This window comes from Paenibacillus sp. 01L418 (assembly GCF_056400045.1).
This window is the reverse complement of record NZ_JBFTSN010000012.1, coordinates 1-50,652: the sequence shown is the minus strand read 5'-3', so window position 1 is coordinate 50,652 and position 50,652 is coordinate 1. Positions and strand designations below refer to the sequence as shown.

General features: G+C 44.9%; 41 protein-coding genes and 1 riboswitch. Of the genes, 3 read left to right on the top strand and 38 right to left on the bottom strand.

Translation table 11 applies throughout. The annotated features are described in order from the left end of the window. The coding region (gene uvrB / locus AC1DSE_RS03345; protein WP_477527398.1) for an excinuclease ABC subunit UvrB at window positions 1-1,382 on the bottom strand (1,382 nt) is incomplete at its 3' end. Between the two features lie 224 nt (window positions 1,383-1,606). Continuing rightward, window positions 1,607-2,767, bottom strand: coding sequence for a response regulator (locus AC1DSE_RS03340; protein ID WP_477511529.1), 1,161 nt, complete (start codon window positions 2,765-2,767; stop codon window positions 1,607-1,609). Window positions 2,768-3,212: 445 nt separating this feature from the next. Here AC1DSE_RS03340 and AC1DSE_RS03335 point away from each other — a divergent pair, with 445 nt between their 5' ends. Further along, window positions 3,213-8,387: a SpaA isopeptide-forming pilin-related protein gene (locus AC1DSE_RS03335; protein ID WP_477511528.1), complete on the top strand. Its 5,175-nt coding sequence runs from the start codon at window positions 3,213-3,215 to the stop codon at window positions 8,385-8,387. Window positions 8,388-8,473: 86 nt separating this feature from the next. Here AC1DSE_RS03335 and AC1DSE_RS03330 read toward each other — a convergent pair whose 3' ends face one another. From AC1DSE_RS03330 to ftsE, 5 genes are all read right to left on the bottom strand, one after another. After that, a complete protein-coding gene (locus AC1DSE_RS03330) occupies window positions 8,474-9,769 on the bottom strand; it encodes a PDZ domain-containing protein (protein WP_477527396.1) in 1,296 nt (431 codons plus the stop codon). Window positions 9,770-9,874: 105 nt separating this feature from the next. Next, window positions 9,875-11,332: a S41 family peptidase gene (locus tag AC1DSE_RS03325; RefSeq protein ID WP_256710787.1), complete on the bottom strand. Its 1,458-nt coding sequence runs from the start codon at window positions 11,330-11,332 to the stop codon at window positions 9,875-9,877. 182 nt (window positions 11,333-11,514) lie between these two features. Beyond that, window positions 11,515-12,774 (bottom strand): murein hydrolase activator EnvC family protein, encoded by a 1,260-nt coding sequence (locus tag AC1DSE_RS03320; protein WP_256710788.1) that lies wholly within the window; start codon window positions 12,772-12,774, stop codon window positions 11,515-11,517. A 12-nt stretch (window positions 12,775-12,786) separates the two neighbouring features. Next, complete coding sequence (ftsX, locus tag AC1DSE_RS03315) at window positions 12,787-13,704, bottom strand: permease-like cell division protein FtsX (RefSeq protein WP_076266166.1); 918 nt, start codon at window positions 13,702-13,704, stop codon at window positions 12,787-12,789. Further along, window positions 13,694-14,380, bottom strand: a complete 687-nt coding sequence (ftsE, locus tag AC1DSE_RS03310; RefSeq protein ID WP_076266167.1) for a cell division ATP-binding protein FtsE — start codon at window positions 14,378-14,380, stop codon at window positions 13,694-13,696. The genes ftsX and ftsE overlap by 11 nt, the downstream gene beginning before the upstream one ends. 278 nt (window positions 14,381-14,658) lie before the next feature. Here ftsE and AC1DSE_RS03305 point away from each other — a divergent pair, with 278 nt between their 5' ends. Then, on the top strand, window positions 14,659-16,134 hold the full coding sequence (locus tag AC1DSE_RS03305) for a VanW family protein (RefSeq protein ID WP_477511526.1): 1,476 nt from the start codon (window positions 14,659-14,661) through the stop codon (window positions 16,132-16,134). 130 nt (window positions 16,135-16,264) lie between these two features. Here the strand turns inward: AC1DSE_RS03305 and argH are convergent, their stop codons facing one another. From argH to AC1DSE_RS03165, 28 genes are all read right to left on the bottom strand, one after another. After that, on the bottom strand, window positions 16,265-17,680 hold the full coding sequence (argH, locus tag AC1DSE_RS03300; RefSeq protein WP_477511525.1) for an argininosuccinate lyase: 1,416 nt from the start codon (window positions 17,678-17,680) through the stop codon (window positions 16,265-16,267). 26 nt (window positions 17,681-17,706) lie between these two features. Then, complete coding sequence (locus AC1DSE_RS03295) at window positions 17,707-18,936, bottom strand: argininosuccinate synthase (protein ID WP_477511524.1); 1,230 nt, start codon at window positions 18,934-18,936, stop codon at window positions 17,707-17,709. A gap of 51 nt (window positions 18,937-18,987) precedes the next feature. Further along, window positions 18,988-19,947 (bottom strand): ornithine carbamoyltransferase, encoded by a 960-nt coding sequence (gene argF / locus AC1DSE_RS03290; RefSeq protein WP_339205333.1) that lies wholly within the window; start codon window positions 19,945-19,947, stop codon window positions 18,988-18,990. Between the two features lie 39 nt (window positions 19,948-19,986). Next, window positions 19,987-21,195: an acetylornithine transaminase gene (locus AC1DSE_RS03285; RefSeq protein ID WP_477511523.1), complete on the bottom strand. Its 1,209-nt coding sequence runs from the start codon at window positions 21,193-21,195 to the stop codon at window positions 19,987-19,989. Window positions 21,196-21,200: 5 nt separating this feature from the next. Then, the gene (gene argB, locus AC1DSE_RS03280) at window positions 21,201-22,028 is read right to left on the bottom strand and encodes an acetylglutamate kinase (RefSeq protein WP_477511522.1); all 828 of its coding nucleotides are present in this window, start codon (window positions 22,026-22,028) and stop codon (window positions 21,201-21,203) included. A 9-nt stretch (window positions 22,029-22,037) separates the two neighbouring features. Beyond that, window positions 22,038-23,276 carry a bifunctional ornithine acetyltransferase/N-acetylglutamate synthase gene (argJ, locus tag AC1DSE_RS03275; RefSeq protein ID WP_477511521.1) on the bottom strand — a complete coding sequence of 413 codons (1,239 nt, stop codon included), beginning with the start codon at window positions 23,274-23,276 and terminating at the stop codon, window positions 22,038-22,040. 69 nt (window positions 23,277-23,345) lie between these two features. After that, window positions 23,346-24,395: an N-acetyl-gamma-glutamyl-phosphate reductase gene (gene argC / locus AC1DSE_RS03270; RefSeq protein WP_477527395.1), complete on the bottom strand. Its 1,050-nt coding sequence runs from the start codon at window positions 24,393-24,395 to the stop codon at window positions 23,346-23,348. Window positions 24,396-24,714: 319 nt separating this feature from the next. Continuing rightward, window positions 24,715-25,599, bottom strand: coding sequence for a YitT family protein (locus AC1DSE_RS03265; RefSeq protein ID WP_477511520.1), 885 nt, complete (start codon window positions 25,597-25,599; stop codon window positions 24,715-24,717). Window positions 25,600-25,704: 105 nt separating this feature from the next. Next, a protein-coding gene (prfB, locus tag AC1DSE_RS03260; RefSeq protein WP_441874784.1) for a peptide chain release factor 2 occupies window positions 25,705-26,812 on the bottom strand; the annotation gives its coding sequence in 2 pieces (ribosomal slippage) (window positions 25,705-26,739 and window positions 26,741-26,812; 1,107 coding nt in all). Window positions 26,813-26,879: 67 nt separating this feature from the next. Continuing rightward, complete coding sequence (secA, locus tag AC1DSE_RS03255) at window positions 26,880-29,387, bottom strand: preprotein translocase subunit SecA (protein WP_477527394.1); 2,508 nt, start codon at window positions 29,385-29,387, stop codon at window positions 26,880-26,882. A gap of 140 nt (window positions 29,388-29,527) precedes the next feature. After that, window positions 29,528-30,073, bottom strand: coding sequence for a ribosome hibernation-promoting factor, HPF/YfiA family (hpf, locus tag AC1DSE_RS03250; protein WP_441874782.1), 546 nt, complete (start codon window positions 30,071-30,073; stop codon window positions 29,528-29,530). Between the two features lie 241 nt (window positions 30,074-30,314). Further along, complete coding sequence (locus tag AC1DSE_RS03245) at window positions 30,315-30,512, bottom strand: cold-shock protein (RefSeq protein WP_028608231.1); 198 nt, start codon at window positions 30,510-30,512, stop codon at window positions 30,315-30,317. Window positions 30,513-30,753: 241 nt separating this feature from the next. Beyond that, window positions 30,754-31,179, bottom strand: coding sequence for a flagellar export chaperone FliS (gene fliS, locus AC1DSE_RS03240; protein WP_477527393.1), 426 nt, complete (start codon window positions 31,177-31,179; stop codon window positions 30,754-30,756). Window positions 31,180-31,262: 83 nt separating this feature from the next. Continuing rightward, window positions 31,263-31,676 carry a flagellar protein FlaG gene (locus tag AC1DSE_RS03235; protein WP_477511517.1) on the bottom strand — a complete coding sequence of 138 codons (414 nt, stop codon included), beginning with the start codon at window positions 31,674-31,676 and terminating at the stop codon, window positions 31,263-31,265. A 163-nt stretch (window positions 31,677-31,839) separates the two neighbouring features. Further along, a complete protein-coding gene (locus AC1DSE_RS03230) occupies window positions 31,840-32,214 on the bottom strand; it encodes a hypothetical protein (RefSeq protein ID WP_477511516.1) in 375 nt (124 codons plus the stop codon). Between the two features lie 40 nt (window positions 32,215-32,254). Continuing rightward, complete coding sequence (gene fliD, locus AC1DSE_RS03225; protein ID WP_477511515.1) at window positions 32,255-33,772, bottom strand: flagellar filament capping protein FliD; 1,518 nt, start codon at window positions 33,770-33,772, stop codon at window positions 32,255-32,257. Window positions 33,773-34,109: 337 nt separating this feature from the next. After that, complete coding sequence (locus AC1DSE_RS03220) at window positions 34,110-35,564, bottom strand: flagellin N-terminal helical domain-containing protein (RefSeq protein ID WP_477511514.1); 1,455 nt, start codon at window positions 35,562-35,564, stop codon at window positions 34,110-34,112. A 139-nt stretch (window positions 35,565-35,703) separates the two neighbouring features. Then, window positions 35,704-35,928, bottom strand: coding sequence for a carbon storage regulator CsrA (gene csrA / locus AC1DSE_RS03215; RefSeq protein WP_477511513.1), 225 nt, complete (start codon window positions 35,926-35,928; stop codon window positions 35,704-35,706). Window positions 35,929-35,943: 15 nt separating this feature from the next. Then, window positions 35,944-36,336: a flagellar assembly protein FliW gene (locus AC1DSE_RS03210; protein ID WP_477511512.1), complete on the bottom strand. Its 393-nt coding sequence runs from the start codon at window positions 36,334-36,336 to the stop codon at window positions 35,944-35,946. A gap of 99 nt (window positions 36,337-36,435) precedes the next feature. Next, on the bottom strand, window positions 36,436-37,002 hold the full coding sequence (locus tag AC1DSE_RS03205; protein WP_477511511.1) for a DUF6470 family protein: 567 nt from the start codon (window positions 37,000-37,002) through the stop codon (window positions 36,436-36,438). A 12-nt stretch (window positions 37,003-37,014) separates the two neighbouring features. Further along, window positions 37,015-37,986, bottom strand: coding sequence for a flagellar hook-associated protein FlgL (flgL, locus tag AC1DSE_RS03200; RefSeq protein ID WP_477511510.1), 972 nt, complete (start codon window positions 37,984-37,986; stop codon window positions 37,015-37,017). Between the two features lie 24 nt (window positions 37,987-38,010). Next, window positions 38,011-39,570 (bottom strand): flagellar hook-associated protein FlgK, encoded by a 1,560-nt coding sequence (gene flgK / locus AC1DSE_RS03195; RefSeq protein WP_477527392.1) that lies wholly within the window; start codon window positions 39,568-39,570, stop codon window positions 38,011-38,013. Window positions 39,571-39,589: 19 nt separating this feature from the next. Continuing rightward, window positions 39,590-40,093, bottom strand: a complete 504-nt coding sequence (locus tag AC1DSE_RS03190) for a flagellar protein FlgN (protein ID WP_076266198.1) — start codon at window positions 40,091-40,093, stop codon at window positions 39,590-39,592. Window positions 40,094-40,101: 8 nt separating this feature from the next. Then, on the bottom strand, window positions 40,102-40,368 hold the full coding sequence (gene flgM / locus AC1DSE_RS03185) for a flagellar biosynthesis anti-sigma factor FlgM (RefSeq protein WP_477511508.1): 267 nt from the start codon (window positions 40,366-40,368) through the stop codon (window positions 40,102-40,104). A 108-nt stretch (window positions 40,369-40,476) separates the two neighbouring features. Then, window positions 40,477-40,893: a TIGR03826 family flagellar region protein gene (locus AC1DSE_RS03180; RefSeq protein ID WP_076266200.1), complete on the bottom strand. Its 417-nt coding sequence runs from the start codon at window positions 40,891-40,893 to the stop codon at window positions 40,477-40,479. 114 nt (window positions 40,894-41,007) lie between these two features. After that, window positions 41,008-41,889, bottom strand: coding sequence for a ComF family protein (locus tag AC1DSE_RS03175; RefSeq protein ID WP_477511507.1), 882 nt, complete (start codon window positions 41,887-41,889; stop codon window positions 41,008-41,010). Next, on the bottom strand, window positions 41,886-44,129 hold the full coding sequence (locus AC1DSE_RS03170; RefSeq protein ID WP_477511506.1) for an ATP-dependent helicase ComFA: 2,244 nt from the start codon (window positions 44,127-44,129) through the stop codon (window positions 41,886-41,888). The genes AC1DSE_RS03175 and AC1DSE_RS03170 overlap by 4 nt, the downstream gene beginning before the upstream one ends. Window positions 44,130-44,323: 194 nt before the next feature. Beyond that, complete coding sequence (locus AC1DSE_RS03165; protein WP_339205367.1) at window positions 44,324-44,785, bottom strand: hypothetical protein; 462 nt, start codon at window positions 44,783-44,785, stop codon at window positions 44,324-44,326. Window positions 44,786-45,030: 245 nt separating this feature from the next. Next, window positions 45,031-45,114: riboswitch (cyclic di-GMP riboswitch) on the top strand. A gap of 31 nt (window positions 45,115-45,145) precedes the next feature. Here AC1DSE_RS03165 and AC1DSE_RS03160 point away from each other — a divergent pair. Next, the gene (locus tag AC1DSE_RS03160) at window positions 45,146-46,735 is read left to right on the top strand and encodes a SpaA isopeptide-forming pilin-related protein (protein WP_477511505.1); all 1,590 of its coding nucleotides are present in this window, start codon (window positions 45,146-45,148) and stop codon (window positions 46,733-46,735) included. Window positions 46,736-46,900: 165 nt separating this feature from the next. Here AC1DSE_RS03160 and AC1DSE_RS03155 read toward each other — a convergent pair whose 3' ends face one another. The 3 genes from AC1DSE_RS03155 to AC1DSE_RS03145 all read right to left on the bottom strand — a co-directional run. Then, window positions 46,901-47,629, bottom strand: coding sequence for a response regulator (locus AC1DSE_RS03155; protein ID WP_076266609.1), 729 nt, complete (start codon window positions 47,627-47,629; stop codon window positions 46,901-46,903). A 7-nt stretch (window positions 47,630-47,636) separates the two neighbouring features. Beyond that, on the bottom strand, window positions 47,637-48,797 hold the full coding sequence (locus AC1DSE_RS03150; RefSeq protein WP_076266205.1) for a sensor histidine kinase: 1,161 nt from the start codon (window positions 48,795-48,797) through the stop codon (window positions 47,637-47,639). A 76-nt stretch (window positions 48,798-48,873) separates the two neighbouring features. After that, window positions 48,874-50,652 (bottom strand): stalk domain-containing protein (locus tag AC1DSE_RS03145; protein WP_477527391.1); only part of this gene is annotated, 1,779 nt, incomplete at its 5' end.

Sequence of the window (50,652 nt, the reverse complement as noted above, 5' to 3'; positions counted from 1 at the left end):
TTCGTCAGCGTTGTAACAAGAACCCGTTCATCCTTCGCAATGCGATCCCGAATCTCGTTCAACAAGTCATCGATTTGTCCCTTCGTTGGGCGGACATCAATGATCGGATCAATCAGACCAGTAGGACGAATAATTTGTTCGATCATTTTGTCGGTGTGCTCTATCTCGTATGGACCTGGCGTTGCGGATACATAAACGAGCTGCTTGGCCTTCGCCTCGAACTCCTCGAAGCGCAGCGGCCTGTTATCCATTGCTGACGGAAGGCGGAAGCCGTGATTAACGAGCATCTCTTTACGCGCCCGGTCACCATTATACATCGCTCGAATCTGTGGCAGCGATACATGGGACTCATCAATAACAATAACCATATCATCAGGGAAATAATCAAGCAGCGTATAAGGCGTTGCTCCTCGCTCTCTAAAAGTGAGCGGCCCCGAATAGTTCTCAATGCCTGAGCAAAAGCCCATCTCCGCCATCATTTCCAAGTCATAGCGCGTCCGCTGCTCCAGTCGCTGTGCTTMGAGCAGCTTGCCTGCTTCGCGGAGCTCGACGAGTCGTTCCTCCAGCTCCCTCTCAATATTGACGAGCGCTACCTTCATCGTCTCTTCTTGAGTAACGAAGTGAGAAGCAGGGAAAATGGCAATATGATCGCGTTCGCCAATGATTTCGCCGGTGAGCACATCAATTTCTGAAATGCGCTCAATCTCATCACCAAAGAGCTCTACACGAATAGCCCGCTCATTATTGGCGACTGGGAAGATCTCAACAATGTCGCCGCGAACACGGAACGTTCCGCGCGTAAAGCTGATATCGTTGCGCTGATATTGAATATCGACCAGCTTATGCAGAATTGCATCCCGCGACTTCTCCATCCCTACACGGAGCGAAAGCACGAGGCCGCCGTATTCCGTCGGAGATCCGAGACCGTAAATACAGGAAACGCTCGCTACGATGATCACATCACGGCGTTCAAACAAAGAGCTCGTCGCTGAATGTCGAAGCTTATCGATCTCATCGTTTATGCTGGAGTCCTTCTCAATAAACGTATCGGTTGAAGGGATGTATGCTTCCGGCTGATAATAATCATAGTAGCTCACAAAATACTCTACTGCATTGTCAGGGAAAAAAGTTTTGAACTCACTGCACAGCTGTGCGGCCAGCGTCTTATTATGGGCAATTACAAGCGTTGGTCGGTTTAGCTCCTCGATCATGTTCGCGATTGTGTACGTCTTGCCTGTACCCGTTGCTCCCAGAAGCGTCTGATGTCTCTTACCTGCATGAATACCTTCTATAAGCTGTTCGATTGCCTTTGGTTGATCGCCTTGCGGCGTATAATCCGATTTTAACTCAAACAGCCTTGTTTCTTTTGCGAGCTCACTCACGCCTATCATCCACCCCCATCATTCCGAAATATATGCTCTTATCATTATAGTCAAATATAGTCATTTCATTTCATCTGATATTTCAAAATAAGAATGTTTGTTCCCATCTATTATAACGTTATCCTTAAAGTCGCGCAACGTCGGAAAACAAAAAAAGAATACGTACAGCATAGTCAGTTGCTCGCCTGCGCTGATGTATTCTCATTTATGCCGTTGTTCCTCTTTCATAAAAGCATTTCCTTGCCGTTTTTCTTCTCCTGCCATTGCTTGTACCACTCCGTCACCTGCAAAGGAACGGTAAGTCCCAGATCATTTTCTATCGTTTGAAGAAGACGCTCATAGTGGAAAGTCACCTTATCGTAACAGCCCAGCTCATCATAAAGCCTCATCACGATCAGCCCCTCCTCCTCCTCGTAAGGGTCCATCGTTTGTATTCTTTCATACAATTGCAATGCATCGCTTGTTCGATCGCCGCGCTCTAAATAATAAGCAGCTAACATCCTCGCCAAACTCAGCCATAACTGACGTAAACGCTCTCGCTCATACTCCGCCCATAGATATCCGTAATCCTGTAAATAGTCGCCCTCATATTCACCTAGCAGCCGCAAAGCCTGATCCTGATCCTCAGAAATCGAACCGCTAAGCTTAACCATTCCTTGCTCCCACCGCTCCATATCAAGAACGACTTGTCCCATATCGAGAATATAACCTTCTTGAATACTGGAATTATGAATCGCTATGTTCATGTTCATTTTCTGAAGGCATTGCCTAATTTGATAGATAGCCGTGTACAGCTGTGTCATCGCACGCTTCATATCCATCTCTGGAAAAAATAAATCGAGCAGTATCGACTTGTGTACAATTTGCCCGCGGTGATGCAGCAGATAACAAAAAAGCTCCTGGGCTTTAGCCGTTCGCCATTTCGGCAGCTCCGGAGGCTGTCCATAGGAGGATTGAAAACGCAGCGTTTTAAAACAAAAAACGGTCTGCTCCTGCTTCTCGATTTCTTTCGACAACGGTTTTGTGCTCCTGCGCTTCAATAAACGTTCGATTGTTATCTCAACGCGCGATTTCTGAAGCGGTTTTAACAGATAATCAACTGCATTCAGCTCAAATGCCTTTATCGCGTATTCATCATGCGCCGTGACAAAAACAATATCGGCTTGCGGACATATTTCTTGAATAAGCTCAGCTGCTTGAATGCCAGATAATTCAGGCATATGGATATCTAGAAAAACAACATCAGGCTGCAGCTCACTCGCCTGCTCCACTGCTTGTTTTGGATTTTGAAACACATCAATGCTCGTTATTTCCATCGATTGGCGGAGCACCCGCTCCAGTTGAACGAGAGCCAGTCTTTCATCATCGATTACAAGAACCCTCATTTTTCTACACTCCTATCACATTCACAATCATCCTAATTTGTTTACAATTAGAAATTTTCATTTATCTATTTTCATATCGGCTTTTTTCCCAAAATCATTCATGCTTTTGTAACTATATATGAGTAAAAAGACCTAACTTGTTCAGAAATTGTATAGTACTGTTCTATAGAATAAGAATTATGTTGGAATAGATCGTAATATGCCGAAATCGTGTGCGGTTACCATGCATTTTTAACCAAAAATGCCATCACGTACTCCTACCTCTCTGTCAGGTCGGCGCTTTTCTCGCAAAGCACCCTTATATACATAACTCTCCCAACTAACAGCAGGCCGATCACTACATGAAGCTCATTTTAATAAAGAAAGGGATGATGTTTTGCTGCTAGCTCCAAATAACTAGAAATAAATGAATACTCGAGCATTTTAAGATGGAGGATACCAAGAAATGAGAAAAAAGACAACTGCACTCATGATCGCTTTTTTGCTAATTTTTCAATACGTAAACTTTGCCGGTATTTTAAAGCCGGTAGAGGCAGCTGCTATTAATGATAATATTATTACTAAAATGACTTTGACTAACACGGCTACACCTAATTCAGTTATCGCTTCAGTTTATAATTCTGTTTATTATGTCAATCCAGAAATCCGTGTCAACCTCGACAAAGATATTCTCTCATTAAACTACGAGTGGGAGCTTCCCGAAAACCATAAGTACATAGAAGGTGATCAGTTCATATTTGATCTGCCTGCGGAACTAGTCATGTATAGCGGGAATATTACAGAGAAAGCCCTGAGTGCTCCAAATGGTGAACCTAGCGTCGGAACCTATAAGTTAGAAGGGCGAACGGTTACCGTCACGTTTAATGAGTATATCAAAGGGGGGGCACCTGCTTCTGGAACGCTCAGTTTCTGGAGTTTTTTCACAAAAGTAAGCGTCGGCAACCAAACGGAAGTACCTATTAAATTTAATATCGGCGATACCATCACCATTCCGATTGCACCTAAAGGTGTAACATCTCCAATTAGCAAAAAGGGAACACCGGATAAGAGTTTTAATGCTGAGAACATTACTTGGACAGTTGATGTGAACAAGGATCTCAAAAAAGTTAATGGAGCCGTTGTCACAGATACGATTCCTGCTGGTCTGACTTTCACGCCGGGCTCGCTCAAGGTTTACAAAATGACTTCAGACACCGATGGTGTCCTGTCTAATCCAATACTACAAAATGAGCCTGCTGACTATCAAGTGACTGCACCCGTTTCACCTGATAATAAATTGCAGCTAGACTTAGGAAATATAAATTCGGTTTATCGCATTGTATTTGATACAGCTGTTACCGACATCACAAAAGCAAATTTCAAAAATACAGCCACATTAAAGGGCAGCAATATCACCGATGTTTCTGCTTCAGACACGATAACGAACAGCCGCGGCAAGCTGCTTGAGAAATCAGGTACATATAATGAAGCTGCTCAAGTCATCGATTGGACCATTAAATACAATTTTGGCGAAGATACGATAGCAAGCGCTGTTTTGACTGATTTGTTCGATAAAGACCATGAGCTTGTACCAGGTTCCATTAAAGTATTCCCTGTGGCCGATCCGGTTGCTGGCACGCCAGGAACTGAAATACCGTCGACCGACTATACTCTGGACTATGATGTAAGCAGTCATCCAAAAAATCAAAACACCAAGAACGGTTTTAAGCTGTCCTTTAATAACCCAATCACTGGCGCTTATAAAATAACCTACCAAACCAAGCCAGTTGGCAATTTGTATGACGATAAAGCAATTAAAAATACGGTTTATTCGGATAGTAAAGAATCCAATACGGTCACCGTAGATGTTAAGCAGCATTTTTTGCATAAAACAAATAGTAATGCTAACTACAAAGATAGAACGATAGACTGGAATGTTGAAATCAATAGAGACAAATATAATTTGTTTGGTCTGAAATTTGAAGATACTTTCATCAGCGGCGGCTTAAAGCTTGTACCTGGCACCTTGGTCGTCAAGCAAAATGGTATTGTCGTGAATAGTCCGCTTTATACCATCACGTATGATCCAGCCGGTGCAACTAATACAACAAAAGGCTTCAAAATCGATTTTCCAGATGGCAATTCTACTTACACTATCTCATATACAACGGAATACGACTATACGGACGGATCCTATTTTTCTAATACAAATTTCTCTTTCAAAAATACGGGCAAACTGATCTGGAAAGAGACTGCTGTAGGATCAGAGAAAAATCAATCCGAAACGTCAACTTTTACGCCTAATAAGAACACACAGGACAACGGCTATAAGAATGGCAGCTATAATGCCACAGACAAAAAAATTACATGGAACATCGGCATTAACTACAATAGCAAAACAATTGCCAATGCCGTCGTAACAGATACGCTGGAATCGGTACAACAGCTCGTGGCTGGATCGATTGAAGTACGCAAGCTGACTGTGAACAGCAATGGTTCTACGACCCCTGGTGCACTCGTTGCTCCAACAGGAAATTACAGCGTTGTACTTCCAACGACTGCCAACAATAACCAATGGCAGATTGCATTTACTAATCCAATTACTGAGCCTTACCTCATCACATTCAAAACGGATGTGGATGGAAAAGTGCTTGGCGCAACGGAAAAAACAATTAACAATCATGCTTATTTAAGCGGCACTGGTTATACAACGAAGGATCTTACTGCTTCCGTGACGATACCAAAAGCCGGTGAATATGTATTCAAAGAAGGTCAGCAAAATGATGATTCCGTCAATTGGACGATTTATATTAACCGTGGTCAGTCCACTGTTGACGAAGCAAAAATTTATGATGTGCCTAGCAAAAAACAAACGCTTGTCAAAGAATCATTTAAGCTCTATCTTACAAGCGTAAACAGCAACGGCAATGTAACCAAAACTGGTTCGGCTATTAGCCCTACAGATCCGGTTCATGGCTATAAACTAACTTTCAAGGAAAATACGGATCCAGCTATTTCAAGTGATGAGACATTTGAGCTCAGCTTCAACAATGAAATATCCAAACCTTATATTCTTGAATACCAATCCATTATTGATGCTAAAGACAAAGAAACCATTTCAAATACGGTTACTTTCACTGGTGCTGGAGGTATTTCCAAGCCCGTTGACAATGCGACAGAGGTGAAAATAGCATTATCCGGCGGAGAAGGCACTGGCAGTAGCTATAAAGGCGATTTAAAGGTAGTTAAAGTTGACAAAGATGATCCAACGCTCAAGCTGTCCGGCGCTGTTTTTGAACTAACTCGCAATTCGACCGGCGGTGTAATCGCACCATCTAAAAACGCTAATGGCGAGCTTGAATATAACGGCTTGCGTTACGGTAAATACACTTTGAAAGAGAAAAGTGCACCAGCTGGCTACGCAATTGATGGTACAGGCATCTACGAAGTAACGATCAATTCAACGACCGTTCCTGTTGTGAAGGAAATCAAAAACGCGAAGCTTTTAGGCAGCTTGGAAGTAACGAAAGTTGACTCCGCTAATGCAGCAACTGTTCTGGCCGGAGCGACGTTCGAGCTTTTCAATAGCGCTAATGTAAGCCAAGGCACACAAACAACAGCCGCAAACGGCAAAGCAACTTTCACTGGCCTTCCTTATGGCAGCTATGTACTGAAAGAGGTTTCAGCACCTACCGGCTATAGCATCATCGGAAACGGTGAAGTGAATGTTACGATTAATGCTTCTGTTGTTACGAAACAAGTGGGTAATACAAAGCTATTTGGTACTTTGGAAGTCACTAAAGTAGACAGCGTTAATCCTGCAATCGTTCTTTCAGGAGCAACATTCGAGCTGTTCAACAGCGCCAATGTAAGCTTGGGTCAAAAGACGACAGACACTAGCGGCAAAGTATCTTTTACTGGCCTTTCTTACGGCACTTATGTACTAAAAGAAGTTTCAGCACCTGCAGACTACAAAATAATGGGCAGCGGCGAAGTGAATGTGACCATTAATGCAGCTGTAGTATCTGAAAAAGTGAAAAATGAAAAGCTAGAAGGCAGCCTTGAAGTAACCAAGGTAGACAATGATCATACGTCAATCGTTCTTGCCGGAGCTACGTTCGAGCTTTTCAATAGCGCGAATGTAAGCATGGGCAAACAAACGACGGCTGCAAACGGAAAAGCAGTATTCACGGCTCTTCCTTACGGCAGCTACGTGCTGAAGGAAATCTCGGCACCTTATGGCTACAGCATCATCGGCAACGGTGAAGTAAATGTTACGATTAATGCGTCTACTGTATCAAAAGAGGTTAAAAATATTCAGCTGCTCGGAACCTTGGAATTAACGAAAGTAGACAACGATAATACTGCCATTGTTCTTGCTGGAGCTACATTTGAGCTATTCAACAGCGCCAATGTCAGCCTAGGCAAAAAGACAACGGATTCAACCGGCAAACTAACTTTCACTGGTCTTCCTTATGGCAGCTACGTGCTGAAAGAAATCTCAGCACCTGTCAACTACGGCATCATTGGCAGCGGTGAGTTAAGCGTTGTGATTAATGCCTCTACTGTAAGCAAAGAAGTGAAGAATGCTAAGCTGCTCGGCACCTTGGAAGTCACTAAAGTAGATTACGATAATACTACGGTCGTTCTCGCTGGGGCTACGTTTGAGCTATTCAACAGCGCAAATGTAAGCTTAGGCAAACAAACAACATCTTCTAGCGGTAAAATATCGTTCACAGATCTTCCTTACGGCAGCTATGTGCTGAAGGAAATCTCAGCTCCATCCGGCTACAGCATGATTGGCAACGGTGAAGTAAACGTAACGATTAATGCGCCATCTGTATCTAAAGAGATCAAAAATACAAGAGATCCTCTTGGCAGACTGGAAGTAACCAAAGTAGACAGTGCGAATACAACAATCGTTCTTGCTGGCGCTACATTTGAATTGTACAGCACCTCTAATGTGAGCTATGGCAAACAAACGACGGCTGCAAATGGCAAAGTATCCTTCACTGGACTTCCACTTGGCAGCTATGTATTGAAGGAAATCTCAGCGCCTGCTGGTTACAGCATAATCGGCAGCGGCGAAGTAAGTGTCACTATCAACTCTACAGCGGGAAATTCGGTCACAGTTAAAAATAACAAAGTAATTGTGCCAACACCGACGCCAACGATAGTTCCGACACCTACACCAAAACCAACGACAACGCCGAAGCCAACGACAACACCAGTTGCGACGCCTGCGCCGACTACTTCTACAGAAAAGGAAGTTACGGAAGTAGACAAACCAGTTGAAGGTGAAGTGGAAGTCCCTGATGGCAGCGTGCCTGTTGGAGGCGTAAAGCCTGATCATGGTAAAGTTGTCATTACACCAGATGGCAAATGGGTTTACACTCCTGACCCTGGATTTAAAGGAAAAGATACATTCTCTATTATCGTTAAAGATAAAGATGGCAATGAAGAAGAAATCTTCTTCGAAATCGATGTAGAGGATCCGCCTCGCGGCGGAATCACAACACCAGACGTTCCTGTATTGCCTAAAACAGGCGAGAACAGCTACCTGCTTATGCAGCTGCTAGGTCTAGCTATGATCGTTGTTGGTGTTTCGACAATTGTGGTCAAAAGAAGAACAAGACGCTAAGTGACTAAAACGATGCAAAAAAGGTGAATCAGGAATATCCTGATTCACCTTTTTGTTATTTCGAGCCTTTTTATTTCGAGCTATAACTAGCTGTCCATTCTCTCCGCCTGCGCATCACGCCGATTAGAAGCATGATAGCTGCGCAGCAGCTGCAGCAACGACGCTGGCCCAGCCGATGCATAATAGTTGGCCTGTTCATCGGGAGCTAGAATGACCCCGAGCTGATGGTGCTCACCAGCAAATCGCGCCCGTTGCGCAAATTTTAATTCACCTTCAAGATTTAATACTTCCAGCTTGCAAAATGCGGAGTTTTGAACAAGTGCTTCATAAAGGTCTTCTTTTGTCCGCACACGCACACCATTAACCTTGTGCAAAATCTCGCCTGTCAAAAGCCCCATTAATGCCGCTGGAGTGCCAGGCACGATTCCTAATATTCGCAGCCCGCGTGAGTCATGCACATATAATGGCGATAAAGCCGCTTCTCTCACACGGCTTCTCCATATAATAGCTTCATGCAGCAGCAGTGAAACCAGTGCAGCAAGCGGCAGCAGCATAGGCTGYCACCAAGCCAGAATTGCTGCGACAGCTAAGCATATGCTGTACAGCAGCAGCCCTTTCGAGGCATGCTTCGCTTTTTCACGCGGCAATAAAGAACGTGTCATTTCCGTAAATCCGATAATCATAGGCAACGCTACGAACGACCAGCCTTGCGACCAATCTGCTCCAAATAATGGTGTCCACGGCAATGCCGTCATAGATGATCCGCTCGCCCCAGTCGGTACCAGCATAAGCAGCGGGACTGGCCAAAAGCCCTGCAGCATATAGCCACCAACGAGCTTTCCACGTTTACCCTCAAGAAATAATGGCGTCGATAATCGATCACCTTGCCAGCGAACAAGAACGGCTTCTGCAAGATGAAGCAGCGCAACGAGCACAAGCAAACCAGCAGCATCAATTCCTGCAAGGGAGACAGCCAATGACCCGAGCCAATCCGTCCGCTCCGTAAGCGTTGTCCACCCGAGCAGCCACTGAAGAAGAGTAATGACTCCTGCACTGTACGCAAAACATAAGTATCTAATTCGAATCAGCATTAAGATAGCCGCAACTGCCCAAAGCCAAAGTACAGCTTCTCCTGTTAACGATACGCCAACGAATGCTCCTGCAATGGAAACCGCTACACCAATCAAAAGACCCGTTAACATCGCCTTAAAAACCAAGCTTGGCCAATGATGTAGCTTTACTGCAAACATCTGCCTCTCCACTCGTATTTGCCTTGTATACTGTAAAATGATGAATAACACCGCAATATAATAAAATGGCTGTGCAACTAATTGGACAGCCGCTTGCCCGAGCATTTCCAATAACTCGATCGCCGTTTCCAAAGCTAACACTCCTTCGCTCGTTCCCCATATCCTTATAAACATAAAAAAATAAAAGGCCGACCCTGTTAAACAGAGTCAACCTCTTATTCATTCGACATGCGCGTATTATTTCCTGCCTACAGCCTTAATTGCTTCAAGCAGCTGCTTATCATTCTTTTTATCCTGAATCCATTTAATGACTTCCTTCTCAAGCGTTTCACCCGTTTGCTTATCGACCTGTCCCGTGGCCGGCAAGCTATGCTCGGATTGGAATTTCTTAACGGCTTCTGCCGTCTCCGCTCCGAAGTAACCATCTTCACGCTTAGGTTGGTATCCAAGACCATGCAGCATAATTTGAACGCTCCGTACTTGTTCGCCCAGCATATCCTGCTTTAACGTCTCGGATAGGGTAAGTCTTGCAACGGTATACAAATCCGGCGGCTGTACCGTAAGATCGGGTTTTATGCCATTTTCATGAATCCAATTGCCCTTAGGCGTTAACCATTTGGCTATGGTCATCTTGAGCAGGCTTCCGTCGCCAAGCGCTTTGTTGTAGCTTACTTGAACAGTGCCTTTGCCAAAGGAGGTTTCGCCAACGAGCTTCGCTCCCGCGCTTTCCTGCAAAGCTCCTGCCAATATTTCCGATGCGCTTGCGCTCCCTTTATTCATAAGAACCGCTATGGGGTACGTTTTTTCTTGTCCCTTCGACAGCGTTTTTTCCCGGTTTCCTTCACGATCCTCTACCTGTACGACTGTCGTACCTTTAGCTAGGAAGGTTTGAGCGATCTCTACAACAACGGGAAGCACGCCTCCAGGATTGTTGCGCACATCAAGAACAAGCCCCTTCATCCCTTGCTCCTCCAGCTTCGCGAGCTCCTGCTTAAACCGCTCTGCCGTATGCAGTGAGAATTGTCTGATTTCAATGACGCCTGTACCATCCGGCTGCAGGCTGCCATATACCGTTTCCACATCGATATCGTCGCGAATGAGCACGAGCTGGATCGGATCAGAAAAACCGACACGCTGTACTTGAATTTTCGCTTTGGTTCCTTTTGGACCACGAATCTTCGCTACCGCATCCTGCAAATTCAGTCCATCGAGCTTCGCACCGTTAACCGAAAGCAAAATATCCTTCGCTAATAGGCCGGAACGTTCTGCCGGCGAGCCTTTAATCGGAGAAACGACGACAACCCGTCCATTTTCAAGCGTAACCTCTGCTCCGATACCTGTAAACGAGCCTTCGATCGATTCCGAAAAGTGCTTAGCTACGTCCTTCTCCATGTAAACGGAATAGGGATCATCCAGCGACGACATCATTCCGCTTACAGCACCATCAAGCAGCTCCATGCGATCGACCTTCTGATAATATTTTGTTTCAATTAATTCCAGCACCGCATTAAGCTTCGTCAGCTCTTCTTTTTTAAGCCTGAAGCGATCACCGTCATCAGCTGCCGCTGCTGAAAGAGCAGGCGCTGCTGGCTTGTCCGGTTTAATCATTTGGTCCGCGATCGTTAGCGTAACGAGTACGGATGCAATCATCGTTAGCATAACGAACGCGAATACTGTCCGTCCTTTGAAATGCACCTGTCTACACCACCTTCTCATCTTACACGGTCTTAGATTTAAGACCACACTAGTATATGACAAGCCGCTTACAATTATTTGCATTATTCGGTAAAAATGATCACTTTATCATTTATTTTATGTTTGATTTTAAACAAGGCAGCCACAGGGGCTGCCTCTTGATGTATTTTATGAAAGATTGCCTATTTTAAATATCCGCCTGGATTAACAGGAGTTTGGTTTTTACGCACTTCAAAATGTAAATGTGGCCCCGTCGAATTGCCTGTACTGCCAACCTCAGCAATTTTCTGGCCTTTCTTGACGGTTTCGCCTTTTTCAACTTTGATTCCACCATTACGAATATGTCCATAAAGAGTCCACAAGCCATTACCATGGTCAATAATGACACAATTTCCGTATGTGCTCCACTTTTGGGCAACGAGTACAACACCGTCTTCCGCTGCGAAAATATCTGTTCCCTGCGGTGCTGCAAAATCCGTTCCTGTATGAGTGTGTGTTTTGCCTGTAATCGGATGAACCCGTGTGCCAAAGCTTGAGCTTACGCGATAGTTATCCCTTATCGGCATACCCAGCTTACCGCCCGTATACGGATTCGATATTTTGTTTTTCTCTGCATTCAACTTCGATACTTTCGCAGCAAGCGCCATAAGCAGCTCCTCTTGCTCTTTGCTGATGCCCTCGAGCTCCTCTAACGTGGAGTCGATTTGTACAAGCTTATTATCCAGTTGTTTGATATTTGTATTATAGCTGGCAATCATAACTTCTTTCTCTTGCTCTTTCTTCACTAGATGAGCTTCATACTGCTCCAGCTTCTCATAAATCTTTTTCACTTCAGCAAATTGCTTCTCTACTTCTATTTTCTTCTGAGCAACAAGCTCCTTCTCTTCTCTTTGCTCCGCCAAAATATCCCGATCCTGCGACAGAATCGATTGAAGAGCATCGAATCGATCAATAAAATCTGTAAAGCTAGTCGCACTCAAGAGTACGTCCATATAAGATACAAAACCGTTCGTATACATAAGACGCATGCGAGATTGCAGCAGCTCATCGCGTGTCACTACACGCTCTTCAGCCTGCTCCAGCTCAAGGCCGGTTTGCAGCAGTTCTTCTTCCTTCGCATCGCTTTGTGCTTGCATCTTTGTTTTGTTGATGACGACATTATCAATCTCTGCCATCAAATTAGCGATAGAAGCTTCCGCTTCTGTTTTTTTCCCAAGGATAGTTACCTTCTCATTCTCTGCTGTCTTAGCCTGATTATGAGCATTAGCGGCTTGGCGCTCAGCTTTAGCTGCGCGTTGCTCCGCTTCCTTCATTTCCGCCTTAGCGGCAGCTATTTGTTTCTTTATTTCGCTAAGAGAAGCAGCTTCTCCTCCTGTTGGTTGCATAACAAATACCGCAAGCATCATCGTAACTGTGAATAACAGCCATTTCCTCTTCTTCACTTTCGCATCCTCCTACACTTTCAAATACTTGCGTATCGAGATCGTGCTGCCCCAAATGCCGATTAATGTTCCGAGTACGATGAGCAGCGTGGCAGTCAGCATTCCTGACTCCTCTACCGTGACGAGCTTAATCATCATTAGCGATAATTCCATTTGCGTAAACTTCACAAGCTGTGAGTAACCTGCAAGCACAGCTACCGTTGTAATAACCGAGCTAATAATTCCAATCAGTGCACCTTCAATGAAAAACGGCCAGCGAATAAATGAATTCGTCGCGCCAACCAGCTTCATAATGCCAATTTCTCTGCGTCTTGCGATAATGGTCATTTTGATCGTGTTCGAGATCAAGAACATTGCTGTTACGGATAGACCTACAACAACGACGATACCTATGTAACGCAAAGCATTCGTAATTTTGAAAAGAGTCTCGACCGTGCCTTGTCCATATTTGATTTTGGCAATCGGTATAAGCTCATCTGCTTTATTGATCGCATCGATCTGTTTTGCTGCATCCTCGATCGATTGCGGCTCATAAACCTCTACCGTAAATGAATCCGGCAGCGGATTTTTTTCCTTCTCATAACCATCCAGCAAATCCTTGTTCTCATCACCAAGGTTTTTACGAAGCAGCTCTAGTCCCTCTGCTTTAGACACAAATGTTACTTGCTTTACCTCTGTTAAATTGCCGATTTTGTTCTGAAGCTCTGTTATCTTCGCTTTGTCTACATTTAGCTGTAAGAACACACGAATTTGCACTTGACTCTCGATCTGTGCCGCCATGGAATTGACGTTGAGTGCGAGCAATAAAAACACGCCAAGAATGAACAAGGATATAAATATCGAGCTTACTGAAGCAAACGACATCCAGCCATTTCTAATGATGTTTTTGGCGCCTTCTCGCAGATGACGGAGTATAGTTCTAAGCTTCATAGCCGTACTCCCCTCTAGCCTCGTCACGTACGATATTGCCGTTCTCGATTGCAATGACGCGCTTGCGTATGGAGTTAACGATATCTTTATTGTGGGTAGCCATTACGATGGTTGCACCGCGGAAGTTGATTTCCTCAAGCAAGTTCATGATGCCCAGCGACGTTTCCGGGTCCAAGTTGCCTGTGGGCTCGTCCGCTACGATAACAGATGGGTTATTTACAATCGCTCGTGCAATCGATACACGCTGCTGCTCACCGCCCGACAACTGTGCCGGCAGGCTTGCATGCTTATGCTTCAGTCCTACGAGTTCAAGCACCTCCATCGTTCGCCTCTTAATGACGCGGGTTGGGGCTTCTATAACCTCCATGGCAAATGCAACGTTTTCAAATACGGTTAATTTGGGTAATAGTCTAAAGTCCTGAAAAATAACGCCAATATTTCGTCGAACAAATGGGATTTTTCGCGGCTTCAACTTTCCTATATTAAATCCATTAACAGAAATCTGTCCTTTTGTCGGTACTTCCTCACGATAGATCAACTTCATAAATGTTGACTTACCTGCACCTGATGGTCCTACTAGATAAACAAACTCGTTGCGATCTATACGAACAGAGACGCCTTTTAACGCATGCGTTCCGTCGGTGTACGTTTTCCATATGTCTTGCATCTCAATCACATTATCACATCCTGTTTATAGTCAGTACTACTATTTCGACAGTTTGTGCTGAATTCCTTCATAAGGAGCTCGCTTTCCTCATTTTTCACAAATCTCATAATCGAAGCAATTGTCGAATCAACCTCCTAAAACGTATTAGACAAAATTGCAGAGTAAGCAGCATATACATATAAGACTGCTTTTTTAACATATAAGCATTTATAAGTTTGTTAGCTTATAAAGGGCTTATATTTCTCCGTCAAAACCGCTTCAGCGCCCTTAGGTCGCCGAAGGCGTTTTTGCTTGACACGCAGAAAGGAGTGTTTCGTATCATAAAACGTATCCATATTGGCATTATCATCGCAGCATCGCTGCTTCTTATTGCAGCAGTAGGTTGGGGCTTTATTTGGAATTATGCACAGCAAAAAACAGTTCCTGATGGGGTTGATGCCGGCGGCATCGCTGTTGGCGGCATGCAAGTAACAGATGCCCTTAAGCTGCTTGAGGAATATGAGAGCTCGCTGCAGCAGCGCACCATTACTATTCATGCCGCTGCTAATGCTGGCGACAGTAAGCAGTGGACCGTAAACGAGCTTGGGTATAAAGCGGAATTCAAAACCATTCGCGAGGCATTATTGAAGCTGGACGAAGGTGAAATATGGGATCGTGCCGTTTACCGCTATCAGTTCCCCAAGCAATATGAGCTCTCACAAGCTTGGAATTCAGACGCCTTTGATGCCGCACTTCGCAAGCAGTGGAGCTGGATTGAAAAGAGTGCAACCAAAAATGCTGTCCGAAGGATCACAGATACCGACCAAGTCATCTACGAACCGCATGTCGATGCTTTTCGCTTGGATACTGGAAAGCTTACCGATCAGGTAAATGATTGGGTTATCATAAAAAGGGAGAATATCGGAGCACCTGTTGAGAAGGCTTTTGAAGCTGAGCTGCCAATTACCGTCATTCATCCGGAGGTGACGCTTGAGAAATTGAAGGATGAAGGCATTGAACGAAAAATTATATCATTTTCCACTGATTTCAGGACGAGCGCAGAAGGACGTGCCCATAACGTGACTGTAACGGCAGAAACGCTCAATGATTGGGTGCTTGCGCCAGATGAAATATTTGATTATGACAAGCTCATTACGAGAGCAGAGGAATTATATGAGTATCGCGAGGCGCCCGTTATTTTGAACGGCAAGCTTGTTCCAGGTATCGGCGGCGGTATTTGCCAAGTCTCAAGTACACTTTATAATGCTATTCTTCGAGCAGGGCTAGAAATTGTTGAACGGCGCAATCACTCTTTGCCGGTTGCTTATTTGCCTATTGGCCAAGATGCTACTTATGCAGGTGGTGCGATTAACTTTCGTTTCAAAAACACAACGGGCAAATATCTCATCATTCGCACCTCAGTAGATGATCGCAAACTGACGATCAAGCTGTTCGGTACGATGAAAGAAAACGAAAAATACGATATCGAATCGGTAACGCTCAAAACGATTGCCCCTGCTATTCAGGAGAAAACAAATTCTCGCCTATCGCCAGGCCAGAAGGTTACTGTGGAATCAGGAAAACAAGGTTATGTTGTAGAAACATACCGTACGTTTACGCGTGACGGCAAGGTTATCTCCCGTGACCGCTTGTCACGCGATACGTACAAGGCTCAGCCAACCATCATCGAGATTGGTCCAATGAAAGGCGGCAAGGGGCCGTCGGCAACGCCGACTCCGCCACAGCAAACGACAGAGCCCCTGCTTGAGGACGGCGTTTTTTAGGAGAACGATGCAAGCAAAGTGCGGGCTGTTAATGAATATAGCAAAAAAAGCAGTTCAGATCGCTGCCTCCAAGGCAACGCTGAACTGCTTTTTATTTTATAAACCTTATTTCGCTAAAGAGCGAACTCTATTATCTGCTGCGTCCAAGATACTCAGTCACCCAAGCTGCAGTTTGCTCAAGAGCCACCTCTGCGCGTCCAATCGCATCTTGCACTTGTGTTTTTGCTGTGCCGCCGTAAACGTTACGAGCATTAACAACCTGTTCTGGTTGAAGCACGGCATAAATGCGATCATCGAACAACGATGAGAACTTTTTGAACTCTTCCAGCGTCAGGTCTAGCAAGTATTTGTTTTGCTCGATGCAATACAATACCGTTTTCCCGATAACCTCATGCGCTTGGCGGAAAGGCAAGCCTTTGCCAACAAGGAAGTCTGCAATATCTGTTGCGTTCGAGAAGTCCTGGTTAACGGCTTGACGCATCCGTTCCTTGTTCACCTTCATCGTTGCGATCATTGGAGCGAACAATTGAAGCGCGCCTTGCAGCGTCTTCACCGTATCGAACATGCCTTCTTTGTCTTCTTGCATGTCTTTGTTGTAAGCAAGAGGCAGTGACTTAAGAACCGTCAACAAGCCAACAAGGTCTCCGTAAACGCGTCCCGTTTTACCGCGAACAAGCTCGGGTACGTCTGGGTTTTTCTTTTGCGGCATAATGCTGCTGCCGGTGCAGAATGCATCGTCCAGCTCAACAAAGTGGAATTCCGTGCTCGACCAAAGGATGAGCTCCTCGCTAAGGCGCGAAAGATGCATCATGATGATCGATGCGTCCGCAAGAAACTCAACAATGAAGTCACGGTCGCTTACCGCATCCAAGCTGTTCTCATAAACGCGGTCAAACTTAAGCTGGCTCGCCACATAATGGCGATCGATTGGGAAGGTTGTCCCTGCCAAAGCGCCTGCTCCAAGTGGAAGTACATTGATGCGCTTGTAGCTATCCTGCAAACGCTCAATATCGCGTCCAAACATCGATACGTAAGCCATCAAATGATGTGCAAACAAGATCGGCTGCGCACGCTGCAAATGCGTGTAACCAGGTACAATGGTATCAATGTTAGCTTTTGCTTGCTTGATAAGTGCAGATTGAAGTTTATAAAGCATATCTACGAACTCGACAACGCGCTTGCGAAGCCATAAATGCATATCCGTCGCCACTTGATCGTTCCGGCTGCGTCCTGTATGCAGCTTGCCGCCTACAGAGCCAACATCATCGATTAGCGTCTTTTCGATATTCATATGGATATCTTCGTCTCCGATTGAGAACTCGATATCATCACGTTTGATGCGTTGAAGGACGCGGTGCAGCCCGTCCTTAATCTTCTCAACGTCATCCAGCGGAAGAATACCTTGCTTGCCCAGCATCGTTACATGCGCCAGACTGCCTTGAATATCCTCTTCAGCGAGTTCCTTGTCGAACATGATTGATGCTGTGTATTCCTCTACCAATTGGTCCGTTTTTTTTGTAAAACGACCGCCCCATAATTTACTCACTGGTTCGTAACACTCCCTTGTAAACCTTATTTATTGCTAACTGCCGACGATACTTTTAGACGCAATGCGTTCAGACGGATGAAGCCAGTCGCATCCCCTTGATCGTATGCTTGCGTTGGATCAGCTTCCATCGTTGCAATATCAGGGTTGTACAAGCTCACTGGGCTTTGTACGCCTGCTCCGATAACATTTCCTTTGTACAGCTTCAAGCGAACAACGCCGCTCACATTTTTTTGCGATTCTGTCACAAGTGCTTGCAAAGCAAGACGCTCAGGAGCGAACCAGAAGCCGTTGTATACGAGCTGGCTATATTTTGCAATCAATGAATCACGAAGATGCATAACCTCGCGGTCCATTGTTAAAGATTCCATTTTGCGGTGAGCTGTGAACAAGATTGTACCGCCCGGTGTTTCGTACACGCCGCGGCTCTTCATGCCGACGAAACGGTTCTCAACCATATCAACGCGTCCGATGCCGTGCTTGCCGCCAAGCTCATTCAGCGTGTCCATAACTTCTAGCGGGCTAAGCTCTTTGCCGTTAATAGCTGTGCAATTGCCCTCTGCAAAAGTAAGCTCAACATATTCTGCTTTATCCGGCGCGTTCTCAGGAGATACGCTTAGCACATACATGCTTTCGTTTTCTTCAGAGCTAGGATCGAACCAAGGATCTTCCAGCATGCCGCTCTCGAAGCTGATATGCAGCAGGTTGCGGTCTGTCGAATAAGGCTTCGCAGCAGACGCTGTAACTGGAATATTGTGTTTCTCTGCATAAGCGATCATTTCCGCACGACCCGGGAATTCTTCACGGAATGCTTCAAGGCGCCATGGCGCGATAACGCCGATCTCAGGAGCTAGTGCAGCAGCAGTCAGCTCAAAACGAACCTGATCGTTGCCTTTGCCTGTAGCACCGTGTGCGATATAAGCTGCGCCTTCTTCGCGAGCGATATCAACCATACGCTTAGCGATAAGCGGACGGGCAATGGAAGTACCGAGCAAATATTGACCTTCATAAAGCGTTCCTGCTTGGAACATCGGGTAGATGAAGTCTTTGGCAAATTCATCGCGAAGATCGTCGATGTACACTTTAGAAGCGCCCGTTGCCAGTGCTTTTGCTTCCAAGCCGTCCAGCTCATCCTTTTGACCGATATCTGCTGTAAATGCGATGATTTCTGCGTCATAAGTTTCTTTCAACCATTTGAGGATAACCGAAGTATCCAAGCCTCCGGAGTAGGCGAGTACGATTTTTTCTTTTGCCATAGTATTGTTTTACTTCCCTTCGAATAAATTCATATATTTATAGCGTTTAAGCTAGGACATAATTGCTGCCATAATCGCTTTTTGTGCATGAAGACGGTTCTCTGCCTGGTCGAAAATAATCGAACGATCGCCGTCGATTACGCCTTCGCTCACTTCTTCGCCGCGGTGTGCAGGCAAGCAGTGCATGAAGAGATAGTCCTTCTTCGCATATTTTGTAATCGCCTCATTAACCTGATATGCCGCAAAAGCAATCTCGCGTTCCTTCTGCTCTGCTTCTTGCCCCATGCTCGCCCACACATCCGTGTACACGATATCAGCGTCAGCAATAGCTTCCTTCGGATCGCGGCAAATGTGAATTTGCGAGCCTGTTTCAGCAGCATGATCCTTCGTTTGCTGAATAATATCTGCATCCGGCTCGTAACCCTCAGGAGTCGCAACAGACATATGAAGGCCAAGCTTCGCAGCGCCCATCAACAGGGAATGAGTCATATTGTTGCCATCGCCGATATAGGCAATTTTTAAGCCTTCTAAACGACCCTTTTGCTCAAGAATGGTTTGGTAATCTGCAAGCGCTTGGCATGGATGTGAAAGATCCGTCAAACCGTTAATAACCGGAATCGTCGCTCCACGAGCAAGCTCAACCACTTTGCGATGCGCAAATGTACGAATCATAATTCCATCTAGATAGCGGGACAACGTCTGGGCTGTATCCCAGATCGTTTCGCCGCGACCGATTTGCAGGTCATTTCCACTTAGGAATAGACCTTGACCGCCAAGCTGATACATCCCAACTTCGAACGATACGCGCGTACGTGTAGACGATTTTTCAAAGATCATGCCAAGCGTCTTACCTTTTAGAATATGATGAGTTTCGCCTGCTTTTTGTTTTTGCTTCAAATCAATCGCTAGGTCGATCAAGTAACGAATTTCCTCTGGCTTAAAATCAACCAGCATGAGAAAGTCGCGCCCCTTCAAGCTTTGCGCCAAATCCTCGTTTACTATTCCTTGCATGGTAGAGCCCTCCTTCAGCTTAAAACAATGTTCTAGCATTTATGATTTAACGACTGGTCGCTTCGCTTCCAATAGTTCGACTAATAACGCAACAGCAATATCTATTTCTTCATCCGTAACGAGTAAATTAGGCAATAGGCGGATGACATTTGGCCCTGCCGAAATGGCGATTAGACCACGTGTCTGAGCCTCGTTCAAAATATCGGCAATCGGCTCCGCGCATGCAATTCCTACTAGCAGGCCAAGTCCGCGAACCTCATGAACAAATTCATTTCCCGCAAGCTTCTCGCGAAGCTGCGAAATGAGATATTCGCCCTTTTGCGCTGCGCGCTCCGATAAATTCTCGCCAACAATTGTCTCAAGAGTTGCCTTTACAACTGCTGTTGCAATCGGCGTTCCGCCGAATGTTGAGCCATGGCTGCCTGCCGTAAAGCCATCACGAAGCTTTTCCTTTGCTGCCATAGCGCCAACAGGAAACCCGCTTCCAAGACCTTTCGCCATCGTGAAAATATCAGGCTCAATGCCGTAATGCTCATATGCGAACAGCTTGCCTGTACGTCCCATTCCTGTTTGAATCTCATCCACAATAAGAAGGATGCCTTGCTTCTCGCATAACGCAACAAGCGCCTTCATATAGTCTGGATCAACCGGATAAATACCGCCCTCCGCTTGCACCATTTCCAGCATGACTGCTGCAGTCTGATCAGATACAGCCGCTTCAAGCGCAGCGAAATCGTTCAGCGGGATGGTTTTGAAGCCAGCCGGCAGCGGCGCAAAACCTTCCTTCACCTTATCCTGGCCAGTTGCCGTAAGCGTAGCTAGCGTACGGCCATGAAACGATTGCTCAAAAGTAATGATTTCGAACCGACCATTGTTCAGTACCTTCTGATTGTAACGGCGTGCAAGCTTGATAGCCGCTTCGTTCGCTTCAGCACCCGAGTTGCAGAAAAAAACAGCATCCGCGCAGCTATTGTCGGTAATGAGCTTGCCTGCATCCGCTTGGTTCGGAATATGGAACAGATTTGATACATGCCACAATTCATCGAGCTGCTTAACAAGCGCCGCTTTGATTTGTTTAGGAGCATGCCCTAGATTTGTAACGGCAATACCGCTCATAAAATCAAGATATTTATTTCCTTTATCATCCCATAACCAGCTGCCTTCACCTTTTACCAATGCCATTGGATATCTTGCATAGGTTGGAAAAAGAGATTGGTCAGCTGCAGCTGTTGCATTCGTTTCACTCATCGACCTTACACCCGCCCTTCATGGATTTGAACAATTCGTGTACCGACGCCGCCTTCGCGTACCGCTCTCGTCAGCACACCTGGCTCCTCGCCGCTTACGATCACAACTTCACGCACACGTCCTTGAATGCACTGAATGGCTGCGCGAACTTTTGGAATCATGCCGCCGTAAATCTCACCGCTCGTTATCATCTCTTCGATCTCAGCAACGGAGACAACAGGAAGCACCTGCTTCTGTCCATCTACTGTTTTGAGAATGCCTGGCACATCCGTTACAACGATCATTCGCTCTACTCCGAGATGGGACGCAACAGCGCCTGCAGCCGTATCCGCATTAATGTTGTAACGCTGTCCTTGATCATCAATACCGATAGGTGCAATAACCGGAATGTAACCCATGCCCATAACACCTTCAATAATCTCAGCATTTACATCGGTTACGTCGCCAACAAAACCAATCTCGGCAGCATTCGCAACTGGCTGCGCTTGAATGAGCTTGCCGTCCACCCCGGATAGTCCGAGTGCCTTCGCGCCGTTGATTTGAATTTTACGCACAATTTCTTTATTGATACGCCCTGCAAGTACCATCTCAACGATGTCAAGCACAGCATCGTTCGTTACACGCAGACCATTAACAAATCCCGTCTCGATTCCCAGCTTGCCAAGCGTTTCCGATATCGCTGGACCACCGCCATGTACGATGACCGGAAGAACGCCAGAGAGCTGAAGCTCCCGCAACTCGTCAAAAAAGCTGTTAGGAAGCGCCGCTAGCGTACTGCCTCCGCATTTCATTACAAATCGTTGCTCCGTCACTGTTCCATACCCTCCAAGCATCTACTTTGCTTATGTCCGATATGCCGCATTAATGCGAACATAGTCATAGGTCAAATCGCAGCCCCATGCTGTTGCCGTTCCTTCGCCATTATGTAAGTCAACGCGAATAACAACGGTATCGCCTTTCAAATATTCCAAGGCAACCTCTTCATCAAACACAACAGGACGGGATTGCTCAAGCGTCAAAATATCGCCAAGTCGAATGTCCACTGTTTCTGGATTAACCGGCTGGCCTGCACGGCCTACTGCCGCAATAATACGTCCCCAGTTCGCATCCGCTCCAAACACGGCCGATTTCACAAGTGACGATCCAATAACCGTCTTTGCAATCGCTTGTGCTGAGTCGTCACTTACTGCACCGTTCACCTGCACCTCAACGAGCTTAGTTGCGCCTTCGCCATCACGGGCGATCGCTTTGGCAAGCACCTCACATACATGACGGATAGCCGCTACAAAAGCTGCCCAGCCTTCGTGGGCTTCTGTCAGCTCCGAGTTGCCAGCAAGTCCACTCGCCATAGCCACCAGCATATCGTTCGTGCTTGTATCTCCATCAACGGTAATCATATTGAAAGTCAGATCTGTCGCAAGGCGCAGCACCTTCTGAAGCGCTTCGCTTCCGATGGCTGCATCTGTCGTTACGAATCCAAGCATCGTCGCCATATTCGGATGAATCATGCCCGAGCCTTTGGCTGCACCTGAGACATATACACGTTTGCCGTCTAGTTCAAGCTCGACACATACCATCTTTTGAACCAAATCTGTGGTTAAAATCGCTTGGCAAAAATCATCCGCGCCTGTACGATTTCCATCCAGCTTAGCAGGCAGTCCATCGATGCCAGCGCGTACTTTGTCCATTTTCAAAAGCTCGCCAATAACGCCTGTAGATGCTACGGCTACCTGTTCAGAAGATACGCCGATTGATTCCGCAAATCTAGAGCGCATTTCGTATGCGTCCGCTTCGCCTTGCTTACCTGTGCACGCATTCGCATTGCCGCTATTTACAAGCACAGCACGCAGGACGCCGCCAGCGCCGATACTCTCACGAGTTACTTGAAGCGGAGCGGCTTGAAATACATTCGTTGTATATACGCCCGCTGCTGCTGCTGGAACCTCGCATACGATTGCGCCAAGATCGTGACGCGTCGTTTTTTTGAGACCACAGTGCAATCCACCTGCTTTGAAGCCTTGAGGCGTTGTTATCGAGCCGTCAGCGACGACCGAGAACAAGGCTGTTTTATCCTGTCCCATCGTAAAATCGTATCTCCTTCACCTGTATGAGTATGGTTATAAGATCAGTAGGAATGTCTTCGTTATTAATTAAGGATAAACGGGAACGAATTGCAAACCGAGCGTCTCGTCCCAGCCCATCATCAGGTTCAAGTTTTGGATCGCTTGACCCGCAGCGCCTTTAACCAGGTTGTCGATAACAGAAACGATAGTTACACGATTCGTACGCTCATCGACGGCAAAGCCGATATCGCAATAGTTGGAGCCCCAAACTTCTTTAGTAGATGGCCATTGTCCTTCTGGACGAATACGTACAAACTTACGTCCTTCATAGTAGGAACGGTAGAGATCAATAAAATCGCTAGTGCTCCGCTCGCCTTGAACGACAGCATACATCGTAGACATAATGCCGCGCGTCATTGGCACGAGATGAGTTGTAAAGGTAGTCACGACTGGCTTATTAGCCGTATGAGATAACACCATTTCAATTTCTGGAATATGTTGATGCTGATTTAGCTTATATGCTCTTAAATTTTCATTAAGTTCTGAATAATGAGTGCCTAGTGACGCACCGCGACCAGCACCGGAAACGCCTGACTTGGCGTCAATGATGATGGTAGACGGGTCAATCCAGCCTTCTTTGACAGCTGGGAGAAGCCCTAGCAGTGTCGCAGTTGGGTAACAACCTGGATTGGAAATAAATGGAGCATCCTTCACTTGGTCGCCGTATATTTCAGCAAGGCCAAACACGGCTTGCTTCAAGTAAGCCTCATCCGCTGCAGGCTTCTTATACCACTGCTCATATAATGCTGGCGATTTTAAGCGGAAATCTCCTGATAGATCAATAATTTTCAAACCAACTTCAAGCAAAGCTGGAACCAGTTTAGCTGCTACGCCAGCAGGTGTAGCTAGAAATACTACATCTGYCTTTGCTTTAATCGCAGCAGGATCGACATCATCAAGCAGCTCTTCGCTAATGCCAATGAGGTGTGGATATCCTTCTGTTATAGACGTACCTGCGCTGGATGACGAAATGACCGATGTCACCTCAGCCAGCGGATGGGATGCGAGCAATCGAATGAGTTCTACACCGCCATAGCCAGTTGAACCGATAATCGCTATTTTCACCTTTATGCTCATGTTAATCTCTCCCCGAAACTAGATGCTGCAAGCTGTCTTTTCCCCTGCTATGCAGCTTCATCTATTGCTCTTTCCGCACGCGGAAAGGATGTTTTCTTCCACAACTTATAATTGTACAACATTCGGAAGTTGATGGAAATACGCACATTGTTTCGTATTATTATACATTCGAATTCATATTAATACAACGAACAAATGATGATAATTTTGCTCAATTTATGAATTGTTTGAGAGATGCTTTCAACATAACAAGAACAAATGTTCTCGTTTCATTTTAGCACAAAAAGCTCGTTGTTGGTATCGATTGGATATTATTTTGTTAGCTGTCCAGCTTGAAGCCCTGCCCAATTACTTCTGCTGTATTGCTAATTATCACAAAGCTGCCAGGATCAATAGACTTCACAATTTGCTTTAGCTTCGGCACCTCATTTTGACCGACTACTACCATCAATACCGTACGCCCTTCGCCAGTATATCCGCCGTGACCATCAAGCCGCGTCAAACCACGATCCAAATCATTAAGAATAGCTTCGGCAACCTCATCCGAATGGTCGCTGATTATAAAAGCTACCTTAGATAGCTGCAATCCGCTTTGTACAAAATCAATCGTCTTGCTTGTCACGAATAAACCAATCAAAGCGTATAGCGCAACCTCAGGAGAAATGATTATTCCAGCCGCAATAATGACGCAGCCGTCGAAACAAACGATCGCTAAGCTAAGCGGAAGGCCTGTGTAGCGATGTAATATTTGCGCAGCTAAATCCAAGCCGCCTGTCGAAGCCCCTCCTCGAAAAACAAGGCCAAGCCCCAGACCAACCCCGATACCGCCATAAATAGCCGCAAGCAGCGGATTGTCCGTAGGTGATGGCCAGCCATTTGACAGCAGCACAAATAGCGGCAAAATAATCGATCCTAGCGCTGTTTTTGCGCCAAATCGTTTGCCAAGCAGCCACAAACCCGCAATAAACAGCGGAATATTAATCGCCCATTGCGTGATAGCAGGAGTAATGCCTGCTGCTCTTTGGACGAGAATAGATATACCCGATACGCCTCCAGAAGCGATTCCATTAGGTACCATGAACATATTGAAGCTAATCGCTACGATAGCTGAACCAATCAGAAGCTGAACAATATTCCATACGGATTGGGTTCGTGGACTATAACTGCGTCCACCTTTTCTCCGCTTCGCCGTGCTTTCTTTCATCCCTTTTTATCTCCTCGCAAGCCGATTATCGCAAAAAGAAGAGTTCCACACGTTTACCGTGTTGGAACTCTTCACTGAAGCTATCCATTTGTATATGGTCGCAAATTACTCGTGACGAATCTGATGACGCAAATATCCATCGATAAAAGGGTCGATGTCGCCATCCATAACCGCGCCGACATTACCTGTCTCTACAGAAGTACGGTGATCCTTCACCATGCTGTATGGATGGAAAACATAAGAACGGATTTGGCTTCCCCACGCGATTTCCGATTGATCACCGCGTATATCCGCCAAATGCTTCCTCTGCTCCTCGATCTTCCGATCATAGAGCTTAGAGCGAAGCATCTTCATCGCACGTTCCCGGTTCTGAATTTGTGAACGCTCCTGCTGGCAAGCAACCACAATGCCTGAAGGGATGTGGGTAATACGTATAGCCGACTCCGTCTTATTGACGTGCTGTCCGCCTGCTCCACTCGCGCGGTACGTATCCACCTTCAGATCTTCAGTTCGGATTTCGATCTCAATGCTGTCATCGATTTCTGGGACTACATCACAGGAAGCAAACGACGTGTGACGACGACCAGCAGAATCAAACGGAGAAATGCGAACCAAACGGTGTACGCCTTTCTCTGCCTTCAAATACCCATAGGCATTAAAGCCCTTCACCAAAATGGTGACACTTTTAATACCGGCCTCATCACCGGGCAAGTAATCAAGAAGCTCAACCTTGAAGCCGCTCTTCTCCGCCCAGCGCGTGTACATCCTGTAAAGCATTAAACCCCAGTCCTGAGACTCCGTACCGCCAGCGCCAGGATGAAGCTCAAGAATCGCATTAAGCTTATCGTAAGGCTGATTAAGCAGCAGTTGAAGCTCAAACTCGCTAATCTTGCGCATGAGCTTCTCCACGCCGCTCACAACGTCTGATGCAAGCGACTCATCGCCTTCATCTTCCGCTAGCTCCAGCATCATCTGAAGATCTTCCTGCTCGCTGTTCATCCCGTCGTAATGATCCACAACTGACTTCACCGCATTAAGCTCAGAAATAACGCTTTGCGCTTTGTCATTATCATCCCAAAAATCAGGGAATGTCATCTTCTCCTCGAAATTAGCAATCATTTCTTGCTTAAGATCTAAGTCAAAGGGACCCCCTAAGCTCTTGGAGCCGCTTGGCCATTTCACGCAGGTCTTGTTTAACCGTTATGTCTATCATAGCTTCCGCTTCACCTCAAAATAATGGTTCATTCTTTATTTTATGCCATGCTATTTGATGCCGTTCCTTACTTGCCGTGGCACTGCTTGTATTTCTTGCCGCTGCCGCAAGGACATGCGTCATTACGACCTACACGGTCCTCACGCTTAGCTGGGCGCTTCTCCATAGCTTCTCCGCCGCCGCTTGTTGTAGTCGTTTGGCCTTGAGCTACTTCTTGACGCTCCAGGTTGCTCTCTACGCGTGCCTTCATAATGTATCTTGCAACTTCCTCGTGGATGCTCTCGATCATTTCCTTGAACATCTCGAAGCCTTCAAATTGATATTCACGAAGCGGATCCGTACCGCCGTATGCACGCAGGTGGATACCTTGACGGAGCTGATCCATCGCATCGATGTGATCCATCCATTTGCTATCTACCGCACGAAGCACAACGACCTTCTCGAATTCGCGCATCGTTTCTTCCCCAAGCTCTGCTTCACGCTCATCATAGGAAGCAACGACTTCAGCATAAATGTAGTCGATGATTTCTTCCTTCTCTTTGCCCCAAATCTCTTCCTTGGTCAAAGATCCTTCTTGCAGGAAGTTCGCTTGCGCATAATCAACGATTGCTTGAAGATCCCACTCCTCCGGAATATCCTCCGAACAGTGAGCTTCAACTATACGTTCGATGACAGGCTTAAGCATTTCCATAACTTCTTGGCGGATGTTCTCCGAACCAAGAATATCACGGCGCTGCTTATAGATAACCTCACGCTGCTGGTTCATGACATCATCGTATTGTAGAACAACTTTCCGAATGTCAAAGTTATTGCCCTCAACGCGTTTCTGCGCAGATTCAATCGCTCTAGAAATCATCCGGCTCTCAATCGGTTGATCCTCATCCAGTCCCAGCTTATCCATCATGCCCATAATATTCTCAGAACCGAAGCGGCGCATCAGCTCATCCTCAAGCGATAGATAAAACTGTGATGAACCTGGATCGCCTTGACGACCAGCACGACCACGCAGCTGATTATCGATCCGACGGCTTTCATGGCGCTCTGTACCAATGATATGCAAGCCGCCTAGTTCAGCAACCTCATCACCTAGCAAAATATCGGTACCACGACCAGCCATGTTCGTTGCGATCGTTACGGAGCCCGCTTGACCAGCGCGCGAAATAATTTCTGCCTCTTCCGCATGGAACTTCGCGTTGAGCACTTTGTGCGTAACGCCTCTGCGCTTCAGCATATCTGATAATTTCTCCGAGTTCTCGATAGAAATTGTACCTACGAGCACTGGTTGATTTTTACTGTGGCGTTCTACGATCTCTTCTACGACCGCTTTGAATTTACCGAGTTCGGATTTGTAGACAACATCTGCAATATCCTTACGGATCATGGAACGGTTAGTAGGCACTTGAATAACGTCGAGTCCATAAATACGCTTGAACTCTTCTTCCTCTGTCTTCGCAGTACCCGTCATACCAGCAAGTTTGCGATACATACGGAAGTAGTTTTGGAAAGTAATTGTCGCAAGTGTCATGCTCTCGTTCTGAACCTTCAGATCTTCCTTCGCTTCAATCGCTTGGTGAAGACCATCGCTATAACGACGTCCAGACATTAGACGACCAGTAAATTCATCAACGATGACAACTTCTTCTTCTTCCACAACATAATCCACATCGCGCTTCATAATGAAGTTCGCTTTCAGCGCTTGCTGTATGTGGTGGTTGAGCGTTACATTCGCATGATCGAATAGGTTCTCGATTTGGAATGCCTTCTCCGTCTTCTCAACGCCTGCCTCAGTCAGCATAACGCTGCGAAGCTTAATATCGATCGTGAAATCCTCTTCAGGCTTCAAACGGCTAATAAAGCGGTCTGCGGCGAAGTAGAGCTCTGTTGATTTAGCAGCCTGTCCAGAAATAATAAGCGGAGTCCGCGCTTCATCGACAAGAATGGAATCCACTTCATCGATAATGGAGAAATAAAGAGGACGCTGAACCATTTGTTCTTTGTATAGCACCATGTTGTCACGCAGATAATCAAAACCAAATTCATTATTTGTACCATACGTAATATCGCATGCATATGCTTCTTGCTTCTCGTCATGCGACAAGCCGTGAAGATTACATCCGACAGTCATGCCTAGGAAGCCATACAGCTGTCCCATAAGCTCGCTATCACGTTGCGCTAGATAATTATTGACCGTGATAACATGTACACCTTTGCCAAGCAACGCGTTCAAATAAACCGGAAGTGTCGCAACGAGCGTTTTACCTTCACCCGTTCTCATCTCCGCAATTTTACCTTCATGAAGAACGATACCGCCGAGCAGCTGCACATCAAAGTGACGCATGCCAAGCGTACGCTTGGATGCTTCTCTAACTGTTGCAAAAGCTTCAGGCAATATTTTATCTAATGTCTCGCCTTTTTCAATTCTTGCTTTGAATTCCTCAGTTTTCGCGCGAAGCGCATCGTCAGATAAAGCAGTGAATTTTGACTCAATCGCATTTATTTCATCTACCGTCCGTTGGATCCGCTTTACCTCGCGCTCGTTATGGTCACCAAATATCTTTTTCACTAATCCGAGCATGGAATTCCCCTTTCGTAGTAACGCCTCTTTGCATTAAATTGTATCAGTTTGTCGACACCGCCGCAACGAGGATGATTGTAAAAGAAAAAGCCTCTCTCCATAAAGGAGAAAAGGCTCTTCAATGTTGTGTATAATGATGGCTAGCCTTGCTCAATTAAACCGTATTTCCCGTCACTTCGTTTGTACACAACACTGACCTCTTTGTTGTCCACATTCGAGAAGACGAAGAAATTATGTCCGACCATATTCATTTGCAAAATCGCTTCTTCCACATCCATAGGCTTGAGTGCAAAACGCTTAGTACGAACGAGCTCTAGATCATCCTCTTCTTCCAGAACGCCCACCGCGGAGCCTTCTTCTTTAAATAGAGCGCGTACACCGCTGCTTTGACGGAACTTACGATTTACTTTAGTTTTATGTTTACGTATTTGTCGTTCGAGTTTGTCCGCAACCAGATCAATCGATGCGTACATATCCTCGCTTTTCTCCTCGGCTCTTAGCATGACACCGGTGAGCGGTATGGTCACCTCAACTGCATGTTTCCCTTTGGTGACGGATAGTGTTACGTTAATTTCGGAGGTGATTGGTGCTTCAAAATATTTATCCAATCGGCTGAGTTTCTTTTCGACGTAGTCTCTCAATGCGTCTGTCACTTGAAAGTGTTGACCTCGAATGTTGTAGTTCATGGGGAACTCCTCCTTTACATAGTCTTATTATAGCATATGTAAGCGTTCAAATCAAAATAGTTTTTTATCAATTTAGAATATTCAGATAAATAAAACTATAGAACTACTAGACTTGTCACAACTTAGTCACGGACACCCTATTTTACTTCAGACAACAAAAAAAAGCCCCGGTTTCCCGGAGCTTGGTGTAAGTTACTTGTTTAATGATCCAAATTATAGTGTGGCTGGATCAGCCGGATAATTACAGTTTAACTACGTTAGCTGCTTGTGGACCACGAGCGCCTTCAACAATATCGAATTCGACGGATTGGCCTTCTTCAAGAGTTTTGAAACCTTCAGTTTGGATAGCGGAGAAATGAACAAATACGTCGCCGCCTTGCTCAGTCTCGATAAATCCATAACCTTTTTCTGCGTTAAACCATTTAACTTTACCTTGCATGTGCAAACATTCCCTTCATCTTCAAATACTGTGAGGCATCGCTTTGTATAACCCACAATTTGACTATAACACCCACTTTATTGAATTGTCAAACAATTTATTGTAAGCGAATACATTTTGGTTTTGAGCTGTTTATGCCGTTTATCGGATCGTGTCGAAAGTTGAATTTTATTGCCTAGTCACGGGATATGCAAAAAAAATAAAGCCACCCATTGGGCGGCTACTCCATCATTTAATTCGATTAGACAACGGTTGATTGTGTTTGTTTGAAAGTACTTCCATTGGCTTGAGCAGCTAATTGATTGTACTGCTTGGCTGCTTGAATCCACGTTTCTTTTAAATCAATAAGATGGGCTAACACTTCTTCTGYCGGCTCTACATCTTTTTTCATATTTGCTTCGATTAGACGAGCATTGAAATATTCGTATAGTTTGAGCAAATTTTCTGAAATAGGGTTAGAACGATCAATGGTAATGATGAACTCACTTACAATATCCTGCACCTTTAAAAGACTTGTATTTGCATCTGAATAACGTTGTTCCTTGATCGCTTCAATTCCTTGACGGCAAAAACGGATAGCGCCATCGTAGAGCATAATAAGTAGTTGTCCTGGGGTAGCTGTTTGAATCGTACTTTGAAGATACTTATTACGTTGTTGAAGTTGCATTGTTTATCCTCCTATGAGCTGATACTTTTTTGTAAAAGGAAGGCTGCTCATCATAATTGGAATTTAAATATACCTCTAAACCTTTATCCTCTTTTATCTATGAGTATTCCAGCCATTTCCCAAAGTTTAGCAACAAAATCTAAATTTTTCTCTGGTGGAATTTCTCTAATAACCTCTCCCGATGCACTGTCTAATACTTTCACTGAAATAATATTAGTCTGCTTGTGTACAGAAAACTCTAAACTAGTACTCTTACCCTCCACAGCTTTAATAGCTCTGTCAATAGCTTTAATTAGCTGTTCTTCACTAATTGCGACATGCTCACCGCGAAGCTCCGCCTTCTTCAAATCGCCTGAATTCGCTATCTTTGCAAGGGATTGTGTATCATTACTGCCACTTGTAATTGATTTTTCCGTTACAGAGCCACCATATTCGATAGCACTTGCGCTCCGATTCATAGAACTAGCTGCCCCTGTAGGTGACACATTCGTGTTCATATCAATCATTCCTCCGCGTCAATTGTTCTACAGTATATATCGGCAATCGATCTTAGTTGTATTAGACGTTATTCTAATTATTGTAATAATTCTTTCTAAATCTATATTCACTTCTTCAATAGATAAAAAATAGGCCTCTCTCAAGAGAAACCTAGCTCATTCTTTATTTCTTTTTATCAAAAAACGCACCATAGGGTGAGTACGAATGACCAAAATCACCGTATTGCTGATTTACTGCTTTACTTTTATTCATATTTATCATTTCGAATTCCAACACTTTTTTCTTGCGATGAATCATAGGAACAATCGTTAGATCTACTTCATGAATAGGCTGAAGGAAACTCTTTTTCTGAGCATCCGTTAGAGAAACACCCTGTGAAAACAGAATGGACAAACTATCCATGATTTCTTGTCTTTGATTTAAAAGCTCTATCCATTCTTCAGGTTCACTTTCATTATCTAGCAGACTCTTTTCTAACAAATAGGTACTTTTCAACAAATCCTTAAGCAGAAAATCTAGAGAGGTACCCTGAGTCATAACTTCCTCTCCTTCTATACCTTCAAGCGAAGATTTAATTTTAACTACTAAATTGTTGTGTTAACCAGCTGCTTTGGGAGTTCGCTTTGCTCATTGCTGTTTCCATAGCTGTAAACTTACTCCAGTATCGTTGTTCAATTCTTTCTAATTTGGTCTTCCAATTACTAATATCCGTATCGATCTGACTTAATACTTTGCCTAATGCACTCTTATCAATAATTGTAGCGTTGCTTCCCGCTTTTTCAGAGAGCTTAGTCATAGCTACATTAATTTGATCGTAAAGGCGTTCGGTCAATCCACTTTCATTCAGTTTTGTTGTCGAATCTGTTGAGGTACTCACTTTTGTGAATAACTCCATTACACTTCCCTCGTTCTGAGAAATCGCTTCACGCAGCTTCGACTCGTTAATATACAGCTTACCTTTCTCTGAATATTCACCAGTTGTGATTCCAATTTTACTAAAACTATCATATTTTGGATCTATCCCTGCACCCTTTACATTAGCTGATAAAGATAATCGCAACTGCGATAGAACGTTATTAAGCATTGGGTCCTGACGTAATAAGCCACTCTTCGCTTTCGTTTCCCATTGCTCAATTTGTTTTTCTGATAACGATTCTTTCTCCTCAGATAATAGAGGCTTAAAATCCCTATAGGTCTTTTCATTTGTTTTGGTATTGATCTTATCAATAACCTCATTATATTTATCTATATAATCTTTAATGGACTTGAAGATGGCATCTTCATCAGTCTTCAAATTAATTTGAGTTGTACCTTTATCTTTAATAGTGAACTCAATACCATCGAATGTGAAAGTTGAGCTATTTATCTTATAGGAAATTCCGTTAACACTGAGCTCCCCCTGCTTAACCTTTTCAGAGAGTTGATAATCCTTTTTCGTAGAAAAGCCTGTTAAATCAGTGCTATTAACCTTGCCTGAAGATAGTCCAAGTTTATTAGTAAGTGCAAGTCCTGTCCCAATACCACTGATCTCAATAGCCGCATCGGTACCATTAGCCTTAGTAGTAAAGGTTATAGATTTATCATCATTTAAATAACTCGCAGTAACCCCCGTTGAAGATGAGACACTATTCACTTTAGCTATAAGGCTGTTAATGGTATCCGTTTCGGATACACTAATGGTAGTTGATCCGATCTTAAAATCAAAAGATTCACCTATTGCTGTAGTCCCGTCCTTCAAATTCTTAGTTTCGAATTTCACTGACGCTGCCTTTGCCGCCTCCGGGAGACTTTGTACATTAATATTATATGAGGATGCGCTTGGTGTGCCTTTTTGTTTTGCAGCTACAATTGAATCGTTATCGGATGTCAAGACCTTTTTTTGAAAATTACTTTGTAGCTTCATATCAAAGGTTTTATTCTTAAAATCCAATAAGAGAGTATTTACTTCTCTGTATTGATCGCGTCTCCACTCCTCGGTTTGCTTTTTCTGGAGAAGTGTATTGAGCTTGGAGCTTTCCGCCTTCATAAGATTTTTAACTATCGTTTCTGTATCAAGACCGGAAACTAAACCGCCCATGCGAATTGAGTTAACCATATTAGTCCTCCTACTTATTTTACATATATTTAGATTTATGTTCGTTGAGTTGCCATTCATCAGCAATTCCGATTACTTCTACTACTATTACTATCGGATTGAAAGTGAGTATAGTTTAGGGGTGTTTGATAAAAATAATAATCAAAGGAGGATATCATACTAGGTTCTGAGGAGTTGCACAATGACATATTCGAGTAACTATGATCGATTTCATTATCCTGACATAATCTATTCTTTTCACTATTTACTTTTTTAAAATGCAAAAAAGGCCGCTCCGAAGAGAGACCTTAACAAAAGGGATCCTAGACAGTCTAGGATCCCTTTATATTGCTTAAGATTAACGAAGCAATTGAAGAACGCCTTGAGGTTGTTGGTTAGCTTGTGCAAGCATAGCTTGTGCAGCTTGTGCAAGGATAGAGTTCTTCGTTTGGTTCATCATTTCTTTCGCCATATCTACGTCACGTACACGAGATTCAGCAGCAGTCAGGTTCTCGGAAGAAGTGTTCAAGTTGTTGATTGTGTGATCAAGACGGTTTTGAACAGCTCCTAGTTTCGAACGTTCTGCAGATACAGACTCAAGTGCATTATTAATTACAGTAATCGCTGCGTTAGCAGATGATTGTGTGGAAATGTTGATACCTTTTTGAGCGTTCGCTTCACTTGTAACATTACCATTGGCATCAGTAGTCGCTTTTGTAGAAGCTGTTGTTGTTTGAGTAATTGCGACAGGAGTACCTCCTGTAGCTGCTAGTGTTGCAAAATCAAAGTTGATATTTGCAGTTAAACCACTAGTTTTATCACCAACTAATACACCCGACTGGTTAGATTTCACTGTTACAGCTGTTCCAATATTACCAGCAGTATTTTGAAGTTGAATTGTAGCGCTTGCTGCAGTTACATTTAATGTTCCAGCATCGCCCACCGCGTTACCAGCAGCAGTAGCAATTTGAATTTGAACTCCATTGCCAAGAGCAAAGTTTCCTGATCCATCTCTTGTTGAAGTATTCCAAGATGTTCCACCATCAGTTGAATACCGGATTTCATTTACTTGAGTTGTTGTTGTTGTATCCATTACAGTTGATTCAAACTGGTAAGATAAGTTGTCAGAGCCTGTGTATGCAGAGCCAGTTGCTGTTACTGCACCACCAAAGCTACCCCCAACTGGCGCATATGCAGCAGCTGTTACAGTAACTGCCACCGCAGCTCCTGCTCCAAGATTAGAGTAAGCTTGTGAAATGCCTGTTACACCACTTCCAGCTGTCAAATTACTAGTAATCAGATCACCAGAAACTCCCAATGTTTTTGAATCCATAGCATTTACACTAACTGAGATGTTTTGGTTAGCGTTAGCACCGATATGGAATGTGCTGTTCAAGCCGCCTGCCAAAAGGTTTTTTGTATTAAATTCTGTTGTATTAGAGATACGAGTAATTTCTTTTGCAAGTTGATCTGTTTCTGCTTGAAGCTTCTCACGGTCAGCAGCTGTGTTCGTATCATTGGAAGATTGAACTGCCAATTCACGCATACGTTGCAAGATGGAGTGAGTTTCGTTCAAAGCACCTTCAGCTGTTTGAATCAAAGAAATACCATCTTGTGAGTTTTTAGCAGCCATATCTAGACCACGGATTTGACCGCGCATTTTTTCGGAAATTGCTAGACCAGCTGCATCGTCACCTGCACGGTTGATGCGAAGACCAGAAGACAATTTCTCGATGGATTTGCTAGTTGCTGCAGTGTTAGTAGACAACTGACGGTGTGTGTTAAGAGCTGCGATATTGTGGTTAATAATCATTAGTATTTCCTCCTTGAAATTTTCGTATTTCCGCATCCTTGCGGAAGCTTACGATAATAGTTCGGCCGTMCTATTATCGCGCTATTATATTTATCGGATTTCTCCATCAATTGTTTATAGCTTATATTTAAAAAAACAATTATTTTTTAAAATATTTTGATACATCCTCTATGGATACCGCACTAGTTGCTGCCGCACGATTTTCTGCTTGTATCGCCATATATATTTCTTTGCGGTAGATGTCTACTTCCTTCGGTGCCCGTATGCCTAGTTTAACATTATCGCCTTCTACGCCGAGTACGATGATTTCAACATTCGCACCGATCATGATAGACTCATTACTTTTGCGTGATAAAACGAGCATGGCTTTTCATCCTCCTTAGGTTCGGTTGAGTGGAGCGCGCGAGCTGTATGTATTATCGTGAAGAATTAGCTGTTTGCCTGTTAATGTTCTTTTATTCAAAACGATCGGAGCAAGCAAATTAATTGTTGCATTAGCAAAATCTGTGGATATGGTTATAACAGACCAAACCTCTACATCCTCTTCACCGTTAATATTTAGTTCTCGTTTCACGGTTTCCGGCAGTTCCCATTCATATTCTGGATAAAATAAAAATGGACTCGCAACCAGCAACGATATCGTTTCGTCCTCAGAAGCCTTCATAAGCTTCATTGGAAGTTCGTTTCCTAATTCTTGAAATACAAAGCCATTCAAATGTTCGAAACCTGGAATACCTTGTTCAAATTGATAAATTAGCTGTTCTATATTCACTTAATGACCCCCTAGTAGGATTCCTCATTTATTAAAAATAAAAACTATAGATCTCATGCGTCGTGCGCAAATGATCTATAGTCTAAAAAACAGTAACGTCTAAATAAGCTGTTCGAGCTGTGGTGGAATAATCTCCACTTTAGGATATTGGCTCATATAAATATCCAGCTTGCCGCGTTCATATTCATGAATAGGCTTGTTCACTTGAACATTAAGGTCGACTCGACCTGGAGTGGTATCAATCGTAAGTTCACCTGGAATATACTCGATATCAATATTATCATAGGAAGCTTCCCCACGGAAATCATATTCAGGAAAAGTTCGTTTCCAATCCCTTGCCATCTCTGCTATAGGGTTTCCTCCTAAATGAATCGAGGCCATTTGATCGCCCTTCTCCACAATCCGTGCAATGCCTTGCAATGCAATATCAGCAGCCATTGAATATATTTTGCTCATCGTTTGCAAATTGTTTCCAAGCGCTAACGCATCCCATACTCGATCTTGATTAATTTCAAGTCGTCCTTTGGTGGTTTGAAAATGTTGCTCTGGCCTGATTTGCTCCATATCTACAGTAGCAGCGGGCTGCTCAAGACGCTGTTTGCCCATATCGGCATCAATAAAGAGTACTGCATCCTGCGTACGAATTTGAATCTGCGGAATTTGCATGTTAATCTCCACCTATCTCAAGAAATCAACCAAGCTTGGACGTATAAGCTGTGCTCCAACAGATAGGGACGCCTGATATACATTTTCCTCTGTTTTCATATTCGTAATCACTTCTGCCATATCTGCGTCTTCTGTTTTCGCCTGTACCGTCTTCAAATTGATTTCAATATCGGCTAGTCGATTTTGAACAATATCGACCCGATTTACTTTCGCTCCTACTTCCGCTCTTTTTGTGAGCATTGTATTCATTCGACTATCTACCTGACTAATTAAGTTTGATATCCCCTTCTGATCACCAGATGCGAGCATATCATGTGCACGTTGAAGGAGTACAAATACATTGTCACTGCTCTCTATTTCCGCTTTTGTTGCCGTAGGAGAGATACCCTCCCCAAAAACTTCGTTGCCTGTAATGTTTATTCCCAGCTTCATTCCTGCGGATAGTTCATATTTAATTGAACCGTTATCCGAGCTGACTTGATATGCTTTTAACAAAGGCGGATCAACTGTCAAATCAGTTGTACCTTCTACCCCCATCGTTGGATAAGGCTTCTCACCGGTCATTTCACCATTAAATACTTGTTTTCCGTTAAATTGACTATTTCCGATTTCAACCATTTGGTTATACATTTGTGACATTTCAACTTTAACTGCATCAAGACTTGTTTGTTCGAGAGTTCCACTGGCACCCTTGACTAAAAGCTCCCTAACGCGCTGCATAATATCTCCTGCTTGACCAATAGAAGTATCCGTATATTCCAGCATAGATAATGCAGAACTTACATTTTTGGAATATTGGTCATTAGAATCAAGTTCACTGCGATAGCGCAGTGCAAAAGTGATACCAACTGGATCATCTGACGGTTTATTAATCTTCATACCCGTAGACAGCTGGTTTTGCAAATTATTCATACGTCCCATATTGCTTGTAATGTTACGAAGCAACTGTGTATTCATCATCGATTGTGTTACACGAAACGACATAATGTCTCACCTCCGCTTTAAAAATTATAGTCCTACTCGGCCCATCCCATTAATAACTTTATCTAAAATTTCATCAATCATCGTCATATTTCGAGCAGCTGCATTGTATGCATGCTGGAACTTAATCATGTTGGACATTTCTTCATCTAGCGAAACTCCGCTAACCGATTGTCTGCGGGATTCAACTTGGTCGACGATAATTTGTTGATTCGCCTGCATACGAGTCGCTTCCGCAGCTTGTACACCTAACTGGCCCACAACAGAACGGAAATAAGCATCAACCGTGTTTTTATTTTCACCTGTACCCGCGTCGAAGTCGAAACGAGTATCTCTCATTTGTGAGAAAAGGACGGCCAAGGAGTTGTTGCCGCTAATGACTGACTCTGAACCATCTGCATTCGTAGCTACCCGCATAGATGTCGCAATCAAATTAGAATTTGCAACAATTGCAGGATTAAGCGTGATGTTGCCGGCATTCAATCCAGCAGTACTGCCGTTTGCATCAGTAAAGAAAGGCAAACCCGCTTCTTGTCCAGCCAACGAATAACCAAGCTGATGCAAACCATTGAGCCCTTTTACCGTAACCTTTGTATCTTCGTTCAGTGTACGATTTGTGCCTGTATAGGTTACGTTATTCAATACTGTTCCTTCTGGCAAAACAGATCCTTTAGGCAGCGTAACCTCAAATTCGCCATTCGCCATCGTTTGAACGAGATTATTGAGCTCTCCGATGTACCCCTCGACWTAATGATCTCTTGCATATATCGTTCCATAAATAGCACCGCTATTTAAATCACCATTAGCAACCGCTGTAGTAATTGCCGCTGAATCCAGAGAAGCAGTAGATGTTCCTTGCACCAGCTCCGTACCGCCCATCGTAATGCGGTAGCCGCTCTCTTGGTCTTCTACGCGAATATTGATTAATCCCGAAAGCTGATCTGTAATCAGGTCACGCTGATCCCGCAAATCATTTGCGTTATCGCCTAAGCTTTCAACTCGTCTAATCTCGCCATTTAACTGAGCAATGCTTGTTGTAATCGAATTAACCGTATTTAAGTTAATCTCTACATTTTCCGTCAAATCTGCTTTTAAATCTCCGAGCTGTTTAGCTGTGTAATTAAAAGAATCCACAAGTGCCATCGTTTGTTCCATAACGACTTTGCGGCCATCCGCATTCTCAGGGTTTTTGCTGAGGTCTGACCACGAATTCCAAAAATTCGAGATCACCGTTCTAAGGCCCGTGTCGCTTGGTTCATTAACGATACCCTCGAGTTTAGAGAGCGTGTCGAGCTGAACTGAGAAATTACCCAGTGATTTATATTCATTGCGATACTGATTATCCAGAAACTTCTCTCTAATCCGAGTGATGGAAGACGCCTCAACCCCTGTACCAAGCTGACCAGCTGCTGTTGATTTGGAGAAACCAACCGCGTCTATCGGTCTTGATGCAGTCATGTTCACCACTTGGCGTGAGTAGCCTGCCGTATTCGCATTTGAAATGTTGTGTCCAGTTGTATTCAGAGCAGACTGAGTGGTAAATAAGCTGCGCCTTGCCGTTTCTAAGCCATGAAAAGTGGATGCCATCGTATATTGTCCTCTCTTGTTACGTTTTCATATTAAAGCGGCCATTACGATTTAAGGCCATGCCTTGAACAGCACGATGATAGGTCGCTTCTTCCTCAGTCGGACCAAGCAGCAAATCTTGCGTAAAATGCAAATGCTCCAGAGTCATCCTTACGAGCTGTTGATTGAATTCGTTAATATCTTGAAGTTTCTTAAGTGCTGCCGACAGCTCATTCCATATCGCCTGAAGCTGCTGCTTCTCATTCGCTTGGTATACAGCTTGTATGAGCTTCTCCATTTTGAACGAACGATGGGCAGTCAGCTTCTGATCAAGCATATATTTCCCTATCAAAAAGATACGCTGCTGCTCCAGATCCATAATCCGCTGAAGACTCTTCTTCTCTTTGCTGGAAATATACGAGAGCGTCTCTACTTGGTTCACAGTAATAGCCGACGTCTTCGCGTTGCCGTATTCAATAAGCTGCAGATGCTCGTCTAAAAGCTCTTGCAAAATCACGATGATTTGCTGGATGTACTCATTCATTTAGAGGATTACTCCTTCAGGAAGGGAAGCAGCTTCTCGGCAATCTTGCCAGCTTCCACATGATAGTTGCCTGTTGCTACCAAACGCTTCAGCTGCTCAATATGTTCTGTTCTGTCCGCTCCGCTTGCTTTGCTTGTCGATAGCAATTCCTTAGCTGCATCAGAGATTTGGACTTCGTCCTTCTGCTTAGCCTTGTCTGTCCCGCCTACTCTGGACTCCGAATGCTTCTGGTATGGATTAAGTGCTCCGATACGATTCGTCTCATTTATTTTCATTGTTTACCCACCTCATTATTTACAGGAACTAAAAAAGCCGATTACCTTTACAAGTATTATCGGCTTCAGTCAAGTGAAATTTTATAGTCATCAAAATATTAACTTAAATCATTTATCATTGTATCTTTCTAAGCCTTTATAAACACCCGTTTGCTTGTAAGCACTTTTTAAATCTTCTTTTCGCGATATGTCTTGGAACATCTGCTTCTTGTCCTTCTCAATTCGATTGCGACAATTGTCGCAAAGATGATTATCACGAATCAGAGTTCCGCATGATTCACAAGGGTATGACATATTAGGTGCATTCATAATGGAGATGCGTCCCTCGCGTATGAACTTCGTAATTTGTTTAATCGAAACGCCAGTAGCATCTGATACCTCAGTAATAATTGAGCCTCTAAATTCACGCAAATAGTTTGCGCAAAGCTCATACTCTTTATCAATTTCACGCATGCATGCCGGGCACACGTCTCTAAAGTTTTTTGCAAAAAGCTTACCGCAGCGAGGACAATTATCTAGGTTCATCGCTCTGAGCCCTCCTTTTTTTGTAAAACCATACTAGCTATTAGTTACATTCTAATCGATAGCATTAACTTTTTCACTATCAATCTAATTATTAGATCTATCAGCCTAGCTGAATTATGAACGAGCCCAGGTCAAAATATAGATATCGAGTGGAAGCTCCGTATAACAATGCAAAGCCTTTGAGCAGGCTTCTGCCGTACTTCCAGTTGTGTAGATATCATCGATTAAAAGTATACGAATAGCTCTATCGTTTAGATGCTTTTTGCTATGGGATTCAGAGGCTAATAAGCTCAAATTCGTATTCACTTCAAAAAGAGATTGCGTATCGCGCATTCTTTCGGTGCGTGTTTTGAAGCTTTGCTTCTCTGAATGTCGCGAACGAATGAGCAATTCCAAAAGCGGAAGCTGAAAACGCCTCGCGATATGGCTGGCGAGCTGCTCCGCTTGGTTGAACCCCCGATCAGCTGCTCGTTCTTCACTTACAGGAACGTAGGTAACAGCATCCCAGCAGTCTGCAATCGATATTTTTGGTTTACGACTGCTGCTGCTTGCCACGATAAACTGTTGAATGATTTCCATGGTCATCGCCTCGAATGGAGGCAGAAGCATATCCCCGAGCAAAGGAGCAAGCTGCTCATTGCCCCTATATTTGTACAAGGCGAGCATGGCTCGCATGGCTTGATTATAATGAACCGCGCTGCGGTTGCATATGAATGCGCCATGCGGACGACGTATGCAGTCTTCGCATGGGATGCCGCGCCCGCATCTACGGCAGGCGATGCGGGTCAGCCATGGTATTGCGGAGAGGCACGCTCCGCAAAGGGAATTGCGAAGCTGGGTCGTCAGCTTCGCGTGGTTGTAGCTGCTCGCGCTGCGAGCCTCGCTTTGCGGTTTACCGCATAGGAGACATGCGGCAGACGTTGGAGCGAGCAGCTGCGCGGATGTGGTGAAAGCGGATTGTAGACGCTGCAGCCATGCTCTTGGCGAGACGTTCATTTTGGCGAGCCTCCTTTTGATGCGGGGAGCAAGTAGCCTTGCTTGCGAGCCATGCGGTTCATCGTTTGAATGTGGCGTACCGCCTGCAGCTGTGGGCGATTGCGATCATGGCTGCAAAAGTACACACGACCGAATGGATCATCCGCAGAGCGGCCTGCTCTTCCAGCCATTTGAACCAGTGAAGCCTCGTCAAAAAGCCTTCCGTCTGCGTCAAGAATATAGACATCGCTTTTTGGGATAGTAACGCCCCGCTCTAAAATCGTAGTTGTGACTAGTACTCGTATATCCCGCGAGCGAAAACGCTGCACCTTCTCTGTTCGTTCTTCATCCTGTGAAGAGGTTGCCGCAACAGCAGCATTTGAAAGAGCAGCACGCAATAAAGCCGCCATAGGCTCGGTTTGAGCAATTTGCTGCACGAATACAAACAGCTGAGCGCCTCGATCAAGGGATGACCGCATGGCTGCTAAGAGCTTTGACGGCAGCTTGCGGTGCTGGAGCATCTGCTTTACTGTAGGCGTTTGTAGAAGCTTGGGCACTGGAAGAGGATGACGATGATAACGAACAGGTACTCTTGCATGAGGCAGCTTCCCGCGTTTTGCTGCTCTTTGCAGCTCACTAGGCGGCGTAGCAGACAGCAGCAAGCGAGCAGCACCTGGCGCACAGCTTTTGTCTGCTGCAAAATGCAGCAGTGGATCGCCCGCAAAAGGAAACGCATCCAGTTCATCAACTACAACGAGATCAAAGCCTTGATAAAACCGCATCAGCTGATGCGTTGTCGCAAGTGTAATATCTCCGCTTTCCCAGCGCTGCTCACTACCACCGTATAATGTTACGACTGAAGCCTTAGGAAAAGCTCTCCGAATACGCGGGTCAAGCTCGATCACCACATCACGGCGCGGTGTGGCAATAAGCGCCTTCCCGCCGCGCAGCAGGACAGACTCCACAAGCGGAAAAATCATCTCCGTTTTGCCCGCTCCTGTTACAGCCCAAAGAAGAAACTCTCTCATCTGGCGCTGCTTGTCCAGCTTTGACAATGCCGCGTCTATCGGCGGCTCTTCCACAAACTGCAGCGCCTTGGCTGCTGCAGCTGTCTGCGCAGGGCTAAGCCCCCATTTATCAAGCCGCTGTTCATACGTCAGCGGCCTCAACCCCTTACCAGAGCCGCGAACCGTCGTCTCTGCCCAATTCAACCCCGCGCGCTGCCCCGTAATAAGCAGCTCACATTCCCGGCTTCGCCCCATCCCAATGCACGCCATGCAATAGGCGCAGTGCCGCCCGCACGCTGCACATGCCGTGCGGTGCATTTGCGCCTCGCCGCTCCCACAGCGCAAACAGCTGCGCTCCCGCCTGCGGCGCCCCAAAGCGTCCAATCGCCCGCCACCCACGGCGGCTATTGATCCGCTCAGGCGCACCTGCCCGAGCAGCGAAGCAAGCTGGAGCAATTCTCTCCAGCTTGACGCGGCACCGGGACAGCTTGCGCTAGACAACAGGGCGTGCGCCTCGCTTCGCAAAAGCGCACGTCCCTGCAGCATACCCGCGGCAAGCTTCGCTCCTGCCGCAAACTCTCCCAGCTCTTCAGCGCTATAAACTCCCGCCTCCTCGCCACCCAAACCCTTAGCGCTGCTACGCTTTTCACCATTATTCGCAATCGCTTCTCCTCCGATTTCCCCAACCACAGCGCCCCTTACCTTCTCCCACCTCTCCACTAAACCAAAAAGCCTCTCTATCGCCAACGCTCCTTTCCGCTTCCCTCGACTACCCAAAAAGCGCCAACGACTCCCCAAACTAATCTTGCCATTATGAACTGCTTGCTCTACTCCACCACTGTATTTCCGATAATTTCTCTCCAGCTCGCTAGATTTCTGATTACTACTATTCAACCCGCCAGCTGCTGCATCTCCACTCGCCCCATCAGCTTTTGCTTCCTCCGCACATGCGGCCAATAACTCAATCGCCTCATAATCAGTATTTCGTCCTCCTTCATTTAAGCTTTTACTCGCACCGTTTCTGCCGACACTGCCACGTTTTATAGCCGCATCCCAAAGCTCCACTGCAACGCACGCATCCCCGAGCGGCAGTTCTTCTTTTAGCAGCCATCCCTCCTCTGCGATCTCGTTGTTCAAGAATCCCGCTTCACCAAACGCTCCATGCATCCAGAAGTATTTATCCACCATTGCCTTGATGGTAAGTCGAGCCTGCCAGCATCCATTCACTTTCACAACATACAATTGTGCCTTCATCTCTATTCGCTCCCTCGACACTTTATAGAACTGATTTCATTATTCATCTGTTAAGTTAACTATAGCCTCTCCCTTCCCAGACAAAAGGAGAATGATGTTGGCAAGCACGGTAAACAAAAAAAAGCACACCCAACAACGCATTTGCGTTATTGAGTGTGCTTCACTCCGACTATTTCATTACCGTAGAGTATATACTAAAATGGCATTTTCGACAAATCTGTCGGATTTTGCAAATCAATTAGCACCGCATGATCAGAAAGCGACACAACTCCTTCTGCTTGAAGCAGCCACAGCAGCTGAGTTCCATCCACACCCTCTGTTTGAGAGCGCTTACCGTCTTCGCTTCCAGACAACGGATTAGATCCATTAGAGTGAATCCTGACCTCATCGCCCCTTCTAGCTAATCGTTCAACAATAGCCAGTGTCTCCTCTGTAACCCCTTGATCTACGATCGTCAAACGAACATTTTTCCCCATTCGCCGAGAGAAAGAAAACAGCGAACGTACATACCATTCCATATTGTTTTGCTGAACGTCAGCTACGAGCACATAATGCTTGCTGGATTGCTGGCGCCCTCGCCAAATTCGATACGCCAGATGCACCGACAATGCAGCCAAAGCATAACAGCCAATAACAAGAAGTAGAAGTTCAAACATGGCGGCCACCTCCTCTTTGTGACACTATATGCCATGAAGAGCCCACTGGTTCCGCAATCAAGGGACAAGGTGACAAAATGTGTGTTATGCCAAAAATATATTCTGCTTTATGATGATTATTAGTCATTTTCTGACAAAGAAACACCCTTGAGCAATTTCCAATACATGTTATCATTTTAATATGAAAGCATGCATATCTAACCGGTGCACGCATATAGAAAGGGAGAGTGGATTTTCACAATCAAAATAACTAGGGAAGCGATGAAGTATAATCTACAATTGGACACTTGGATTATATGGAGCTAGTAGTGTAACCGGCCCTCTTGGAACCCCACTACGTATCTAAGAGGAGAGTGAAAGATGCGTTATTTTAGGAAAAAAATCAGTTTAGCCCTGGCTCTGTTATTAATTTTTTCGTTGTCGCTTAGTTCCATTGCCATGGCCGAAGGTGATAGCAATCAAGGTACGAATGCTGCAGCACTCGTAGATGAGAATAGCTGTCCACAGTACTCATCGGATCGCAAGGATGTCATTGCCACGCATTCCAATATCGTAGTCAATAATAACGGAACAGCTACCGCTACGTTCCAGACGTTAAAAGATTGTGTTAGAGTCAGCTTCTCCGGCTATGAAGGCCCTGCTGACTGGGCACCTGGACCCGGCGATACAACCATTCCATACAACAAGCAAACATTTTTTGAGGGACAGTCTATTATATATCCAAAAGCAGGTACTTACTCCGTTACGATTAACATTCCAAGATGCTTGCCTTATCAATTAGATATCTATAGCGGAGATTTAATTAAGACATTAGGTCCCGGCGCTCATGGTGACAAAATTTTAGCATGGAATCTAAAGCTTTCGAACAGCTGTACGGGTAGTATCATCATCAATAAACATTTAAATGATGTCGAGGGCGCTCCACATGCAGGCATTACCTTCGAGCTTTGGAAAGACGGTAAATTAGTCAAAAGCGGTGTTACCAATAGTGACGGTATTTTGCAATTCAACGAATTGCCTATCGGTACCTATACACTAAAAGAATTAACCTTAGATGGCTTTACCACCGATTTAGTGGCTACCCAGCAGATCGTAGTAACCACAGATAACTCTGTGCAAAAAGCAGTTATCAATACGGCTAAGCTCAAACTTGAAACAGCCTGCTCCGCCGATCCAAATAAAACAAGAACATGGAAAGTAAGCAACGAGAGTGACATCGAGGTTTCTTATTCATGGGAAATTCCGAATTCCACTCAAACAGGAAACGGCGTAATACCTGGAAAAGGTTCCGTAAGCTTTTCAACGAATACGGAGCTCGTCAACCCAACTGATCCACAAGCTGTACCTAATACGCTGAAGATCCATTGGGGCAAGGAGAAAGAGCTTTCGCTTGTGAATGAAGGCGAAACCTGCTCTACGCCTACTCCAACACCGTCATCGACACCTACTGCTACTCCAACTTCTACACCTGAGAGCACGCCTACAGCTACACCAACTCCTACACCTGAGAGCACGCCTACAGCTACACCAACTCCTACACCTGAGAGCACACCTACAGCTACACCAACTCCTACACCTGAGAGCACGCCTACAGCTACACCAACTCCTACACCTGAGAGTACACCTAACAATACACCACCTTCCACACCTGTGATCACGCCTAACAACACGCCTACTGCAACAACTACAGTAACGACAACACCTACATCATCACCTGAAGCAACACCTATTGTTGAAATTGATGATGAAGATCCACCTGTTGGAGGAGTTACTGAAGGTGGAGAAGGCGAGCCGCCAATCGATCCTGTTGTTGCTGTAGATGAAGATCAAGTCCCGCTTGCTACTCTGCCAAAAACAGGCGAAAGCAGTCCGGTTCCTTATTATCTCATCGGGGCATTTGCCCTTTCAGCGGGATTCATTTCTCTTCGCAGACAAAAACAAAGAAAATAGTTAAGATTATATGTTTCACCACGCACTCTTAGGCTGGTTTTATACAGCTTAGGAGTGTTTTTCTTTTACACAACCATCGCAAGGCAACCTTTTATGCAAACAAAAACCCCCGTATCAACCGATACGGGGGTTTGCTCGATATGTAAGTAATGATCAAAAAGGCTACTACAGGGTAACCCATCCATATTTGATCGATTGGATAACAGCTTGCGTACGGTCATCAACTTCCATCTTTTGCAAAATGCTGCTCACATGGTTTTTAACCGTCTTTTCGCTAATGAATAAAAACTCTCCAATAAGCTTATTGCTCTTGCCCTCTGCCATAAGCCTTAACACCTCTGCCTCACGGCGTGTTAATGGGCTTTCATCGCCAGCAACGAACTTAACTCCCGGTTCCTGAGCAGCTGCAGCACCTGAGACAATTCCCATCTCATCCAAATACGTCATACGGCGAAGCTGGTTAATAAGCTTACCTGTCACTTTAGGATGGATATAGGCATGACCTTGGACAACGGAACGAATGGCGTTAATTAGCGATTCTGCCTCCATATCCTTCAGAAGGTAACCCGTAGCCCCTTTACGAAGGGTTTCGAATACATAGCTCTCATCGTCGTGGATAGATAAAATGATAACCTTAACATCAGGAAACATACTTTTTAATCGTTCAGTCGTCACGACACCGTTCTCTATAGGCATATTAATATCCATCAGGACAATCTCAGGAATGGTATGATTGCAAAACTCCAAAACTTGAATGCCGTCACCACATTCGCCGATAACTTCAAGATCGTCTTCCATATTTAGAATCCGCTTAAGTCCTTCACGAAACAGCTGGTGGTCATCCGCAAGTAAAATTTTGATTGTATTCACATTGCTTGCAGCTCTTTGGATCATCATCATCTTACTCCTTTCTAGATTCGGCAGTAGTAGGTATATCTATTATAATTTTCGTCCCTCTACCGGGATTTGAGTCTATATCCATCCTTCCCTCTATTAGCTCAATGCGTTCTCTCATCCCTACCAATCCAAAATGTGCGTTTCGAGTAGCATCCTGCTCGATTAAATCGCTGTTAAATCCAACGCCGTTGTCTTGAATTACGAGTGAAATATGCTGTGGCTGATAGTTAATCTCGAGCATTACATGTGAAGCGCTCGCATGTTTTAATGCATTGGTAAAAGCTTCCTGAACTAAGCGGTATATCGCCGCTTCCATTGCAGAGGGCATCCGAGTTTCTTTACCTATAAGCTCGAATATGGTATGTATTTTTGTTTTCTCTTCAAAATCCTGTGTGAATTTACGAAGAGTCGGCACAAGTCCCAAATCATCCAACGCCATCGGGCGCAAATTAAATATAATTTTGCGAATTTCCTCAAGGCCGGAGCGCACTTGTCCTTTTAAATCTACTAATTCTTCCTGCACCATCACAAATTCCTGCTTGATTAGCATACGTTCTGCAATTTCTGTTCGAAGAACGATATTTGCGAGTGATTGCGCGGGACCATCATGGATTTCTCGAGCGATCCGTTTACGCTCTTCCTCTTGCGCCAAAATAATTTTCAATCCCAGCAGCTGCCTGGTTTTGGCAGACTCAAGAATACGAGTAACCTGATTAAGATCACCCGATAAATATTCAAGTACGACATTTATTTGCGAAGCAATCGTTTCAGCACGCTCGATTGAATTTTCTACATTTCGAACACGTTTTTGCAAATCATCTCGACGTGCTTTCAAGTAGGATTCCTTCTCGCGGTACACCATCAAATCCAGCTGGATTTGTGTAGCCTTCTCATAGGCAGACTTAATGTCATCTTCCTTGTAGCGTACGAAATCTCGGCTCACTTCTGTCAGCCTTATACGCGCACGGCGATAGTCTTGCTCCAGCTGGTCAACCTTGTCAATTGTCTTCACCGTTTCTTGAAGGACAATTTCAAGCTCCTGCTCGAGTGATTCTAGCTCCGTGCGCGCGGATTCACATATTTCATAAATCTGGTATTTGCTGTCTTCCATCACTTCGATTGCGTTTTTAATAACTCGATTTATATCGACTGTAAGGTGGTCCACTGTAGATCGGCAACCTTTCTATATTAAAGGTTAATCTACTCTATCATACCACAGATTGGATATATTTCGTCCATCGTTAATCGATGGTAATCTTTTTCGCTTTCCCGTCATACCCGACCTTTAGGCCTAGTTTCTCTGAAAATAAACGGACCGGAATGAGCGTCCGATTATTACGAACGATAGGCGTAATATCTGACGATTGCAGAGCGCCATTTAAAATAAGATCCTTTTTGCCGAGTGTCATTTCCATCAGCTTATTGCCGCGAAGAACGGTGACTTGTCCCGTTTTTCCGTCAAATAACAGCTTCGCTCCCATGGCATCGGATACAAACCGGACAGGTACAAATGTTGTTCCATTCAAAACGATGGGTGCTGAATCAAGCGTAATCGCTTTTCCATTAACCGTTGCAGCAGATTTGCCTACAGTCATTACGACCTTAGTTTGTGAATCAACCGTTACGGAAGGCGGATATTGCAGCTTCATATTATCTAGTCCAATAGAACCTGTTGCAGAACGCTCATCCTGCCCTTCGGCGATCGTCACAACGTAAATTCTTTTTAGTTTAACAGGGAATTTCATCCCTGCAGAGGATAAATTCATCTTCACATTCTTCCAGCCGCTCCAATCAAGCTGTTTTGCAAGATCGATAAGATGTGCTTTGCCATCCGCATCAATGAACTCTGCGCGCACCCAGTTCAGGCTGTTATCGCCATAAAGATCAACCGTCATGGAAGTAGGTGAACCCTCAATCGCGCGACCGTTTGTATTAAATACTACATACGATGCTTTAGTTCCAGTGCCGTTTGTGAAATCATAATCCAGCTTTAATGCTTTCGAAGAAGCTTGTCCTTGGAAATCGGATACCAAGCTTACGCTTCCTGTCGTTGTCGCAGGCGTGACCTGTGATGTAATGGGATAGGTTGATTTTTCAAAATCCTCAAAGGTGCTCACTGCTTCCCCTTGTGTGAATGGAATCATTGTCGGAAAACCATCATAACGAGCAATGGCATACCCGGTGCTTGTACCTGCGTTAACCGACTGCACAGTTAGATTATCGCCGTTTCTAGATGCGGTAAACCCAACAAACTCCCACTTCACGGAGTCCGCGCTAAGCTTATATGAACTTCCGTTTTTCAGCTTTACAGTAAGCGGAACAGAAATCGTTGCTCCTTTTGCGAGCACACCTGCATTMGTATCAATGGAGAGCGATGCAATTTGATCCTGTCCAATCACTTCAATTTCTTGTTTGGTAGAGATCGCTCCTGATTTCACAGTGAGATTCGTTTTACCCGCCTTTGTGGCAGTGAATTCATTGCCTTTGAACGTGCCAATGGCTTTCTCGGTACTCCATACGGCAGCTGAATTGTCTACTTCAAACGGGTTATAGTACGTGTCATAGCCTTTTAATGAATACGACGATTTTTGACCGATAAACATAACATTAGCGCCGCTCACAGAAATGCCTTTCAACGAACCTGCTGGAGCAGTTGTGAATACGCCTATGCCGTTTGCAACACTTCTTTGGGTGGTGCCGTATTGCGTAGGATGCGACAGCTTCAAATCATTCGTTCCCAGTGGACGCTCGATCATCGTTGTAGAACCGCCGCCATCCAGATTGACGCCTTTATATACGCCTAGCTGCAGCATAATTTGCTGAAGCTCCTTCAAGTTTACACCCGTATTCCCGCCGCTGCGCTCACTCGTGATGAGATATACTTTAGTGCCATCCTGTGAATAACCGACCGCTGAACGAGAAGTATAGGAAGAGCCGCTTACTCCTGTAATATCGCGTGAGAATGGAGCTACTGCGCCCGCATTGACTAACAATGTATGACCGCCTGCCATCATTTCAAA

Bases quoted from the DNA above. Each gene is read 5' to 3' on its own strand.
- flgM (WP_477511508.1), bottom strand. From the start codon at position 40,368: ATGAAAATAAATGAGACGAATCGTATCGGAGCACTTAATCCATACCAG.
- AC1DSE_RS03285 (WP_477511523.1), bottom strand. From the start codon at position 21,195: ATGAGTGAAACGAATGCAACAGCTGCAGCTGACCAATCTCTTTTTCCA.
- AC1DSE_RS03160 (WP_477511505.1), top strand. From the start codon at position 45,146: ATGCGTTATTTTAGGAAAAAAATCAGTTTAGCCCTGGCTCTGTTATTA.
- AC1DSE_RS03170 (WP_477511506.1), bottom strand. From the start codon at position 44,129: ATGAAGGCACAATTGTATGTTGTGAAAGTGAATGGATGCTGGCAGGCT.
- secA (WP_477527394.1), bottom strand. From the start codon at position 29,387: ATGCTCGGATTAGTGAAAAAGATATTTGGTGACCATAACGAGCGCGAG.
- AC1DSE_RS03230 (WP_477511516.1), bottom strand. From the start codon at position 32,214: ATGACTCAGGGTACCTCTCTAGATTTTCTGCTTAAGGATTTGTTGAAA.
- fliD (WP_477511515.1), bottom strand. From the start codon at position 33,772: ATGGTTAACTCAATTCGCATGGGCGGTTTAGTTTCCGGTCTTGATACA.
- AC1DSE_RS03190 (WP_076266198.1), bottom strand. From the start codon at position 40,093: ATGAATGAGTACATCCAGCAAATCATCGTGATTTTGCAAGAGCTTTTA.
- ftsX (WP_076266166.1), bottom strand. From the start codon at position 13,704: ATGAAGCTTAGAACTATACTCCGTCATCTGCGAGAAGGCGCCAAAAAC.
- AC1DSE_RS03205 (WP_477511511.1), bottom strand. From the start codon at position 37,002: ATGCAAATTCCGCAGATTCAAATTCGTACGCAGGATGCAGTACTCTTT.
- AC1DSE_RS03165 (WP_339205367.1), bottom strand. From the start codon at position 44,785: ATGTTTGAACTTCTACTTCTTGTTATTGGCTGTTATGCTTTGGCTGCA.
- csrA (WP_477511513.1), bottom strand. From the start codon at position 35,928: ATGCTCGTTTTATCACGCAAAAGTAATGAGTCTATCATGATCGGTGCG.
- argJ (WP_477511521.1), bottom strand. From the start codon at position 23,276: ATGGGACAGGATAAAACAGCCTTGTTCTCGGTCGTCGCTGACGGCTCG.
- flgL (WP_477511510.1), bottom strand. From the start codon at position 37,986: ATGTCGTTTCGTGTAACACAATCGATGATGAATACACAGTTGCTTCGT.
- AC1DSE_RS03245 (WP_028608231.1), bottom strand. From the start codon at position 30,512: ATGCAAGGTAAAGTTAAATGGTTTAACGCAGAAAAAGGTTATGGATTT.
- AC1DSE_RS03340 (WP_477511529.1), bottom strand. From the start codon at position 2,767: ATGAGGGTTCTTGTAATCGATGATGAAAGACTGGCTCTCGTTCAACTG.
- AC1DSE_RS03295 (WP_477511524.1), bottom strand. From the start codon at position 18,936: ATGGCAAAAGAAAAAATCGTACTCGCCTACTCCGGAGGCTTGGATACT.
- AC1DSE_RS03335 (WP_477511528.1), top strand. From the start codon at position 3,213: ATGAGAAAAAAGACAACTGCACTCATGATCGCTTTTTTGCTAATTTTT.
- AC1DSE_RS03220 (WP_477511514.1), bottom strand. From the start codon at position 35,564: ATGATTATTAACCACAATATCGCAGCTCTTAACACACACCGTCAGTTG.
- argF (WP_339205333.1), bottom strand. From the start codon at position 19,947: ATGCAAGGAATAGTAAACGAGGATTTGGCGCAAAGCTTGAAGGGGCGC.
- AC1DSE_RS03265 (WP_477511520.1), bottom strand. From the start codon at position 25,599: ATGAAAGAAAGCACGGCGAAGCGGAGAAAAGGTGGACGCAGTTATAGT.
- AC1DSE_RS03235 (WP_477511517.1), bottom strand. From the start codon at position 31,676: ATGAACACGAATGTGTCACCTACAGGGGCAGCTAGTTCTATGAATCGG.
- AC1DSE_RS03180 (WP_076266200.1), bottom strand. From the start codon at position 40,893: ATGAACCTAGATAATTGTCCTCGCTGCGGTAAGCTTTTTGCAAAAAAC.
- AC1DSE_RS03175 (WP_477511507.1), bottom strand. From the start codon at position 41,889: ATGAACGTCTCGCCAAGAGCATGGCTGCAGCGTCTACAATCCGCTTTC.
- AC1DSE_RS03155 (WP_076266609.1), bottom strand. From the start codon at position 47,629: ATGATCCAAAGAGCTGCAAGCAATGTGAATACAATCAAAATTTTACTT.
- hpf (WP_441874782.1), bottom strand. From the start codon at position 30,073: ATGAACTACAACATTCGAGGTCAACACTTTCAAGTGACAGACGCATTG.
- argB (WP_477511522.1), bottom strand. From the start codon at position 22,028: ATGCTTGGAGGGTATGGAACAGTGACGGAGCAACGATTTGTAATGAAA.